General features: G+C 44.1%; 48 protein-coding genes (2 of these 48 cut by a window edge). 25 read left to right on the top strand and 23 right to left on the bottom strand.

The features are described 5' to 3' along the window. The 8 genes from AC5EF3_RS04335 to AC5EF3_RS04300 form a co-directional block, all read left to right on the top strand. A protein-coding gene (locus AC5EF3_RS04335; RefSeq protein ID WP_493547166.1) for an aromatic ring-hydroxylating oxygenase subunit alpha crosses the window boundary here: on the top strand, nucleotides 1-1138 show its 3' portion. 74 nt of this gene lie to the left of the window's left edge; 1138 of the gene's 1212 nt are visible here — the last part of the coding sequence; its start codon lies off the left edge, out of view; it ends in the stop codon at nucleotides 1136-1138. A gap of 1 nt (nucleotide 1139) precedes the next feature. Then, nucleotides 1140-2162: a helix-turn-helix domain-containing protein gene (locus tag AC5EF3_RS04330; RefSeq protein ID WP_493547165.1), complete on the top strand. Its 1023-nt coding sequence runs from the start codon at nucleotides 1140-1142 to the stop codon at nucleotides 2160-2162. 48 nt (nucleotides 2163-2210) lie between these two features. Next, on the top strand, nucleotides 2211-2699 hold the full coding sequence (locus AC5EF3_RS04325; RefSeq protein WP_015828376.1) for a VOC family protein: 489 nt from the start codon (nucleotides 2211-2213) through the stop codon (nucleotides 2697-2699). A gap of 5 nt (nucleotides 2700-2704) precedes the next feature. Beyond that, nucleotides 2705-3988, top strand: coding sequence for an MFS transporter (locus AC5EF3_RS04320; protein ID WP_493547164.1), 1284 nt, complete (start codon nucleotides 2705-2707; stop codon nucleotides 3986-3988). Between the two features lies 1 nt (nucleotide 3989). Next, nucleotides 3990-4928 (top strand): ribokinase, encoded by a 939-nt coding sequence (locus tag AC5EF3_RS04315; protein WP_493547163.1) that lies wholly within the window; start codon nucleotides 3990-3992, stop codon nucleotides 4926-4928. Then, nucleotides 4925-5752: an SDR family NAD(P)-dependent oxidoreductase gene (locus tag AC5EF3_RS04310; protein WP_493547162.1), complete on the top strand. Its 828-nt coding sequence runs from the start codon at nucleotides 4925-4927 to the stop codon at nucleotides 5750-5752. Before AC5EF3_RS04315 ends, AC5EF3_RS04310 begins: the two co-directional genes overlap by 4 nt. Before the next feature lie 181 nt (nucleotides 5753-5933). Continuing rightward, the gene (locus AC5EF3_RS04305; protein ID WP_493547161.1) at nucleotides 5934-7013 is read left to right on the top strand and encodes a TauD/TfdA family dioxygenase; all 1080 of its coding nucleotides are present in this window, start codon (nucleotides 5934-5936) and stop codon (nucleotides 7011-7013) included. 184 nt (nucleotides 7014-7197) lie between these two features. After that, nucleotides 7198-7791: a malonic semialdehyde reductase gene (locus AC5EF3_RS04300; protein ID WP_493547160.1), complete on the top strand. Its 594-nt coding sequence runs from the start codon at nucleotides 7198-7200 to the stop codon at nucleotides 7789-7791. A 26-nt stretch (nucleotides 7792-7817) separates the two neighbouring features. Here the strand turns inward: AC5EF3_RS04300 and AC5EF3_RS04295 are convergent, their stop codons facing one another. Beyond that, nucleotides 7818-8714 carry a DMT family transporter gene (locus AC5EF3_RS04295; RefSeq protein ID WP_493547159.1) on the bottom strand — a complete coding sequence of 299 codons (897 nt, stop codon included), beginning with the start codon at nucleotides 8712-8714 and terminating at the stop codon, nucleotides 7818-7820. Nucleotides 8715-9102: 388 nt separating this feature from the next. Here AC5EF3_RS04295 and AC5EF3_RS04290 point away from each other — a divergent pair, with 388 nt between their 5' ends. The 4 genes from AC5EF3_RS04290 to AC5EF3_RS04275 all read left to right on the top strand — a co-directional run bounded on the left by AC5EF3_RS04290 (nucleotide 9103) and on the right by AC5EF3_RS04275 (nucleotide 15188). Next, nucleotides 9103-10245, top strand: a complete 1143-nt coding sequence (locus tag AC5EF3_RS04290; RefSeq protein ID WP_493547158.1) for an MFS transporter — start codon at nucleotides 9103-9105, stop codon at nucleotides 10243-10245. A 308-nt stretch (nucleotides 10246-10553) separates the two neighbouring features. Continuing rightward, the gene (locus AC5EF3_RS04285; RefSeq protein ID WP_015828368.1) at nucleotides 10554-12863 is read left to right on the top strand and encodes a TonB-dependent receptor; all 2310 of its coding nucleotides are present in this window, start codon (nucleotides 10554-10556) and stop codon (nucleotides 12861-12863) included. A gap of 108 nt (nucleotides 12864-12971) precedes the next feature. Then, on the top strand, nucleotides 12972-13808 hold the full coding sequence (locus tag AC5EF3_RS04280) for a TauD/TfdA dioxygenase family protein (RefSeq protein ID WP_015828367.1): 837 nt from the start codon (nucleotides 12972-12974) through the stop codon (nucleotides 13806-13808). Between the two features lie 171 nt (nucleotides 13809-13979). Further along, nucleotides 13980-15188: an NAD(P)/FAD-dependent oxidoreductase gene (locus tag AC5EF3_RS04275; protein WP_493547157.1), complete on the top strand. Its 1209-nt coding sequence runs from the start codon at nucleotides 13980-13982 to the stop codon at nucleotides 15186-15188. A 161-nt stretch (nucleotides 15189-15349) separates the two neighbouring features. On the opposite strand, the gene AC5EF3_RS04270 is transcribed toward AC5EF3_RS04275, so the two are convergent. The 4 genes from AC5EF3_RS04270 to AC5EF3_RS04255 all read right to left on the bottom strand — a co-directional run bounded on the left by AC5EF3_RS04270 (nucleotide 15350) and on the right by AC5EF3_RS04255 (nucleotide 19801). Beyond that, the gene (locus AC5EF3_RS04270; protein ID WP_493547156.1) at nucleotides 15350-15838 is read right to left on the bottom strand and encodes a flavin reductase family protein; all 489 of its coding nucleotides are present in this window, start codon (nucleotides 15836-15838) and stop codon (nucleotides 15350-15352) included. Further along, on the bottom strand, nucleotides 15839-17221 hold the full coding sequence (locus AC5EF3_RS04265) for a zinc-binding metallopeptidase family protein (RefSeq protein WP_015828364.1): 1383 nt from the start codon (nucleotides 17219-17221) through the stop codon (nucleotides 15839-15841). A gap of 162 nt (nucleotides 17222-17383) precedes the next feature. Continuing rightward, nucleotides 17384-18451 carry an LLM class flavin-dependent oxidoreductase gene (locus tag AC5EF3_RS04260; RefSeq protein ID WP_493547155.1) on the bottom strand — a complete coding sequence of 356 codons (1068 nt, stop codon included), beginning with the start codon at nucleotides 18449-18451 and terminating at the stop codon, nucleotides 17384-17386. A gap of 27 nt (nucleotides 18452-18478) precedes the next feature. Next, on the bottom strand, nucleotides 18479-19801 hold the full coding sequence (locus tag AC5EF3_RS04255; protein ID WP_493547154.1) for an MFS transporter: 1323 nt from the start codon (nucleotides 19799-19801) through the stop codon (nucleotides 18479-18481). 478 nt (nucleotides 19802-20279) lie between these two features. Here AC5EF3_RS04255 and AC5EF3_RS04250 point away from each other — a divergent pair, with 478 nt between their 5' ends. Then, the gene (locus AC5EF3_RS04250; RefSeq protein WP_493547153.1) at nucleotides 20280-20936 is read left to right on the top strand and encodes a cysteine hydrolase family protein; all 657 of its coding nucleotides are present in this window, start codon (nucleotides 20280-20282) and stop codon (nucleotides 20934-20936) included. A 133-nt stretch (nucleotides 20937-21069) separates the two neighbouring features. On the opposite strand, the gene AC5EF3_RS04245 is transcribed toward AC5EF3_RS04250, so the two are convergent. The 7 genes from AC5EF3_RS04245 to AC5EF3_RS04215 form a co-directional block, all read right to left on the bottom strand. Continuing rightward, nucleotides 21070-21828 carry an energy transducer TonB gene (locus tag AC5EF3_RS04245; protein ID WP_493547152.1) on the bottom strand — a complete coding sequence of 253 codons (759 nt, stop codon included), beginning with the start codon at nucleotides 21826-21828 and terminating at the stop codon, nucleotides 21070-21072. Further along, nucleotides 21825-22244: an ExbD/TolR family protein gene (locus AC5EF3_RS04240; protein WP_493547151.1), complete on the bottom strand. Its 420-nt coding sequence runs from the start codon at nucleotides 22242-22244 to the stop codon at nucleotides 21825-21827. The genes AC5EF3_RS04245 and AC5EF3_RS04240 overlap by 4 nt, the downstream gene beginning before the upstream one ends. Next, nucleotides 22241-22642 carry an ExbD/TolR family protein gene (locus tag AC5EF3_RS04235; RefSeq protein ID WP_493547150.1) on the bottom strand — a complete coding sequence of 134 codons (402 nt, stop codon included), beginning with the start codon at nucleotides 22640-22642 and terminating at the stop codon, nucleotides 22241-22243. The genes AC5EF3_RS04240 and AC5EF3_RS04235 overlap by 4 nt, the downstream gene beginning before the upstream one ends. Further along, complete coding sequence (locus AC5EF3_RS04230) at nucleotides 22620-23321, bottom strand: MotA/TolQ/ExbB proton channel family protein (RefSeq protein WP_015828357.1); 702 nt, start codon at nucleotides 23319-23321, stop codon at nucleotides 22620-22622. Before AC5EF3_RS04230 ends, AC5EF3_RS04235 begins: the two co-directional genes overlap by 23 nt. A gap of 36 nt (nucleotides 23322-23357) precedes the next feature. After that, complete coding sequence (locus tag AC5EF3_RS04225; RefSeq protein ID WP_015828356.1) at nucleotides 23358-24038, bottom strand: Fe2+-dependent dioxygenase; 681 nt, start codon at nucleotides 24036-24038, stop codon at nucleotides 23358-23360. A gap of 65 nt (nucleotides 24039-24103) precedes the next feature. After that, nucleotides 24104-26314, bottom strand: coding sequence for a TonB-dependent receptor (locus AC5EF3_RS04220; protein WP_493547149.1), 2211 nt, complete (start codon nucleotides 26312-26314; stop codon nucleotides 24104-24106). A gap of 383 nt (nucleotides 26315-26697) precedes the next feature. Beyond that, nucleotides 26698-27162 carry a Cif family virulence factor gene (locus AC5EF3_RS04215; protein ID WP_015828354.1) on the bottom strand — a complete coding sequence of 155 codons (465 nt, stop codon included), beginning with the start codon at nucleotides 27160-27162 and terminating at the stop codon, nucleotides 26698-26700. Between the two features lie 179 nt (nucleotides 27163-27341). Between AC5EF3_RS04215 and AC5EF3_RS04210 the strand changes: the two genes are divergently transcribed. Continuing rightward, nucleotides 27342-28388: a PepSY-associated TM helix domain-containing protein gene (locus AC5EF3_RS04210; RefSeq protein WP_493547148.1), complete on the top strand. Its 1047-nt coding sequence runs from the start codon at nucleotides 27342-27344 to the stop codon at nucleotides 28386-28388. 38 nt (nucleotides 28389-28426) lie between these two features. On the opposite strand, the gene AC5EF3_RS04205 is transcribed toward AC5EF3_RS04210, so the two are convergent. Beyond that, a complete protein-coding gene (locus tag AC5EF3_RS04205; RefSeq protein ID WP_493547147.1) occupies nucleotides 28427-29707 on the bottom strand; it encodes a putative porin in 1281 nt (426 codons plus the stop codon). A 501-nt stretch (nucleotides 29708-30208) separates the two neighbouring features. Between AC5EF3_RS04205 and AC5EF3_RS04200 the strand changes: the two genes are divergently transcribed. The 3 genes from AC5EF3_RS04200 to AC5EF3_RS04190 are packed head-to-tail and all read left to right on the top strand — an operon-like array spanning nucleotide 30209 to nucleotide 35393. Beyond that, entirely contained in the window at nucleotides 30209-33520 is a 3312-nt protein-coding gene (locus AC5EF3_RS04200) for an amidohydrolase family protein (RefSeq protein WP_493547146.1), read from the top strand. Nucleotides 33521-33522: 2 nt separating this feature from the next. After that, nucleotides 33523-34437, top strand: a complete 915-nt coding sequence (locus tag AC5EF3_RS04195) for a formylglycine-generating enzyme family protein (RefSeq protein WP_493547145.1) — start codon at nucleotides 33523-33525, stop codon at nucleotides 34435-34437. Between the two features lie 47 nt (nucleotides 34438-34484). Continuing rightward, nucleotides 34485-35393: a right-handed parallel beta-helix repeat-containing protein gene (locus AC5EF3_RS04190; RefSeq protein ID WP_493547144.1), complete on the top strand. Its 909-nt coding sequence runs from the start codon at nucleotides 34485-34487 to the stop codon at nucleotides 35391-35393. A gap of 33 nt (nucleotides 35394-35426) precedes the next feature. Here the strand turns inward: AC5EF3_RS04190 and ald are convergent, their stop codons facing one another. Beyond that, complete coding sequence (gene ald / locus AC5EF3_RS04185; protein WP_493547143.1) at nucleotides 35427-36512, bottom strand: alanine dehydrogenase; 1086 nt, start codon at nucleotides 36510-36512, stop codon at nucleotides 35427-35429. Between the two features lie 129 nt (nucleotides 36513-36641). Here ald and AC5EF3_RS04180 point away from each other — a divergent pair, with 129 nt between their 5' ends. Then, the gene (locus tag AC5EF3_RS04180) at nucleotides 36642-37115 is read left to right on the top strand and encodes an Lrp/AsnC family transcriptional regulator (RefSeq protein ID WP_015828347.1); all 474 of its coding nucleotides are present in this window, start codon (nucleotides 36642-36644) and stop codon (nucleotides 37113-37115) included. Here AC5EF3_RS04180 and AC5EF3_RS04175 read toward each other — a convergent pair. The 4 genes from AC5EF3_RS04175 to AC5EF3_RS04160 all read right to left on the bottom strand — a co-directional run bounded on the left by AC5EF3_RS04175 (nucleotide 37112) and on the right by AC5EF3_RS04160 (nucleotide 42038). Further along, nucleotides 37112-38419, bottom strand: coding sequence for a serine hydrolase domain-containing protein (locus AC5EF3_RS04175; protein WP_493547142.1), 1308 nt, complete (start codon nucleotides 38417-38419; stop codon nucleotides 37112-37114). The genes AC5EF3_RS04180 and AC5EF3_RS04175 overlap by 4 nt on opposite strands. A 43-nt stretch (nucleotides 38420-38462) precedes the next feature. Then, nucleotides 38463-39911 carry an NAD-dependent succinate-semialdehyde dehydrogenase gene (locus AC5EF3_RS04170; protein WP_493547141.1) on the bottom strand — a complete coding sequence of 483 codons (1449 nt, stop codon included), beginning with the start codon at nucleotides 39909-39911 and terminating at the stop codon, nucleotides 38463-38465. Nucleotides 39912-39922: 11 nt separating this feature from the next. Continuing rightward, nucleotides 39923-41296, bottom strand: coding sequence for an aspartate aminotransferase family protein (locus AC5EF3_RS04165; RefSeq protein WP_015828344.1), 1374 nt, complete (start codon nucleotides 41294-41296; stop codon nucleotides 39923-39925). A gap of 94 nt (nucleotides 41297-41390) precedes the next feature. Next, on the bottom strand, nucleotides 41391-42038 hold the full coding sequence (locus tag AC5EF3_RS04160; RefSeq protein ID WP_493547140.1) for an FMN-binding negative transcriptional regulator: 648 nt from the start codon (nucleotides 42036-42038) through the stop codon (nucleotides 41391-41393). A gap of 214 nt (nucleotides 42039-42252) precedes the next feature. On the opposite strand from AC5EF3_RS04160, the gene AC5EF3_RS04155 reads away from it, so the two are divergent. Beyond that, nucleotides 42253-43425: a serine hydrolase domain-containing protein gene (locus AC5EF3_RS04155; protein ID WP_493547139.1), complete on the top strand. Its 1173-nt coding sequence runs from the start codon at nucleotides 42253-42255 to the stop codon at nucleotides 43423-43425. Between the two features lie 26 nt (nucleotides 43426-43451). On the opposite strand, the gene AC5EF3_RS04150 is transcribed toward AC5EF3_RS04155, so the two are convergent. Beyond that, nucleotides 43452-44426, bottom strand: coding sequence for a LysR substrate-binding domain-containing protein (locus tag AC5EF3_RS04150; protein WP_015828341.1), 975 nt, complete (start codon nucleotides 44424-44426; stop codon nucleotides 43452-43454). A 358-nt stretch (nucleotides 44427-44784) separates the two neighbouring features. On the opposite strand from AC5EF3_RS04150, the gene AC5EF3_RS04145 reads away from it, so the two are divergent. Both AC5EF3_RS04145 and AC5EF3_RS04140 read left to right on the top strand, forming a co-directional pair. Next, nucleotides 44785-46161 carry a peptide MFS transporter gene (locus tag AC5EF3_RS04145; protein WP_493547138.1) on the top strand — a complete coding sequence of 459 codons (1377 nt, stop codon included), beginning with the start codon at nucleotides 44785-44787 and terminating at the stop codon, nucleotides 46159-46161. Nucleotides 46162-46221: 60 nt separating this feature from the next. Next, entirely contained in the window at nucleotides 46222-46734 is a 513-nt protein-coding gene (locus AC5EF3_RS04140; RefSeq protein ID WP_493547137.1) for a hypothetical protein, read from the top strand. Nucleotides 46735-47044: 310 nt separating this feature from the next. On the opposite strand, the gene AC5EF3_RS04135 is transcribed toward AC5EF3_RS04140, so the two are convergent. From AC5EF3_RS04135 to AC5EF3_RS04120, 4 genes are all read right to left on the bottom strand, one after another. Continuing rightward, nucleotides 47045-49195: a TonB-dependent receptor gene (locus tag AC5EF3_RS04135; RefSeq protein ID WP_493547136.1), complete on the bottom strand. Its 2151-nt coding sequence runs from the start codon at nucleotides 49193-49195 to the stop codon at nucleotides 47045-47047. 91 nt (nucleotides 49196-49286) lie between these two features. Beyond that, the gene (locus tag AC5EF3_RS04130; protein ID WP_493547135.1) at nucleotides 49287-50522 is read right to left on the bottom strand and encodes a CaiB/BaiF CoA transferase family protein; all 1236 of its coding nucleotides are present in this window, start codon (nucleotides 50520-50522) and stop codon (nucleotides 49287-49289) included. Nucleotide 50523: 1 nt separating this feature from the next. After that, nucleotides 50524-51702, bottom strand: coding sequence for an acyl-CoA dehydrogenase (locus tag AC5EF3_RS04125; RefSeq protein ID WP_015828335.1), 1179 nt, complete (start codon nucleotides 51700-51702; stop codon nucleotides 50524-50526). 28 nt (nucleotides 51703-51730) lie between these two features. Further along, on the bottom strand, nucleotides 51731-53170 hold the full coding sequence (locus tag AC5EF3_RS04120) for a P1 family peptidase (RefSeq protein WP_493547134.1): 1440 nt from the start codon (nucleotides 53168-53170) through the stop codon (nucleotides 51731-51733). Between the two features lie 213 nt (nucleotides 53171-53383). Here AC5EF3_RS04120 and AC5EF3_RS04115 point away from each other — a divergent pair, with 213 nt between their 5' ends. The 4 genes from AC5EF3_RS04115 to AC5EF3_RS04100 all read left to right on the top strand — a co-directional run. Then, nucleotides 53384-54085, top strand: coding sequence for a copper resistance protein B (locus AC5EF3_RS04115; RefSeq protein ID WP_493547133.1), 702 nt, complete (start codon nucleotides 53384-53386; stop codon nucleotides 54083-54085). A 113-nt stretch (nucleotides 54086-54198) separates the two neighbouring features. Further along, nucleotides 54199-54771 (top strand): GNAT family N-acetyltransferase, encoded by a 573-nt coding sequence (locus AC5EF3_RS04110; protein ID WP_493547132.1) that lies wholly within the window; start codon nucleotides 54199-54201, stop codon nucleotides 54769-54771. 241 nt (nucleotides 54772-55012) lie between these two features. Then, nucleotides 55013-56359, top strand: coding sequence for an MFS transporter (locus AC5EF3_RS04105; RefSeq protein ID WP_015828331.1), 1347 nt, complete (start codon nucleotides 55013-55015; stop codon nucleotides 56357-56359). A gap of 10 nt (nucleotides 56360-56369) precedes the next feature. Further along, nucleotides 56370-57671, top strand: the 5' portion of a protein-coding gene (locus tag AC5EF3_RS04100; protein ID WP_493547131.1) for a DUF8034 domain-containing protein. 546 nt of this gene lie beyond the right edge of the window; only the first 1302 of its 1848 coding nucleotides appear in the window; its start codon is at nucleotides 56370-56372; the stop codon falls past the right edge of the window.

Here is a 57671-nt window from a genome sequence, read left to right as displayed (position 1 = left end):
TCCGCCGGAGTGTTATACTGATCCTGATTTCTATGAGTTCGAAAAAGAATCTCTATTTTCGAAGGAGTGGCTTTGTGTTGGGCGCGAGTCTTGGGTTGGTGAAGCGGGAGATTATTTTACAACTCAGATTGCGGATGAGCCAATTGTTGTTGCGAGAGCTAGGGATGGCAACCTCTACGCTATGAGTTCAGTTTGTCAGCATCGTGCTATGTTGGTCGCTGAAGGGCATGGAAATACACGTGGGTTTGTTTGTCCATACCACCATTGGACCTATTCATTGAAGGGGGATTTGGTTGGAGCTCCGGCTATGAATAAGACGTGTAATTTCGATAAGAAAGAGCATGGCCTTCCAAAGTTTAAGGTTGAAGTATGGCTTGGTTTTATTTTCGTTCACTTTGACATTAATGCTGAACCTTTAGCGCCGCGACTTGAGCAAGTTACTAATGCTATAGCTGGATATGACCTCGAGAATGCTGAGGGGCCGAGACCGGGAGAGGCACCGCATTTGCAATGGAATTGGAAGGTGATGTTCGAAAATAATAATGACGGATATCATGCTAGTCGGCTCCATCAGGGCCCGTTACACGATTTTGTGCCTTCAGAACAAGCCAGTTTTCCAAAAGCACCTAAGGGCGCTGCGGGTTATTTGCGTTTCAATGGTACAACCCATGCTGATGCGAGTTTTAATCCCACTCAGAAGGCTGTGTTGCCTGTGTTTGCTGGTCTTAATGAAGAACAACGCAATCGGATGACATTTGCAAACATCCCGCCAACACTTTCTCTCGTTCTAACCGCTGACATGGTCATATATATGATCTTGCGTCCTACAGGTGCAGGTAGCCTTGAGATGGATACAGGTGTTCTTGTGGCACCGGGTGCAATGGAGGATGCTGCCTTTGAGCCTAAAATGGAGATGATTATGAACTCTACGCACCACATCATCGCTCAAGATTGGCATGTTGATGAATTGGTGCAAATCGGGCTTCGATCACGTTTTGCCAAGCGCGGAAGATATTCATGGCAGGAAAGTGCTCAACAACAATTCAATGAATGGTTAGTAGATCGTTATAAAAGTCATTTCTTTGAAAAAGCACCAAGAATTTTTGAAAGTGAGGTCAATTCAGAGATGGTTGACTAAGGTGGACGCGAATGAAGCTGGAGCCAGAGAAATCTGGCGATTTTCCACTCGAGCTGTAAACTGCAAACAACGAAACGCTGTTTGGTCGGATGCAATGAGGCGATTAAAATTGCCGTTTGCTCCAGATTCTCCTTCAGTACCAGTAGATGGACGAATAAGCGTTGTTGCAACGCCTATGGGTGTGCAATTGGCGAGAATAGAGGCAAGTCCACTCATTATCGAAGGTAAGGAAGCCGACCAAGGGCCAGGGCTTTGGTTGTTGCTTATTTCTGAGGGCGAAGCTGAGTTTAAATCAAAAGACCTTTGTGCTGCGATTAGGCCGGGACGAGTATTGTTTGGTGTGACGCGACATGATTCCAAACTCGAACTCAAAACTTCTTGCCGGATGATATTTATACGGATTCCAACGCTGGTGATTGGTCGTAGAATGCTAGCACCTTTACGAAATAATACAGGCTTATTTAAGGGTGAAAATAGTCTCGAACGAATATTAATTTCTCTGCTGCAAGAGATTTATAATGAGTTGGAAAAATTCACGAAAGATGAGCTTGCGGCCATTGAAACTTCTTTAGTGGATATTATCGTGACGGCTCTTGCGACGTCTGGTGGGGGGAGAAGCAAAGGCGGGGCGATGGGCGCGAGGGCAGCTCATTTTGATAGAATCTGTCAAATGCTTGAATCTTTGCTTGGGGAACCAGAGCTTACACTTGATAGAGTCGCGCGAGAGACTGGGGTCTCGCCTCGATATTTGCAAAAGATATTTTCTCAAGAAAATTATAGCTTTAGCATGTATGTGCGGGAGCGACGGTTAGAGCGTTGTTTTGCTGATTTGATTAGCCCTCTCTATTCCCAGCAATCAATTACACAAGTTGCTTTTCGTTGGGGCTTTTCCAGTTCTGCTCATTTTAGTCGGACTTTTCGTGAGAGATTCGGTGTTTCTCCCCGTCAACATCGACAAAAATTGGGTGTGAAGTCGGCGTCTAGTATCAAAGAATTGGGCCTAAATTATCAAGATGGTGTTTAGTGATTGGGCTAGTGTTTACGGATAAGTATAGAATTCAGAGAGTCCAAAATGACATACCCAAATACCTTAATTTTCGTTGATCTAATGGCAGAAGACCCAGCCGCTGCTGGTGAGTTTTATGCAGCAGTGATGGGGTGGGAAAATGATCCACGACCTCATGGTGTATTTCATCGAATGGTTCCAGGACAAAACTTTAAGCTAGCCAATGGTGAACAAAGTGAAGTTGGAAACCTGCATTTGGGAATAACTAGCTCTCTAAATGCGCGGCCTCATCCTTCTCCAGATGGCGTGGAACCAAGAGAGGTTTCAGAAGGACGTAAATCACGCATCTATGTGATGGTAAGTGATGATGATTCACATGAGCGCATTCTGGGTGAAGCCGAAAAACGAGGTGCGACCATACTTTGGAAAGATCACTATTGGAAAGAGTTTAACGGCTTTAATCATGCGTTTCGTGACCCTTGGGGCAATGAAATCATCCTTTGGGTAAAAGGTGGCGATAATCCTGTTATCCCGCCAAGTTATACTCAGGAGTAGGATGTATGAGTATCCATAAGCAAGCTTCAAACGGGATATCCTCACTGACTATGAAGCGCGCGAGATCACAAGTTCTGTTTGCATCTACAATCGGAAATATTGTGAGTTTTACGCCGACAGTTAGTGCTGTTTTTAGTTTGTTTTTGGTGCCTATCTCTACCGAATTTGGGTGGCCGCGTGCAACCGTATCAGGTGTCTTGGCGCTTGTTTCGCTAATTGCTGTGTTTGTATATCCTTGTGTGGGGCGGCTATCAGATATTTATGGCTCGCGTAGAGTTATCTTGGTTGGTAATTTATTGTTTGCGCCAGCTGTGGCGATGGTTGCATTGGCCAATGGAAGTGTTTGGCAGTTCTATCTCCTGTTTGCATTTGTTGGGTTGGCTGGTGCAATTCCTAGTACTGCCGCTTTGTCAAAAGTGGTTTCAGAATGGTTTGACGACAAGAGGGGTTTTGCGCTCGGTTTGACTGCTGGTCTTGGTAATGGGCTGGGGTCTACCATTATGCCCATTATTGCTGGTATTTTGATGGTCAATATTGGCTGGCGCGGTGCTTTCGTCGGTATAGGAACAATTATTATCTGCTTAGGGTTTCCGGTTTTGTTTCTTTTCCTACGTGAAGCAAAGAAACAAGCAGTGGAAAACATCACTCCCGAGGAAAAAATTGAGGAAGCTGCACCGCTGCCAGGCTATACGCTAAAGGAAGCTGCGAGAATGCGGGTATTCTGGCTAGTCCTTGTGGCTATTGCATTAGGCGCAGGGTGTGTGACTGCTATTTTTACCCACGTGGTGTCCATGGTGATGGATCGCGGGTTTGAGTTGTCTGTTGCAACTGGAGTTATCTCTGTTTTTGCCATGGTTGGCGCAGGCTGGCAGGTAGTAACAGGTTTGCTTTTAGACAAATTTTACACGCCTAAAATTGTGTCTCCAATGTTCATCATTGCTATCGTCGGGCTGCTACTCATTGAATATGGGACGAGTATTCCTGCGGTGTATTTAGGCGGTGTTTTGATGGGCATCGGGCTGGGGGCAGAATTTGGGTGTCTTCCATTCTTTATATCTCGTTATTTTGGATTGAAAGCATATGGAAGCATCGTTGGAGTCGTGTATTCGGTGGTGATTTTTACCCAAGGTGTCACTCCGTTTTTGATGGACCTCATGTTCGATGTTTTTGGAAACTATAATGCGCCTGTTTCGATCATGTCTGTCTGCCTGCTTCTAGGGGGCGGATTTATATTGATGTTACCAAGTTTTGGTGCACGCGAACAATTTGAAGCGAAGTTTGAAGTGTAAAATGGGAAAATTATCAGTGATTGGCAGCGTCAATCTAGATGTTGTTGCAACAGTTGAAAATCTACCTAGACCTGGTGAAACCGTAATAGCTAGTTCGTTGGAATATTTTTTGGGTGGAAAGGGTGCCAACCAAGCTGTGGCTGCTCAAAAGGTAGGGGTTGAAACGGTTTTTTATGCATGTATCGGAGACGATTCTGAAGCATCATTTCTAGTCGACAATTTGACAAAAGTCGGGGTGGATGTTGCGCAGGTGAAAACCAAGTCGAAAACATTTTCTGGTCGCGCTTATATCAACGTTGATCATGCTGGTGAAAATGAAGTTGTTGTTTTGCCGGGTGCGAATGCGGAACTTGAATTTGATGAAAACAAATTAGATGACGCCACGGCGGTCGCGTTGGCACAGCTTGAAACTGCAATCGAGCCGACTGTTCAATTTTTTAAGAGTTGTCAAAAAAAACATGCGATGACTATTTTGAATGCCGCTCCGTTTGTGGCTGAAGCGCGACTAAAATTATTTGAATTGTCAGATATTATTATTGTGAACGAAGTTGAGTTGGCAGGGTATTGTGGCGTCGATGAAATTCCTGAAGACGTGGAAGATATTATACTTCTACTCCGTAGTTTGATCAGTCGAAATGATCAGGCTGTCATCGTTACGTGCGGCGCTGCTGGTGCTCTTTGTGTTCATGGCAAAGATGTCATCGTTGTAGCGGCTAGGTTTACACAAGTCGTCGACTCTACAGGCGCTGGTGATTGTTTTTCAGGTGTGCTGGCGGCAGGTATCGTTCAAGGGCTTTCACTTAAAGAAGCTCTACAGCGTGCAAGTATCGCTTCTTCATTATCAGTAGAGAGCAAAGGCGCGAGTGCGTCTAGTCCATTCTTGGCTGACATTGAGGCCGAAATTCAAAAAAATCAAATAACTGAGGGAACTGAAACGTGAGTAAGAAATGGATGATTACCGGAGCCAATAAAGGGCTCGGATTGGCTTTGTCCAAAGAAGTTTTGGCATTAGGGGATTCAGTTTTTGGTATCATTCGCGGTGCGGATGATTGTGAGGCGTTTGAGACACTTAGTCCTGGACGGAGTCATGCTATTCAATTGAGTGTTTCTGATTTTGACAAAGTCGCTTTGCAACTTCATCAAACTCTCAGCGAAGTTGGGGCGATAGATATTCTCGTGAATAATTCAGGGTATGGTCTTACGGGAGCGCTTGAAGAAACTGAGATTGAGCAAATTCAAGACCTGTTTAACGTCAATGTATTTGGTGCAATTGCTGTGATCCAAGCAGTTCTACCTTTCATGCGCAAAGCAGGTCATGGGCATATTATTAACATTACCTCCGTGAGTGGTTTGGCACCGTGGGCAGGGACGTCTGTATATGGAGCTTCTAAGTTTGCGTTAGAATGCATTGGTCGTACATTGCGCGATGAAGTTAAACCTCTGGGGATTGATGTGACAAATATTGCGCCGGGGGGCATGAGAACGCACTTTGCAGGCGGATCCTTAAAAGAAGCATCTGGTAAGATCGCAGATTATGCGGAAACCGCTCATTTGGCACGTCAAACTTTGAAAGCACATCAAGGCGAAGAGCCGAGCGATATTTTCAAAGTAGCGAAAGCCATTATTGCAACTGCCGAAAAGACAGACCCACCATTTTTACAGGTTTTAGGTGAAGACGCTTTGAACTATGCCACGCAGCATTTGAAGGAATTACATCAAGAAATTGAAAAAGGTCGAGAGTTGGCGATGTCGACTGCAGTTTAGTTGCGACCGATGCAATCAGCCTAAAAGGATATGAAATAGAATTTTTGTATGAGAAAGTTTTTATGCGATTTTAGACAAGAATTTTCTTGCATACTCGGTATCTTTTTTTGAAAACATTGTCTCTGAAACAATAAATTTGGACAGAGTCATTTGATCTTATAATATTGGAGTAAATTACATTATGTCGACAGTATCAGAACTTACCCCGGTACAAGGATCAGCCGCTTGGAGAGGGGATACTCTGGGCAAGGGGAATGAATGGATTTTTCAACTGTCTGATGCGCAGATAGATGAATTAGAGACACTTGGTTCGAAATTTGTGAATGATGATCCAGACCTAAGGTTTGTGACAGCAGAGGAGTATCCACTCAAGCAGTGTGCCGATGCTATAAATGCATGGGGCCATGACGTGGATTATGGGCGTGGTTTTGTTCTTGTTCGCGGGCTGCGCACGCATTTGTATTCTGATGCGTTGTCGGCTGCGATTTACTATATTCTTGGTTTGCACATGGGAGATCCAATTCGTCAGAACGAATTGGGAGACGTGATTGATAACATTTACGCGACTTCAGATAAAACCATGGATGATCCAACAGCTTTGTCATCCAAGGTCAAAGATGAACTTACTTATCATTCTGATAGCTCTGATATTGTTGCATTGATGTGCTTACGGCCAGCTAAAGATGGAGGTAAATCTTGTCTCGTATCAGGCGCTGAAATTTACAATGAAATCTTGAAACGCAGGCCAGATCTAGCGCCTTTACTGCTTGAGCCATTCCATTGGGATTGGAGGCGACAAGATCCTAAAGCGCCTGCAAATTCCTATAGCTCACCTGTGATTAGCTTGGAAGAGGGCGTATTTAGTATGTATGCAGGATCTTTATACGTGCTCACAGCGCAAGAGTATCCTGAAGTGCCGCGTTTAACGCCAGAACAGATTGAAGTGTTAAACCTGTTTGACGAAATTACATATGAGCCGGGTATGGCAATTGAGATGGATTTCCGTCCCGGCGATATACAGTGGTTATCAAATTATGCCGCTTTGCATTCGCGCACAAGATTTGAGGATTACCCGGAGCCTCAGCGTAAAAGGCATTTATTGCGCTTATGGTTGAGCCGTGATGCGGGGCGACCAGTCGTTGATGGTTTTGGAAAAAATGGTGTTGTTCAAGTTCGGCAAAAGCCGCGTGAAGGTGTTGTTGAGGACAATCTGGGAAATTTTAAAATTACTGAAGCAGCCGTACCGCGAATTATTTTATAAAACTCAATTCCATTGATTTCTATTGAAACTGTATTTTGCAATAAGGGGCTGAAGTCATATCTTCATGCCCCTTTTAAATTTTTTAGGGCTGACACTATCAAGTCTGAGTGCGGTTGTTCACAAGACTATCTAAAATCATGTGAATTATTTGTCCGTGATAGCATATGAAAAGGAACTTTTAATCGTGGAATATTCATCACTAGAGCAAGCCAGTTTAGATAAGTTGTTTCTAGAGGCGCGCACCTATAATGGCTGGAAGGATAGAGTTCTGTCGAAGGCTGATTTTGAAAAGATATATAATCTAACCAAAATGGGGCCAACAGCAACGAATGCGTCTCCCGCACGGTTTGTTTTTGTTTCCACTGAGGATGGTTTTAAACGTCTCAAACCACATCTATCCAAAGGAAATCTCGATAAAACAATGGCAGCAGGGGCATGTGTTATCGTAGGTTATGATCTGGATTTTGGAGAAAAAATTCCTGAATTATTCCCACACTTTCCTGGCGCTGCTGCGTGGTTTACTGATCCAAAAGTGCAATATGAAACAGCCTTTAGGAATTCAAGTTTGCAGGGTGGATATTTGATAATGGCTGCGCGAAGCCTTGGTTATGATTGTGGACCTATGTCAGGTTTTGATCACGACGGAGTTGATGCTGAATTTTTTGCCGGAACCAACGTAAAGTCGAACTTCTTGATAAATATTGGTGCTGGAGACCCTGCTTCTATTAAAGGGCGATTGCCTCGGTTGTCTTTTGAGGATGCCTGCTCAATAGCGTAATCGTCGTGTGTCCCCATATTTCACCGTCAAGATGTATTGGCGGTGCTTTGTTTGTTTCCTAAATTTTGTAAAGGCGTAAATTTCCATAATCCGGCACATAAAATTAATGTGAGGCCAGCAATTGTGGGGAGGTCAATTGGGTCATGGAAAAGGAAACTTCCATAGCCGACCGCCCAGATGATTTGAGAATATTGTGTGGGGGCTATTAAGTTTGCTGGTGCATTCCGGGATGCAAATATAACCATAAGGTTTCCCAACGCGATAAAGGTTGCGTAGGAAGCGATATATGGCCAAAGCGACATGGCTGGCATTTCAAAAGTTGGTATGACAAAAATACTATTGAAAGCAAGTGGCAATAACGTTGCTGCGCCAAAGTGAGATATTGTCCGTTCTTTATCCTTCAAGTGACGTAAAATCACAAATACGCTGGCGGATGTAAATGTCAGGGTGAATGCCGCTAAATGTCCTATTGAAAGCTCGCGTAGACCTGGTCGTAAGACGATCATCGTTCCGGCAAGACCAATTGCTATTGTGACCCATGTCGAAAGGTTAACTTTCTCCTTCAGGAAGATCATAGAAAGTATCGAAATCATAATTGGCATTAGGAATATCAGTGAGAATGCTTCAACAATTGGAAGAAGCGTAAAGGCGACAATGCCTGATACAATACCTATGGTTTGTAATACGCCTCGCAATATCCAAAGTTTTGGATTTTTGGGGCGGATGAGATGGATCATCTTGTCGCTTTTGTCTTTCATGATTGGTGTCAACAATAACGAAAAGATACAGGCCAGAAATCCCAACATAAATGGAGAAACGCCTCCAGCCATTAGGCGGACAATTGCATCTTTGGTTGCAAAAAATGCAAAACCCGCCAAGGCGAATACAATGCCTCGAGTAATTGTTGATGGATCTTTATTCACATCGAATCCGATTCAAATTTATGAAAACCCCTAGGTCTAAGTGTCGGGGTAACGGGGTGTCTCTCGGTTAGAGTACTTGATTGTCTTGTGAGACTTATTTCGTCGATATTCTTTACCGCATGCGCATTATAAATTGATCGTCGCTGTTGATGATCAGCATTCCACTGGAGCGATCACACAAATTTTAGAACGTTCAGTATCAAGACTTGAGATGCAATTGCGTCAAAGTGAGCATGACTTAGTCAGTTACTCATTTGGCTTGCGGGGACGTACCGAGCCGTTCGAATGAATTGATTGGTTTGTTTTTAAATAAAATTTTAGAGATCGGTTTTATGACATGATACGAAAATGGGGTGTATTCACTATCCTCGTTGTTGGGTTCTTTTTTTTGAACGCAACAACTTTTTCATCGCTTGGTGTTGCGCTCCATAAAATGTCGGAAGAGCTTGGTTGGTCTTTTTCCGAAGCAGGATTAAGCTTTACGGTGTTGGGTTTGGCTGTGGGGCTGACCAGCTTTTTGCCGAGTATATTACTGAAATTTATCGGTCCAAGAGCGACCTTTTGCATTGGTTTTTTTATAATTTCTGTCGGCTTTTTTCTCGCTGCTTCGGCGATTCAGATTTGGCTGTTTTTCATTGCGCTTACTTTAATTGGAATGGGTTTTTCTTTAGCAGGTAATGTGACGGCCGTCTGGTTGATTGGGGGTTGGTTTCCAGACACAACGCCTAAAATGATCGGATTGTATCTCATGCTGGGAGGTATTGGTGATATTGCTGGGCCTAGTGTTGCTCATTATACGATGGACTTAGTCGGTTGGAGTCAGCACTGGTTGATTATGGGAGGAATAGCTTTTTTCCTTTGTGCCTTAGCATTTTTGGTAATTAGAGAGCTCAATATTACGAAGCCTTCCGAGAATAGAGGGGGGGCGAACGAAGGTGTTTCTGAGATTGCAGCATTGAAGAATGGATTTAAGGTTCCGGCTTTTTGGCTTATCGCCTCTGTAATCACATTGAATCTTGCGTCTGTGACCACAATACATTCTGTTGCGGTGGGGCATTTGGAGAGTTTGGGGATTGGGCCAAGTCTTGCTGCTGCATCTTTAGGGTTTATGGCGTTTGTGTCACTTGTAACTAAAGGTGTTGCAGGTAGCCTTTGTGAGCGCTTCACAACTCGGCATATGATGGCTGCAAGTATAGCGGTGCATGCTTTAGGTCTCTGCCTTTTTTCAATTGCTAGTTCGCCTATGGTTTTAATTATTGCTTCAATTTTGTTTGGGGCTGGTTGGGGTATCGTTGTTGTTGCGACGATGGTTTTGCTTGTTGAGATGTTCGGAAACCAATTGGGTGCTCAACTTTTGGGCGGATGCCATCAGATTTCATCGATAGCTGCATTCGCCCCTTTTGCTGCAGGGGTAACTGCGGACAAGCTTGGGACATTCGCGCCTATTTTGCTGCTTTGTGCATTTGGGTTATTTGTTTTAGCAATTGGAAGTGAATTTTTATTAAAAAACATGTATTCAATAAGTAAATAGCATAATTTTAAATTTGTCTCCTTTGTATGCTGAGGCATTTATTCTTAGTGTGAAATTTTGTTAAGTATATATGTATTCAATGTAAATATAAATCATTTCATATTGTTATGATTAAATATACATATGCATTGAATTGATATTTTTGTTTGTAGATGTCTTTGTAATAAATATACATTTTTTTATGTTCAGTATGTCACAAAAACGCAAAATATATGGCGCGTCCGATCAAGTAATCATCTCGTTGATAGACCTAAGATTAATTTAGTCAGGTGTTTTTTAATTGAGTTTAGGTGAAGAGGGATTGTGACATGACTTCGTTTAAAATGAGAATTCGAAATGGGGCTGCGGTTTTAGCTGTTTTGTTGGCTGCTCAAAATACATTGATAGCTACCGCTGAAGAAACAGAAGGTGCAGCTGTAGCTGCTGAACCTGATGATGTTAAGACAATGAATGCTATCACCATTTATGGTGAAAAAAATGAAACAACTTTGCAAGATGCTCCAATAGCATTGAGTGCCATAACGGATGAAATTTTAGCGCAAGCGGGTATCACAGATGCTAGCCAACTTAATGGCTATGTTCCGGGGTTGATGGTTTCGAAAAGTGGTGGGTCTGAGCGCATTGTGACTATTCGGGGAGTTGGTCAACAAACGCCTGAGAATTTTTCAACTGTTCCCGGTGTGTCTTTTCACGTTGATGGTGCATTCTTACCCAATTCCATCGCTCTAAATATGGGGTTTTTTGATGTCAACCGTATTGAGGTTCTTCGTGGCCCTCAAGGAACAGTGTTTGGTCAAAGTTCAACCGGGGGGTCAATAAATGTTATTACCAATCAACCTGAGCTGGGTGAGTTTGGTGGAGATTTTAAAGCAACTTTAGGTGATTATAACCACACTCAAGGGTTTGCCTCTCTTAACGTACCCATCGGAGAAACTTTCGCTGTACGTGCATCTGTTCAACAGATGTCCCATGATGGTTATGCTGAGGCAACCGGCATTCCCGGCGGTTATGAATTGGATGATGCAGATAATGAACATTATCGTCTTGCGGCTCTATGGTCACCTGTTGACGATCTTTCTGTAACGCTTTCACACACTTATTATAATGATAAACATAACGGTGGTGCTCTCAAAAATATTGATGATCCAGAACCGGATATCCGTGTTTTAACACAGGATTTTCCTGCTAAATTTAAAATGCACTCAGGTTTAACGACTTTGAATGTCGATTATGATCTTGATTTCGGTACGCTGAAATCTGTTACAAGTTTTCAATCTTTGACACATGATCAATCTTTTGATGGTGACCGTTTAGATTTAGAGACTTTTGGTGGCTATGATCACGTTGCAACTTGGTCAACTGAAGCTGATACTCTAATGCAAGAGTTGTCACTAAGTTCATTGCCTGATTCACCTGTTCATTGGATCGGGGGAGTGTTTTTCTCTCAATCTGAATCAAACCAATATGTTGTTGAATATAGAGACACAGACGCAACTTTTATCCCAGGTTTGCCCGTCTTACCTAGAGACACTCTAGCAAGTGAGATTCCAGCGAATTTAGCTTATGAGAATATTGCATTTGTTGATCGTGAGGCTTTCTCTCCGTTCTTTCAAGTAAATGTTCCTCTTACGGAGCGTTTGAGCACAACATTCGGTGCGCGCTACAATGTTGATAAATATGAGGGGCGTTCAGCTAGCTATTATAGTGAGTTTTCGGAGAATGAATTTGATTCAAATACGTGGACAGGTAAAGTTGCATTGGACTTCAAAGCAACTGAAGATAATCTGATCTACACAAGCTGGTCACGTGGCTACAAACCGGGCGGACTGAATCCGGGTTCGAATTCTGCACTAAATGTAAAATCGACATATGAAACTGAAATAGTAGAAGCTATTGAAATTGGATCTAAAAATACGTTGCTGGGTGGCAATGCTTCTCTGAATGCGTCTCTGTTTTATAACAAATATGACGACATGCAGTTTATTGAAGAAGACCCAATTCCTTATTCTGGTGGTATTGGTAATATCCCAAGTGCTGAAACATGGGGTTTGGAGATTGAGGGTAGTGTCCTTCTTATGGATGACCGTCTTCAGCTTGGAGGTAATTTGGCCTTGCTTGATGGAGAGATCTCTGAAGATTATTTAGCATTGGATCGTCGCTTGGCAGATGAAGCTGGTGATGCAGTAGTTGCCGCAGGTCTGACATATCCATGGTCGTATGATTGGTTTTTAGCACGTCAATCAGCAGCAGTGCAGGTAAATGGAAATACACCTCCAAACCTTGCTGATGTAACATACAATCTAAATGCGTCTTGGTTCCAACCAATTGGTGATCACGGAACATTCACCTCACGGCTAGAGCGTTTATATGTTGGTGAATATCAGGCAAGGGTCTTTAACACGACTGGCGCTGATGATGTCCCGTCATATGGTATGTGGAATGCCTACTTCAAATATGAACCTAATGATCAGCCATGGTACTCATCCGTTTCATTGACGAACATTACAGATGAAGAGGGTGTTGCTGGCCGATTTGTTGACCCTTATTCAAGTGGAACAATCAGTAACGAATACGTTGCGCCACGTATGTTATTGGTCACTTTTGGATACGAATTTTAAGCTTATAGCTTAGATCAGTCACGCACCGTTCTTGTTCCAAGGGCGGTGCGTAATCGTTGTAGTTTTATCATCTTGTCAAATAGGTCGTTTATAAGAAAGGCAAGCTTTGTGTCTAAATCTTCGGAAAAGAAAAAATATCAGAGTTTTTCAGTGAAACGTTTAACTCCCTATATGGGGGCTGAACTGTCTGACATTGATTTGGAGCAAGCTATCGGGGACGAGGCTGCGGAAGAATTGCGTTCAGCATTGACCCAATATCAAGTGCTAGGGTTTCGTAATCAAGAAATTAGTCATGAAGCTCACAAGACTATGGGCAAAATATATGGACCATTAGCAATCCACTTTGCTGTTCCTGGAATTGAGGAGCATCCTGAAATTGTTGCTATTCATGCAGATGCAGATTCGAAATATGTAGCAGGCGAGAATTGGCATGCGGATTTAAGTGCGAGTGATGAACCTCCGCTCGGTTCCATTCTTTATCTGCACACCGTTCCAGAAACTGGAGGAGATACATGTTTTTGCAGCATGACTAAAGCGTATGATGCATTATCGGATAAGATGAAGGATTATCTAGATGGCTTATATGCTATGCATGATAGTAATCCTGTGTATCATCGCTTGTTTAAAGATTATGATAAGCGGTATCCAGCGACTATTCACCCAGTCATCGCGCGCCATCCACGAAGCGGTAAAAAATTCATATTCGTCAACTCCTCGAACACCACTTACATCGAAGGACTACCAAAAGAGGAGAGCGATGCAATTTTGAATTTTCTCTTTGATCATATCAAAAATCCCAATTTTCAAATGCGTTTTACTTGGGAGCCTCATTCAATCGTGATGTGGGATAATTTGGCTGTGCAACACTTAGCCGTTTGGGATTATTTTCCAAATGTTCGGTCTGGATTTCGTGTGACTGTTGCTGGTGAAAAATTGTCTGCTTAGTCGAATAACCCTTCATTGATGCAATTTGATCTTTTATGCTCGAAATGTTGTCTAAACACGTCTGTATCCATTTGATTTATTGCGCACAATCGCCTTTCTAGTAATGTTCTTTAACTTTATAAGCTGTTGCTTTTAAATAATTTTAAGAAATATTGTTAGGTCGAGAATGGTATGATTGTGATTATAGGAGCAGGTCAGGCAGGGATACAAACCGCAATATCTCTCAGGAAATATGGCTCAGAAACGGCAATTGTGTTGGTAGGTGAGGAAGCACATCCTCCCTATCAGCGCCCACCTTTATCAAAAGCCTACCTTAAAGGAGAAAGTGATTGCGAACGTCTGCACTTAAAGCCACTTTCTTGGTTTGAAACGAACAATATTTTATTGAAAATGAATAGCCATGTGCATGCTGTTGATTGCAAAATGCGCACGGTCATATTGTCGTCGGGTGAACAGATTGAGTATGAAAAACTTGTGTTCGCAACCGGATCAGACCCGCATGTCCTTGCCGTCGAAGGGAAAGATTTGAATGGGGTCATGTCTCTTCGTAAGATTTCAGATGTTGATGCTCTGCGTCCCTATATCAAACCAGGTGTAAAAATTGCCATTGTTGGTGCCGGATATATTGGGCTTGAGGCGGCAGCTGTTTGTTCTGGATATGGCATGGAAGTGAGTGTTTTTGAAGCTGCAGACCGGATACTCACACGCGTATCTGGAGTGGAAGTCGCAGAGTTTTTGACTCAATATCACACTAAGAATGGTGTGACATTTCATTTTGGTGCCAAAGTTGTGGGGTTTGAAGGTCGTGACGGGCATGTCTGTGGCATTCAGACCGAACATCATGGCGAGGTCTCTGTTGATATCGTGTTGATGGGGGTAGGAATACGACCTAATTCTGAAATCGCTGAGAGTGCCGGCATTGCTTGTAAAAATGGTATCCTAGTAGATGAAGATGCAAAGACTTCTGTCGATGGTGTCTGGGCGGCAGGAGATTGTGCAGCACGTCCAATTGCTCAATTGGGAGGCCACCATCGACTTGAGAGTGTTCATAACGCAATTGAGCAAGGGAATCTTACAGCAGCATCTATTATGCAATTGCCTCGCCCTCGGGTCGATGTTCCTTGGTTGTGGTCTGATCAAAATGATTTGAAATTGCAAACTGCTGGCTTGCTTGGGGGCTTTGATCAATCGATTATACGTGGCAATCTTTGTGATGAAAAATTTTCTGTTTGGTACTTCTTAGGAGATAAACTTCTGGCGGTAGACGCAATAAATTCCCCACCCGATTTTATGGTTGGAAAAAAGCTAATTCAATCTCAGAAAGTCATAGATAAGTGGAAGATATCTGACACAGGATTGAGCTTGAAAGAGTTGCTATAAACAATGCTGCTAGGGCAAGGAATATCATTTCGGTAGTAGCTATTAGTAAAGAAATTCACCATCTTTAAGTCTACAATTTTCTATTCAAGGGTGACTGAGATTTTCACTTCAAGGAATAGGCTGAATTAATAATTTTTAGCTTTTGATTTTATCTCACTTCATTATACAGTCGTTAGAAGTTCACCTCGAAAGTATCCTAGTGGAGAAAGTTCAGGGTTTGAATAGAGGCTCGTTATGTGACCGATGATTATGTCATGGTCCCCTGATTTAAATATATCTGCTATAGAGCATTCGAACCAAGCCAATGAGTCTTCGATAATTGGTGCACCAGATGCCATGATCCGGTGAGGGGTGGCTCCAAATGGGTTGTCGATTTTTGAAGCAAAATGACGCACAATATCCAGCTGATTTTTTGCTAAAATGTTGACACCAAATACCTTACTTTCTTTTATAAAACCCAGTGTTCGACTGTTGTGGTCCAAACTTACCATTAGAGTCGCAGGGGATGACGAAATGGAACTAAAGGCATTTACGGCAGCACCTGTTGGTAATCCGTCAGACTTTTGTGTTGTCACAACTGTTACCCCGCTCAAGAATGAGCCCATGGCAGTGCGAAATTCCATTGAAGTGTATGAAGCCATTTTATCCATTTAACGTTTGTCCAATGGGTTTGTTTCACCCCATAAAGCTGATTTTCTGGTAAGTTTATCTTCACTGGATATTTTCCCACACACAGCAATGGCTGTTAAGGCGTAGATGAGAGCACTCTTGGCCATATCTTCTGGAGTTGGTCTCCAGCGTGGCATACCTGTCGTTATCGATGGAATGCGATGCATGTTGAATAAATTGTGATCTCTCCACATGCTCGAATATATCGGGTCAGCTCTCTTAACTTGCTCGCCAAGTGTCAGTTTAGTGGCTTCATTTACAGCTCCCACCAATGGTGCAACTTCATCATCTTTTGCTTCTTGTCCAAGCCTTACGACAACGGGTTCTATTTCGAAATCAAGGTCGGATGTTGCGCGCAAGTGTAATTCTAGGCTTTGTAAGATTTCGCTTTGCTTTTGGTTCGGGGGAAGCCCAACCTCTAAATATAGCGAACATACTTCCGTACCAGCTCCAAATGCGTGAGGAACACCGGCGCGGATAGATGATATTTGTGTTTTGGGTAGGGCAGTTCCACCTTCACATTCGTACTTAGCGTTCTCTTCGTAATTCTTGCTCCAGTCCAAGAGTGGCTGAAGCACACCCGCTAGCTTGTAGATAGGGTTGGGGTGATCGCTGGCTTTTTCTGGGTGATTAATGGTCGGTGTGAATATGGCTTCACCAAAAAGTCGAATGCGATAAACGACATATCCGCATCCAACCCAAGTGAGTCCAAAGTCACAGCCTTCAGCTGCTATTGCATAATCAGGGGACACACCGCCATGGTGGAAGACATAGCTTGCGCCAATATCTTTCCCCATATACCCAACGCCTTCAGCTTCTTCTATGGGTTCGGGTCCAATTTCTCCAGGAGTCGCAACAATTTGAAGTTTACCTGCTAGCTCAATTCCACATTTTTTGAGCGCTTTGGTCGCAATTAAGAAGCAAGCCATTGGTCCTCTGTCATTGGATATTGGGTATCCATGAAATTTTCCATCTTCCAACCAACAATTGTTCCACTCAGGGTTTTCAAGTGACTCGGGTCTAAATTTGTAAGAGTCAAGTTGGGCATCCCACATCGGGCTTTCCGTATCCAGATGTGCCGCCATAAGTAGGTTTTTTCCTGTACCAAAGCCGCCATAAGTCGCAACCACATTTGGTCGCTCTGGGGTGGCACCTACTTTACGAGGCCGAAATCCTTCTTCTGTAAGCCAATCGTGAACAAAATTTGCAGCCTGAAGTTCTCCCATTGCTGGGCTAGGGATATTTCCCAGTTCAAGAGCTAATTTAGTCAATTCTTCGCTATCGATAGCTTGTTCAAGACGAATTTTGTCTTCTTCGCTTATCGCAAAAGGGGCTTCGATAATATTGCTAAATTCAGTGGGCATTTTTTGTGACTCTTGCCTAGGGGTGGTAAATTCGTTTTATGGGTCAGCTTTAGCTCAGCCATAGCCGTAACTCAGGCGGAATTTTATAATGTGCGGATTAAAATCCGACAAAGCGGGTATAGATGATAGCTCAATTTGTCAGATTTTATGGTTGCGCTAATCTTAACTTACTAATGCAGAATAGCGTTGGCGCAAGTGAGGCAGAATTTCGGTCCCTGTCATTTCTAGACCTTCTTCGTATTCTGGGTAAATCAACATGACACCATCAATTTCGCATTTTTCAACGAGTTCTTCAATTTTTTGTCGACAGGTCTCAGGAGAGCCTACAACGGTATGGTTTTGACTACATCCGGCTTTTTTCGCTGATTGCAAAAGATTGTCGCCTTGCAGCCCCCAGCTTTCCATCTGTTTCATGATGGCACCCATGTCTCGGCCTTCCTCATATTTTTGAAGACGTTTGAGAGCTTTTTCATCGGTGTCGTCATGGATGACGGTACACATCGAACACACTTTTATTGTGCGCTCGTTTTCATCAGCTATCTCACGTGCACGACGACTATAAGAGAGGCGTTGGTCCATGTCTCTTCCTGCAATGAAACAAGCATCAGCATGTTTTGTTGCGAAGTTTAAACCGCGGTCGGATTGACCTGCAGAGATAATGTCGGGGCGTGGTCTAGAGATTGGTTTAGGCGCATGTTCACAATCTTCCATTTTAAAGTATTTACCATCAAAATCGATGTGATCTTCACTCCATAATTTTTTAATGACTGTGATCCATTCGTCTGCAAGATCATAGCGTTCGTCATGGTTTACATCTTCGCGCCAAGCCCCCATCTGCTTGAATTCATCGATGTAGGCACCAGAAACAATATTCAAACCGGCACGGCCATTCGAAATGTGATCGAGCGTTGTTACCATTTTTGCGACGACAGCGGGATTGTGAAGAAGAGAATGCATTGTTGTCCAAACCTTCACATTCTCGGTTGCCTCTGCCAAACCTGCCATCATAGTCATGGATTCCATCGATACGCCCCAGTGGTTTGTTTCACCACCAAAACCTCGAAATTTTGACATAGACATTATGAAGTCTAGCCCAATTTTGTCCGCGAGTTGAGCAGCCTTTTTGTTTTGCTCATACAGGCCATTAAGTTCTGGCGTTGTGTTTGAAATGATCCAACCGCCATTGGCTATTGGAAGAAATACGCCAAACATTTTATCTGGAAGGGACATTGAACATTTCTCCGGATATCTAATTTATTAGTTGTTAGTCGCAGCAGTCTGAGCGTAAGGCTCGTTCTCTGGAAATTGTCTTTCTGAGGATGGTTTCAACACAGGTGGGCGCATGAAGAGCGTCATTATTCCTGTTGCTAAACTGAGTACAAATAGGATCAAGAATACTGGAACGAAACTGCCTGTTGTATCGCGAATAATACCGCCGACTAAAGGCCCGAACGCGGAAATCGCACCGCCAAGTAACATGGTTGAAAATAGTTCAAGATTGTATTTTCTGCCAAAGTAATTGAGCAACAAGATAGTGCAGCACAGTTGAACCGTTCCAAATCCAATGCCGGTACCTATCGCATACACAAAGAGGGAATGGTCCTCATGAAAGTTTGCAAGCAGTAATGTACCAATTGAGGTTGTTAATAGTGCTGCAGTAAGTAATTTTTTTGGCTCCATTCGGTCACCAAGGTATCCAGAAACGGCTCGCATTATGACTGCAACCGACGCTTCCAAACTTAGCATACCTGCTGCCATTCTGTTCGAGACGCCATTTTCCGTCAGATGTGCAACTGACAGGCTCGTAATTGTAATTAAGCACATTGTTATCAGAGCGTAACTTGCAAACAGAATGTAAAACTGAGGCGTCGCCATGGCCTGTTTTGGGGTCCAGTCTGTGTCTGTACGGTAGATCTTTCCAAAAAGATGCTTAGGGGGAGGCGGCAGTGGCGAAGGCTTATTTTTCTCTTCATCAAGTTCCGAGGCAGCGGGTTTTGAAAACTCACCTTGGAAGCCGATAATGATAGCAGTCGCGATACCAAGGATTAAGATAATTACACCTTGATACATCCAATATGAGCGCCAAGTTTCTCCTTCTACGCCCAAGGTAGTTAGCACCATCCAAGGACCTAAGACGTTTCCTAGAGCTCCCAGAGTAGCATATATCCCGATAGCTGTAGATGTATGTTTGAATACGCGCGTTATGACGAAAGTTGCAGGTATCATCGTCATTGATTGGTAGGCCACACCACACATTGCAGCGCCGGCATAATAGTGAAGCAAATTTGTCGTTTTGGATAATAGCAGGAAACCAAAGAACATTAGAATTGCACCAGCTCCAATAGTGGTTCTAACTCCAAATTTTCTAATCAAATATCTTGGCACCATCGATGAGCCGCCTGCGCAAGCGCCGAGAATGGTGAAGCCTAGACCTGCGGTTGACCAATTCCAGTGTAATTCCTGAACCATGCTAGGCAGGATGACGCCCAACGAACAAAAAGTTGCAGCGTTAATTAGAAGGTCGAGAGTGCCAAGCGCCCCAAGTTTACTGCCCGCACTCATGGAAATGCCGTTCGACATGTTGTCCATCCTGTAGGATCTTAGCGTGCCTAATCAGACCGCTTTCTGGTTTTTAACCTGACATGCTGACCAGAGAGGTTCTTGTTTCTCAGCGCACAAAATTTTATTTGTTTTGTGTCCAAGAGCACACGGCGGGATAAAGTTGTGATCGCAATGAAGGGGGGCTGTTCTCTTTCAGGTAGATCTGGGGATGGTGTAGCTATACGGCCTATTGCTTGAAAAGATGAAGGAGTTAGGCTTGGGGCACTTGAGGTTGCTCGGTTCGTTTATAGCAGTATAGCCTCAGTAATTTAGATGGCTGGATGTTGATAGCGATCTGATTTGTTGCCACTTTTTGCTATTGGAAAGAGTAATAAGTGCTTTGAGAACACCCAATATCAAGTTTTTGAACGCATTATATCAAGCAGTGATGGTCAATAGGCTTACATTTCATTGCATTGAAGTTTACCTATATCGCTCGCCAGCAAATGGAATTCCAATGATGAATGAGTTAGCCTCGGAGCTGCCACATATCGCATCGGACCAACTCAATGGTATGATTATACCGTCAAAGACTTGTCTTACAGTGGTAGATGTTCAAAAGGATTTTACCGCACCCGATGGGCTGGTTGCTCAATATGGGGCAGATATGACAACTGTCGAACCCACTATTAACCGTATCGAGAAATTGGTTGAAGCGGCAAGGAAAGTTGGTGTGACTGTTGTTCACATGAGAGTGGTGACGTCGCCGGAAACGGATTCAGAAGCGGTCAAAAAATTGTATGAGCGTCGTGGAATGCCCGGTGGTCAAGCAATTTGTCGCAAGGGTGAAGGGGACGTTTATTACCGCATTTTCCCAGAAATTGGAGATATCGAGATACCCAAACTTATGTTCAATGGCTTTCATGACACTGAACTTGAAGGCAAGCTTAGGAAACAGGGCATCGATACAATGTTATTTACTGGGTTTACAACTGATTGCTGCGTATTTTCGACAGCTAATGACGCATTCCATAGGAATTTCAATACATTTATTGTTTCAGACGCTTGCTCTGCTTATGAACCTGAACTTCATCTAAGTGCTCTTGAAATTATGCAGAAAAACTTCGCCTTATTAATCCGTACTGAGGATGTTCTCGCAAGTTGGAAAATATGAATTCTATAAAAGAAACATCTCAAACGGCGATGTCTGACCAAAGTTAAATGGACTTTACTGGGCTGAAATTCAAGCAAATTTCTAATATCAAGGCGTGACGAAATTTCTGTAGGTCATACATTTAAATGTTTATCTATTTGATTGTAAAAGCAATTGGCACGACAAAGGTTAAGTCGGTAGCGAGGAGCTTTTGAGGTGGTGCAGGGACGGGGGAGGCCTTCTGCAATAGGCTTAGGGTTGCCTTATCTAAAATAGAGAAACCGCAACTTTTTTCGATTCGCTTTTCTAGGATATTGCCCTGTTGGTCTATTTTGAACCAAACCTTCACGACACCCTCTTGATGGCGTGCACGCGCTTGGTGCGGGTATCTTTTGTGTTTGAGGAACCAAGCTTGAAGCAGTCCAGCATAGCTCGCTTGCTCTTTTTTAACGCCATTGGGAACTCCGAATTTTGGTGGTTTCGAAGCTTTGTTTGCAGTTGTGTTTCCTCCAGTTTTAACTGGCTGTGCCGTTGTCTTAGTGGAAGCCGAAATTGCTTGTGTCACTGTCGGTTCAGGTACAGCAGTCAGTGTACTTGCTACTATTGGCTCTGCGGGGGGGAGAATGGGAGCGGTAGTGGTTGGAACTTTCGTAGCCGGCTTGAGTGATGGTTTGGGTGGCGGTTGCGCTGGTGGAGGTGGTGGTGCAGGTGGTTCTTCAATTTGCTCTGGTTCAGTGGGCTCTTCGATCGCGCCTTCTAGAGAACCTAAAGGCATTAGCAGTATTTCATGCTCAACAACGGGTAATGCCGGCGACGCAGCACTTGGCGAAGAAGAAAACCCCAACAATGCAGCACTATGCGCAATAACTGCGCCTGCAAAAGCAACGCTCCAGATAATATGTTTCTGGTTCATGGTGCTTCCTTAACACGCGTGGTGAGTTTTACCTGTGATGACCCAGCCTGACGAAGCGTTTCCAATATGTCGATTACCTTCGTGGAATCAATGTTCTTGTCGGCCACGATCCGTACAGATTTTTCAGGATGGTTGGTGATTATGGCAGTTAACTTCGTTTTGAAAATGGTATCATCAAGCAAATCATCATCTAAAGCGAGTTGGCCATTTTCAGCGATGAAAATCGTTAAGTCTGAGTTTTTACTTTCAATTTCCGCAATGGAAGCGGGAGGATCAACTTCTACTGGCTCTACATCCTTGATAACACCTGCCACAAGGAAGAAAATTAATAGCAAGAAAACAATGTTGATTAGAGGCATAATGCGATCATCAATGCTCGCTGATTGTGCAGTATTCTGACTGGTGGAAAGTTTCATTGTGTAACCTCCACAGTTTGCAGTGCAATAGCTCGTCCTCCGGATGCCTTTAAGGCGTCCATGACTTCCACAGTCGCGGCCAATGGCACGCCTTCACCTATGGACAGATTAACAGGATCTCCAGAAGTAAGACGTGCATTCAGTAAGTCATGAATATCATCTAGCGTTAATAACTGTCCCTCAAATGTCAGCCCGTCCTTGTTCAGCTCAAGACGGATTACTTCGTCAGTCGTATCTGTCACTGATGAAATGGAGGGTGTTGCTAGGTCCATATTACGCCGTACCACGAATGTAGAGGTTAGCATGAAAAACAACAAAAGGATGAAGACAACGTCGATCAGTGGCGTCATCGAAATACGTGAACTGGATGGCTTGTTATTTAGCTGCGCGAATTTCATTGGAGATGTTCTCATTGCGGTGCGTCAGATCAGGTGTAAAGATACGAGTCACAGCGTCTTCAGTACGGTGTGCCGTATGTTGAATTGCGCGTTCAAACCAACTGGAAACTGCCACAACGGGTATTGCCACGATCAACCCGGCAGCAGTGGTCAAAAGGGCTGCCCAGATACCGCCAGATAGGATGGCTGGATCGACGTTGCGGCCCGCGGCTTCCATGGCGCGAAATGCTTGGATCATTCCCATGACGGTTCCCAATAGGCCGAGAAGAGGAGAAAGTGAGCCGATCAGGTCTAGAATGCTAATTTGTGATTTTAGTCCGTAAATGCCTAAACTTGCAACGCGTTCGACTTCTTCGCGGACGATTTCGTCGCTTGCATCTGGACGCATATTGCCACGAATAGCCGTTGCCACTGCTATGGAAGTAGGGTCTTTGGCTCCTTGAACAGCTGCCAGCGCTTCGGTTTTGTTTCCATCACGGTAAAGTTGAATTGCGCGTTCGATATGCTCTGTTTTTCCAATCCCCAGCAAAACAAATTGTATAAGCTTGTAGATGATTATTGTCAGCGCAATGATTGACAACACGATCAACAGCCATACGACGGGACCACCTGTGATCATTAGGTCGAGCGCACCGCCTGATTTGCTAGTGTCGGCTATAATTGCTTGTGTCGGTTCCATTTCTAATGGCCTTTCTCGACGGTATTTAAATGCAGATCAGACAGTAGCCCATCTGCGCACGAGATTGTGGTAGACGCCCGTGAGCTGGACGATCGAAGGATGGTCAGGATTGCTTGCGGTTAATGCTTGGATAGACCTATCCATATCAAATAAAAGAGTTCGCTGGCCATCATCACGTACCATGCTTTGGAGCCAGAAGAATGAGGCAACCCTTACGCCACGGGTGACTGGTGTGACACGGTGCAGGCTCGTGGAAGGGTACAAAATCATATCGCCTGCATCCAGCTTAATGGAATGCGATCCGTAAGTGTCATCTATTATCAACTCACCACCATCATAACTATCAGGTTCAGCTAAGAACAGGGTGGCGGAAAGGTCTGTGCGAATTCGAAAATCACTATTTGGAAGAGGGCGGATTGAGTTGTCGACATGATTGCCAAAATTCTGGCCGCCCGCATAACGATTAAACAAAGGCGGATAGACCTTATGTGGTAACGCTGCGGATATGAAGAGTGGGTTGGTCTGGAGTGCGTCCAGAATGATATTACCTGCTTGCTGGGCTTGCAAAGTGTCACCAGCCAATTGTTCATTCTGCTTTGCCAGTGCAGCTTGACTTCCAGAGGTTACATTCCCATCAACCCAGTTTGCGCCATCGATGAGATGGCGCATTTCGGAGACTTGCGTTTTGGATAAAACGTCCGGTATTCGAACCAGCATTTACATTGTACTCGTCAGTAAAAGATCAGGACCACAGTGTCTAAACGGTGGTCCTGAACTAAGGATCAGTATTTAAATTTCAGACTTGCGATAACAGTTCGTCCGGCCGCGACTGTTGCCATGTGTGTGGAATAGACACGTTCGAAATAACGTTCGTCGAACACGTTATTCATATTGAGCTGAAAGGCAATATTGTCTGTGAAATCGTAGGATGCCATTGCATCGAAACGCCAGTAATCATCCACACTTTTTGTGTTTGCTGTATTACCGAAACGTTCAGACATATAGCTTGCGCCGCCACCAATCTGAGCTTTTTCAAACAGGTCGTAAGTCGTCCAAATTGTGAAGCTGTGTTCAGGTGTGTTTGGCATCTTGTTACCAACTTGGTCGGTATTAACCGGGCCGGCATCAATGATTTCTGAATTCAGATAGCTGTATCCTGAAAATATACCCCAGTTGGATGTAATGTTACCTGAAGCGCTTAGTTCGATACCATCCACACGCTGTTCACCAATAGCTTGTTGGGGAGCACCGCGGCCTGCAGCAGTTGCCACGTGGCCGTCTAGTATCTCATTACGGAAGATGGCGGCGTTTAGTGCTATATCACCTGAGCCGGGTTCCCATTTTACACCGATTTCGTAATTGCGGTTTTGCTCAGGTTTTAGGTCCTGATTTGTCGTTGAGATATTGTCGCCACCATCACCAATTGTCACACCTGATGGCGTGGCAGCTGTGGCGAAGGATGCATATACGCTTGTGTTATTAGCAGGCTTGTAAACAACACCAGCTTGATAGCTTATGATGGTTTCGGAATTTGATAGATCAGTCGAAGTTTCTGTTTCGAAGTCATCCATTCTTACGCCAAGGTTCACGACCCATTTGTCTGAGACAGTGATGGAGTCAAAGATATAAGCTCCAATTGTGTCGGCAGTTGTGTTGGTCGGGGTGCCAAGTGTATATGTTCCAGCCCATGGGTCGTTTGGGTTAGGTGCGTAAAGATCGGTACAATTATACCCGCTTGCTTCACCTGCACCAAACTGATCACAACCACCTCGAGGAATGCTTACACCGCCGGGAGCTGTTGTATCAACTGAATAGGTCGCTCTGTCGGTTTCTTCACTGGTGAATTCAATACCAGTAGACAGGCTGTGAGAAAGAGAACCTGTGTCAAACCAAGCTTGTAGATCAGTTTGGTTCGTGAAGGTGTCTGTGGTTGAGTTGGTTGATTTTGGGCTTCGGTAGACTAGTCCATTTACGACATTGCCTTGAGAATCGTCTGGGTTGCTGGCTATGTATGCAAGGCTAGACGTCATAACCCGCGTAATATTGCGCAGGCGTAGATTGTCATTCAGGTCATGGCTGATTTCTAGCTGTCCTGAGTCAAGTTCCGTCTCGTGAAAGTCACGGTTTAATAGCCCATAGAAATTGTCTAGGTTGATGCCTTCTACGGGGTTGCCTGTCGTGGTATCGAGTGGAACACCATAATCGATGATGCCGTCAGACTCGTAATGAGAGTAGCTTGCTGTTACTTTTGTAGGACCATTGAAGCCCCATGCAATGGACGGTGCTATTCCCCAACGGTCGTCATAAACGCCATCACGTCCAGCAATTTCTGAGTCATGTCCCAACAGGTTCAGCCGTACAGCTAGGTTGTCAGTCAATGCCTTATTCACGTCGACTGTGCCACGCAAATAATCGGCATTTCCGGCACCAATAGAACCTGCTATGAAGTCTTCAGCTTTAGGCGTTTTTGTGACCAGGTTTAAGCTACCCCCAGCTGCACCGCGACCAGCGAGCGGTCCGCTGGCACCGCGCACAACTTCAATCTGTTCGAGATTGAAAGTATCACGCGACTGTGAGCTTGAATCGCGTAGACCGTCGACGAGAATACCGGCTGTCGATTCAGCACCGCGAATAAATGGGCGGTCAGCCAATGGCGCTCCACCTTCACCCATTGCCATGGTAATGCCAGGAACTGTGCGTAGTGCGTCTGCTAGCGATGTTGCACCAGTTTCTTGTAAAATTTCTTCTGTCACCACAGTAACAGAGCGGGGCGTATCAATTAGCGGCGCTGTGTATTTGGGAGATTCAGGTTCAGCCCTGTATTCAGATGCGGTCGTGTCAATCGCGACTTCGCCAACTTCTACGGGTTCTGATTGAGCCGGTGGCTGAGTTTGAGCCTGAGCGGTCAATGGAATCATCACCAGCCCAAGAGTTGTTGTCGCCAATAGCGTATTGAAATTTCTAATGCCGTTATTGGCTGCCTTGCTTTGCATAGTCCCGTCCTTTAAAACACTGTGTGTAAATGCGAACTAATTGCAAGATAGGTTTTTATCAAGTGCTTTTGCGAATTATTCTTAATTTGTGTGGGTTTTGTGTTGAGAAGGACACAATTAGATTCGGTTAAGACAAAGCCAATTGGTCTATGTTTTAGGAATGGGGCTGTTGATTAGCTAACGAAAATTTGCTGCCATTCTTTCAGATTAGTGTCGTAATTTTGTTTGAAATTTGTGCGTGGAGTGTCGTGCCTCTCCAGCTTTTAAGTGATTTCAAGTATAACGGTTTCAGGCGTTATTTAGTGGTAGAAGCAGGCCTTATGGCTCCAACCTAGCTAATCTAGGTTGGAGGTTTTTTGTAATCTCTAAGTTAGAATTGTTGCTTATTCAGCTACTGGATCATCAACGGCGACGTCAGTCACTATCTTCCATTCACCATTCACTTTGCGCCAGACCGTGACGTAATTTCCAGCTGTTGTTGAATCGTCGATGGAGAAGGTGCCCCAAGTTATGCCGAGGTCGCCGCTGGCAGCAGCCATGGCACCGATTGGGCCCCAGTGAACAGGGGAAGGTGCAGTATCCAGCTGGCGCTCTGCCATGATAGATGCTTCATCTGTTAGGAAGCCTTCACCAGCTTCGATCATGAAGGCTGTTTCAAAATCGATAAATGCTTCAGAAGCGGATTTGTATCCATTTTGTAGATTGTGCGCATCATAGGCTTTGTCTGCTGCGATAAGTGATTGCTCAATACTCGCGGGAGATTGGTTCGTCACACTCGCACATCCAGCGAGTCCAGCAAGGATGGCTGTACAGGCTAAATAACGACAAGATTTGGCAAATTTAATCATTTTGAGGCTCCACTGAAAACGACATGGTAGAATTGAAAACTCGCTTGCCGAAGATGTGTTCAGGAGCTTATCTGGTGCGGTTAATGCACCATTGCGCATCAATTTGATGTCTATATCGCGTCTGGTTTTGTGTGAGAGCAATATTGCAACTTGTATCCAAGACTGACGGAGAAATTGCGATGTTGAAATGGGTTATGAAGGCGCATAGATGGATGAGCCTAATATTCGCAGGGTTTTGGCTCCTTCAAGCGGTTACGGGTACGCTGATTAGTTTTCGAGGCAATATTGATGACTTTGCCTTGGGAGCAGAGGTAACTTCTATTATTCCTGAAAAATTAGGTGCAAGGATTGATGCCTTGCAAAGTGATGGTGCCACTGTTTGGTCAATGTGGTCATCGGGTGGGGTACAAGGTCAATTTGATATTTATTACACCAAAGATGACACTGACTATACGCTGCGTGTGAATGGAGAAGGCGAGGATTTAAGGCATCGCCCAGACTCAAACCTTTATTCAGATGGTGCTTTGTTTGAGACGCTCACACAATTTCACAAAAACATGTTTCTTGGCGCGCTTGGGTATATTATTTTCTCGGTTTCAGCAGTGCTGTTGATTACGAATATTGTGTTTGGATTCGTGTATGGTTGGAAACATCGCAAAAAGCTCAATCATCTGGCTAAGGTTGGGAAAGCTGGAAGCGTGGCTAAATTAAAGGGCCTACACTGGGAAATTGGTTTATGGGGTGCACCATTGGCTATCGTATTGGTTACTTTTGGGTTTCTCTTGTCAAATTCAGATGTGGTTGATTCTTGGGTGGCAGCTGATTTACCAGAGACTACTGTCGCTCAATCTTCGGAAGGTCGCACTATCAACTCAGGGGAAGCTCTTGAGGTTGTTAGTTCTCTCTATGACCTTGAGACGCTCTCAGCCTTTAAACCAAAAAATGCGCATCGGGACTATTTCGAAGTTCGTGTAAAAGCGCCCAGTGAAATGCCGCGTTTATATGGTGCATCCACAGTGCGTATAGGCGGCGATGGTCAAGTGCTACTCAATAAAAACGCATCGAAAGCGGGAGCCGGACAGCAGTTCGCCAATGCATTATATCCAGCGCACACAGGTCAGATTCTTGGGCTTCCTGGCCGTGTCCTAAATTTTATGGTTGGAATTTGGTTGCTCGTAATGATGTTTCTTGGGCTATCTTCTTGGTTTAAACGAAAAGCAAATTAAACCAAGAAGATAACGAATTTTACGGACAGGCGAATTTATTAGAAGTTGATGATGAAGTTAAACCTTACTCGGTCTTGCCAATCGGTATCTTCGCCTGTTTTTAAGTACAGTTCATTTAAGCGGCGATAATGGTAGACTGATGCGCTCAATTGCATCATTTTATCGAGCTGGTAAGCGAACGAAAGTTTGTGCGCTTCGTAATTTGTGCCGTATCTGAAATTATCATTTGAGAAGGCAGAAAACACAGCGTCGACTTCGGCTTGTCCGTACCCATAGCCGAATTTCATATCCTTGGGCGCGGATGTTTTCCCTACGCTTAAATCGACCCCATAGGCTGTATCATCATCGACTGCAGATCCAAAATTTTGAACAATATTTGCGTTTAAATTAATGGGCCAGTTCTCGTTGGGGCCGATCCATTTAAAGGATGCGAGAACGTCCAAAATATCAAAGTCGGATAGATATTGTCCGTCGACATCTAGAAGATTGTCACGGGTATCTCCCGAGTTTGCGCCTTCCATGCTTTCAATTTCGTAGTCGTAATATGCTGCATTTAAGCCAAATGCGTAATTGGATGCGAGCTTTGCTTCATAACTAAGCTGACCACCAATCATTGATGAGTCTTCGCCGGTGGCATTCTCGTCAATTAGAAACAAAAGGCTTGAAAATGATAGTTTTTGGGCTTCGCTTTCCAAAAGATCAGATTGCAGGGAGAGACCGGTTGGATACACATCTCCATCCCACACAAGGTCGGTCTTCTTAAAAGGCATTGGAATTTTACCAGCCCTGAAAGTCGCAAGGTCAGTTGAGTATTCAATAAATGCTTGGCTTAAGCTTATTTGTAGGTCGTCCGCAAATTCGTCTACAGTCAGATACCCAGAGTTTGGATCATCAGGGTCACCAGTTTCGAGCATCGCACCAAGTTTGATCGCATCTGAAACTTGATAATCACCCCTTAATCGTGCCCGCATTACGGCGCGCTCTCTATCGATTTTATTGGGCGAATTATAATTGCCTTCAAACCGTGTAAAGAAGTCTCCGCTGACTAAAAGTTTAGGCGTTTGATCCTGCTGCAATGTTTCTTGGGAAGTGTTCTTTTGGGCTGGTAGAGTGTCGAGTTGGGTATCTTGTCGAGTGGTGTTTTGTATCAAAGCTTCTAAGTTTGAAATACGTGACTGCGTTTCTGCCTGAATGGATTTTAAGTGTTCAATCTCGGCAAGGACTGATTGCAGCTCAGACGGGGTAACGTTGTTTTGTGCTTGAGCAGACATTGGAAGAATACTGAGTAAGCCTAGCAGTGTTGCAAATTTATACGTCATTCTCTTACTCCAACTATACGTGTTTAACTCATGTCGAACGCAAGTTGATAGGAGACTATCCGGTGCAGGTTCAAGTCTGTTGAATACAACCTAAAAGCATACTTTTTTGCCGTGTGGTTCAAAATATTTGGTTGCTGAATATAGTTTAAATTATTGTTTTATATCAATAATATTTTGTTTATGTGTCGCTGCTGGGAAATGAATTTTCGTTGCAGATGGTGCAAAGCTCACATGTGCCAAGGATAGATTTGTCACCATCAATTTTGAAGAAAATAGATAAGGCTTGGCGCTATAAATTATAATGGTGTGTATAACTCACCACAGCTTGCTCGATACGCAACTTATGTGTGAGTTGGTACGCTGATTAGCATATAAAATGTCTTGCTGCGTCATATATTGGCGCACCGTATAAAAGCGCACAATAAACGCAAAATCATGAATGATGATACGGGGGAGGGTGAGATACAAAACTAATTGTGCTGTATCGCTGTGGAGGATTTGATGTTTTTACGGTTTATTGTGATATTTGTTGCGTGGGCTTCAGCTTGCACAGCATATGCGGAGCAAACACCCAAGAATGTTAGTTTTGAGCTAGAAGAAGGAAGCTGGATGAGTCTGGATATTAGTCCGGACGGAAAGTGGATTGCGTTTGACTTGCTCAATGACATTTACATCATGTCAGCGGAAGGCGGAGAAGCAAAAGCTATCCTATCTGGCCCAGCTACTCAGAAAAGCCCTCAATTTAGCAGTGACGGCAAAACGCTAGCTTACATTAGTGACGCTTCAGGTCATGATAATATTTGGACAGCTAGCGTTAAGGGCCAAAAACGCAAGCAGATCAGTTTTGAGGAGCGTGATATTATATCATCTCCTGCTTGGTCGCCATCTGATGAGGCGATAATTGCTGTTGTGCGGGAGCCGGAAGCTAGCAAGGTCTATACCTCGACTATTCGGGAATATTATGTTGATGGCAGCGAACCAAAACATATGGTTGATGCACCGGGCGGTCGCCGCGATGTGCAAGAGCCGCGTTACTCACCAGATGGCGAATACCTCTACTACACGCAGCGCGTGGGAGGGGATCATTACGTTTATGTGAACACAGGGCTGAAAAACTTCAACGTTATGCGAGCGCCATTGAAAATTGATATGGAAAAGCTCAAGTCCAAAGGGCATTATGATGCGGGTCGTGAAAACGATGGAAAAGGTAAGAAACGCAAGCTTCACCATAAGCGCAAGCCCGGGCATTTAGCGCGTCCATACATATCTGGCTTTGGTAGCGCGACGACAGCAGAAGTGTCGCCGGATGGACAGAAAATCGCTTTTATTCGTCGTCACAAAGCTCAGACAGTCCTGTTCACATTCGACACTGAAACGCGTCGTCAGACACCGGTCTATTCTGAGTTAAGCCGCGACCTGCAAAGTGATTACCTGCCGCAAGAGCATTACTATCCTTCCTATGCTTGGTTTCCTGATAACCGCCATGTTGCAATCTGGTCCAAAGGAAAAATTTTGCGCATAGACATGGAGAATGGTGATGCTTCAACAATTCCTTTTAAGCTGACATCCAAACATGAAATTCAACCACCAATCCGTGTTCAGCAAGATCTTGCGCCGGAAACTGTCGATGTGAAGACGATACGCAATCCAGTTTGGATTGCAGACGATAAAATTGTGGTTTTCAGAGCGCTTAGTAAGCTTTGGCAAAAAGACCTGACCAATGACACGCCAATCACTGCTTTTACAGGCGAGGACAAAAGCGAGTTTGAACCCGCGCTTTCATTCGACAGTGATGAGTTGGTATATGTTTCATGGGATGACGAAACGGGAAGCGAGCTACGTTATCGCGATCTGAAAACCGGACAAGAGACAGTGCTTGTGTCCACGCCAGGCACTATTCGCGACCCCGTATTTTCACATTCGGGAAAATTGCTTGCTTATCGCATAATGCCAGCTGACCCTTCCATGAGTGCTCCGGGACCAGAAGCAGGCATCTATACCTATACATTTGAAACTGAAGAGATTGATTTCGTCGAAGAAGCTGACAAGCTGCTGCAATTCTCAAAAGATGACAGTAAGCTATATTATATTGGCGCTGGGCGCGGCCGCGACAAGAAAGAAGGATTGTTCAGCGTTTCGCTCAATGGTGAAAACCAAGAGGAACACGCTTACACTACCAGCTATAATGTGCGCGATTTAGACATTAGCCCAGATGAAAAATGGCTGGCTTTTAAAGACAATAATGACCTTTTTATTGCGCCATTTAAAAAGTCAGATGAAGCTTGGGAAGTTTCAGAAATAGATACTGATAATGCGAAAATGATTGCGCCACTTGGTGGATATGATTTGAGCTGGAGCAATGATGGCTCAACACTACGTTGGACTTTTGGGCCAACAATTTGTGAAATCAACTTGCCAGCCAAAGCAGAAGCCACATGTGATCTTGATCTTGGCTTTAGCGTTGAGGCACCTGAGGAAAAAGGATTGTTCGCTTTTGTCGGTGGTCGTGTCATCCCAATTGAAGGGGATGTCATAGAAAATGGTGTGGTCGTCGTTGAAGGCAATAAAATCAAGCTATTTGGCCGCCAAGAGGATGTTGCAATTCCAGACGGAGCACAGATTGTAGACATCACTGGCAAAACGATTATGCCGGGCTTTTTGGACGCGCATGGCCACATAGATTGTTGTTATGGCGTAGATGTTATGCCGCAAAAGCATGCTGGGCGCTATGCAGCTTTGGCTTATGGGGTAACAACGAATTTTGACCCATATTCCAATGATCAGCTTAGCTATGAAGCCGGTGAAATGACTGCTGCAGGACAGCTTGTGGGGCCGCGTTGGTTCTCATCAGCTCAAGTTATCCACGGTGTCGAAGGACGCTGGGGCGGTGTCTATCACGAGTTTAATTCGTTGGATGAAGCACGAGACATCATGACTTTGCGAAAAGCCATGGGGCCATCTGTACTAAAAACCTACAAATTTCCATCGCGCCAGAAACGTCAGTGGTTGGTTAAAGCAGCACGTGAAGCTGGGTATATGGTGGATGCTGAGGGAGCAGGGCAGTTTTATACGAATATAAGTATGCTGCTGGATGGTCATACAAACCTTGAACACAATTTGCCGGTGGATACCTATTATAAGGATTTGCAAGAGCTGTTTAAGGCTTCTGAAGTTTCAGCAACACCAACTTTGATCGTTGTTTTTGGGGCTTTGTTTGGAGAAAACTACATCTACCAGAATTTTGAGTTTGATGATGAAGTTAAAATCAAGAACTTTGTGCCGGATGTGAATAATTCTTACAATCCTATTACGGGAGCAGGTGGCGCGCCACTGCATGTAAGATGTATGCACAGCATTAAAGCGAGTGACACTGTTTATGATGTTGGGTTCCGATCAGTCGCGAGAACATATGCAGAGTTGGATCGCCAAGGTGTGCCAGTGAATGTTGGTTCTCATGGTCAGGTTTCTGGGCTGGCTATCCACTGGGAAATGATCCTGATGGCGCAGGGCGGCATGACGCCAGAGAGAATTCTGCGTGCGGCGACAATAAATGGTGCTCGCTCCTTTGGATTGGATCATCAGCTTGGTTCTATCAAAGAAGGCAAGCTCGCTGATTTAATTGTTCTTGATGAAAACCCTCTGGAAAACATTGAAAACACAAATTCTGTTTCGATGACGATGATTAATGGTCGACTATTTGATGCAGAAACGATGCAGGAGATCGGTCCTGACGCGAAGCCGCGTTCCAAGTTTTACTGGGAATTGCAAGACACCAATGGAATCGACTGGAACCCTGCATGGGGTGGAGAATAATCATGAGAAAACTACTTATTGCATCGACATCAATTGTCTTGATCTCTGCGTGTGAAGTTAAAACAGAGCAACCTACTGAAACGGTGGAAATGCAAGCAGTTGCGCCGATTGAAATGGCGCAAGGTGATTGCGAATTATGTCCAGATATGTCGGTTGTACAGCCGGCATCCTTCGAGATGGGGGATTGGAAAGATCGCGGCTATGGCATGGTTGAAGGTCCGAAACACACGGTGAGTTTTACCAATGCTTTTGAAATAGCAAAACATGAGGTGACAATCGCCCAGTTCCGCGCATTCATAGAAGATTCCGGTTATGTGTCTGAGAAAAAGTGTATGATATACACTGACACTGAGAGTTGGCATGTCAGCGAGAGCCGCAACTGGCAAAATCCGGGTTTTCCACAAGAAGCAGATCATCCTGTTGTGTGCGTCAGCTGGGAAGATACGCAAGCATATATTGGGTGGCTCAATGAAAAGACAGGACAAACCTACCGTCTGACTTCCGAAGCAGAATGGGAATATTTAGCTGCGCATGGCGGGATCGAGGAAGAGAACGGTGAAGTTACCCATAATGTCGCTAATATAGGACAGTCGGAATGCTGTGGCGGTAAAGTAGAGGGTGCTGATCAGTGGCAATACACTGCTCCAGTGGGCTCGTTTTCAAATGATGTTTTCGGTATTTACGATATCCGAGGAAATGCATGGGAATGGCAAGCGGATTGTTTTGCTGAGAGCTATGATGGTGCGCCAGCTGATGGCAGTATCCGTAGTGGATGTGAGAATACTGTGGAACGTGTGGTACGCGGCGGCGGATATGCTGATGGCGGTGAATATATGGACCCGCACTTCCGGCTGCCGGGAAAGCTTGCCAATGGATATTTTACGGTCGGTTTCCGAGTCGCGCGTGATTTGAACTAGTTTATCTCACCTAATTCTAAAGAATGTACATTTAAAGGAATAAGCATATGAAGCGGTTTTTTACGGCTGCACTTGGTGTGTCTTGTCTTGCGCTAACTGCATGTAATGACGAGGTGAAAGCACCTGTGGAAGTTGCGCAGAAAGAAACGACTAGCATCAATGTCTGTGTGGAAGAAAGCGAAGAATTTACCTGTGATAAGATAGGTAGTTCGGGACTTCAATCTGCGCTCGTTGAGGCGGAAAGTGGTTCAATGATTTTGGTGCATCCAGGAGATTATATAGCATCTTCATTTTCAGATACGCCATTTCAAGACATTGAAGTGCGTGCGTTTTTGAAAGCTGAAGATAAAGCTTTGACGATTGTGTTTGAAGACGGGGCCGTCATTAAGCCAAATGATGAATTTGCGTCTAGCGCGATGGTGGCTGTAAACGCAGATCTGACTATTGATGGTTTGACAATAGAAGGTTTTCGCTATGGTGAAGCCGAAGATGACTATTATGATGGTCACGGGCTGTTTGTTATCGGCGGTGAAGTGAATTTACAGAATGCTTCTATGCTAGATATTGAAAAAATGTCGCTGACTGGCCGTAATGATGCAGTTTTGAATGTTCAAAATCTCTCCATCTCAGACTCTCACATGGGAGTTTGGCTTGAAGAAGAAGCACGTATGGTGATGTCAGACAGTAAGATTGTGGGTATTGAATCCGCAGGGATTGCTGCATACGACACAAGTGTTGTGACGGTAACTGACAGCCTTTTTGAACGCGCTGAGGATGATGCTCTTTACACGGAAAATGAAGCTAAGATCACGGCCAGCAATGTTGTTTTACGCCAAAACTCCCCTTATGCAGCGCGTGCTGCTGATGCGAGTTCTATCATTCTTTCAGAAGTGAAGTTTGAAGATAACGAAGCTGATACTGGTGAGGAAGGTGAGGGCACCGTTCAAGTGAATTGAACGGTGCGTAAACAGAGATTTATCTCATAAAATTTAGTCTGTTAGAGCTTCGATTACTGCAGGATGTGTCAGCTTGCCATTGTTTACATTCACACCATTGGCAAGGTGCGCATCAGCTTCGATTGCGGCTTGTGGACCATTCTCTACCAACTTCAAAATGTAAGGTAGGGTCGCATTTGTCAGTGCGAGTGTTGATGTCTTTGGAACACCGCCTGGCATGTTTGCAACACAATAGTGGATAACACCATCAACTTCATATGTTGGATTGTCATGTGTTGTTGGTTTAGATGTTTCAAAGCAACCACCTTGGTCGATTGAAATATCAACAAGTACTGATCCGGGTTTCATCAATTTTAGATCTTCACGACTGATGACGCGAGGTGCTGCCGCACCAGGAAGTAGAACCGCGCCAATAACGAGATCAGCATTGGCAATCGCTTCTTGAACAGCAAGTGGGGTCGAGTAACAAATTGTGACTTTATCACCGTAAACGCGGTCGAGTTCTGCGATTTTTTCAAGGGAACGTTCAAAAACAATAATATTTGCGCGTGCACCCATCGCCATTTGCAGGGCGTTTTCACCCGAAACACCGCCACCGATAATAACAATATTGGCTGGTGCTACACCCGGAACACCTCCCAGAAGTAGGCCCGAACCACCATTGGATTTTTGAAGAGCAGTCGCGCCAACTTGCACAGATAAACGGCCTGCAACTTCACTCATGGGTTGAAGAAGGGGTAGGTGACCTTTAGGGGAAGTGATCGTTTCATATGCAATAGCTAGACAACCAGATGCGCACAAAGCCTCGGCTTGAGGTTTATCTGCTGCAAGATGCAGATATGTGAAAATTGTCTGCTCTTTGCGGAGCATTGCGCATTCGTTTAATTGTGGTTCTTTGACTTTGATGATCAATTCAGATTTTGCAAATACTTCTTCGGCAGTTGGTAGGATTTCTGCACCTGAAAGGGAATAGTCTTCGTCTGTAAAACCAACACCGTTACCGGCATTTGTTTCGACAAAAACAATGTGTCCGCGAGACACTAATTCTTTGACTCCTGCCGGTGTCATACCAACACGAAATTCTTTGGTTTTGATTTCTTTTGGGATCCCAACAAACATATGATTTTCTCCTATATGATAGGCTTATTTTATCCTGAAATAAGAGATAAAAGTTAGAAAAATAGTAGTAATTACAGGGTTTTGTGTGTATAATTTTTCCGTAAACCTAGCTTTTGGGAGATTATTTATATGGACAGCTTTGATGTTAAAATTCTTGCCTGTTTACAGGAGGATTCACGGGCATCTTTTCAAGAAATTGGTGCACGCGTAGGTCTTTCTATGTCTGCTTGTCATAAGAGGTCTCGAGCATTGGAAGAGCGGGGGGTCATCCAACGATATGTGGCTATATTGTCTGAAGAAAAAGTGGGGTTGCCGACAAGTGTTTTCGTCTCAGTAGAACTAAAAGATCAAGCCGAGGCGACACTGCATGATTTTGAAAAAGCAGTGATCAAATCTGACCAAGTGCTTGAGTGTAATTTGATGTCTGGAGATAGCGATTATTTGCTGCGCGTTTTGTGTAATGGCGTGGAAGGATATGAGGCGTTTCACAGATCGTTTTTAACTAAACTTCCAGGTGTAAAACGCCTCCAGTCGAGGTTTGGTTTGCGCACAGTGTGCCGCCGCAACCAAATACCTGTTAGTGCCGGTTTAGCACCGTATTAGTCGGTGCTTTCCAGAATAGCTGAAGCATCTAATTCAGTTGCGTTAATTTCAGTTGATGCTGCCTCTATTGAGGGGGCTGAGTCCGTAGATAGGTGACGCGCTATTGCTTGGAACACAACCAATGCTTCAACATTCATCCACCCGCCATCGATTAGATAATTTTTATAAGCAGATGTTTTAGCAATTACGACATTTCTACTTGGATTGATGTAGATATACTGACCATAAATACCTATGGCTGAAAAATCATCGCCGTCCCAATCATTGGGGATCCACCATTGATATTTGTATCCAAACCGAGGGTAGGAATCTGCCGTGGCACTCAATGGCATTAAGTGTTCTTTATCCGGTGTCGTCGCTTTCTTTACCCATTCGGATGAAACAACGCTTTCGCCTTTGTAATTTACGCCTTGGTTGAGCATTAGAACTCCAAAACGGGCCATATCTCTTAGGCGTATATTCAAGCCACCATAAAACAGTCCTGTTCCTACGGTATCTTGTAGAAGGTATGCATCGCCTTCAGCGCCGAGTTTGTCCCAGATTTTTTCTTTGAAGTAAGTTTTGAAGTCCTGTTTGGTCGCAGCTTCTACGACCATTCCTAGAACTTGCGTATCTATGCTGGCATAGCGTGTGTCTGTGCCGGGCTCTATTTCACGAGGAACTTTTGCAGTAAATTCATTTAGAGAACCTGTGCGTACGGCAACAATGGACTGTACTAGATCAGAGTTTAGATCGCCATAATCTTCATTCCAGCGCACACCTGATGACATTTCCAAGACTTGTTCAATTGTGACACCATCATATGCGCTGCCGACCAATTCAGGCACATATTTGACAACTTGGTCATTGACGGAATCGATAAAGCCTTCTTCTAACGCAATACCAAGAAGGGTGGAGACAAATGACTTGGTGACAGACATCTGAATAGCATTGGATGTGGCATCATTGCCAAGTCCGTACTCTTCGTGAACAATTTGATCGCCTTGCAGGACGGTGAAACCTGTTGTTTCTGTGCGAGAGATAAATTCACCAACGGTACTTTTTACATCATTGTAGACATAAGGAATTGATAGAATGTCATCTCTAAGGTCTGTTTTTAGAACAAACGTATCTTCTGGAGCGTCTATTTTTTGAGAAGGGTAGCGCTCATGCATGGAACGAAAATTGGATTGGATTTTATCCGCTTCAAATGAAGCAGCATATTCTTTTACCGCTATGATCTCTTTGATCTTTTTTTGAAAGATCAATCCTAAAACGGCAAGGATTATAATTACACCCAGAAATATTTTGCCAAATAGTTTCATTGCATTCTGCCCTTGCCGCTAAAGATATGTGTTTGAAGGAAGCCTAAGCTATTCCACCCATAGAAATGTATTTAATTTCAAGATAGTCATCGAGCCCATATTTAGAGCCTTCGCGCCCCATGCCAGACTCTTTAATGCCGCCAAATGGAGCTGCTTCACTGGAAATCAAACCTTGGTTTAGACCCACCATGCCTGTTTCTAGTTTTTCAGATACGCGCCAAGCACGTGCGAGATCTTTGGTCCAGAAATAAGAAGCCAATCCATATTGGGTTGAGTTGGCGATTGTGATCGCTTCTTCTTCTGTTTCAAATGAAAAGATAGGTGCGACAGGTCCAAATATCTCTTCGCTGGAAATGTCCATTTCATCGGTCACGTTAGATATCATCGTTGGCGCTATGAAATTACCTTCGGGGAGGGAGGTGTGCAAACGTGTGACTTCTGCACCTTTGTCCTCGGCATCTTTGATCAAACGGCTCACTTTTTCAAAAGCTTTTTGATTTATAACTGGTCCAAGGCTGGTTTCTTTTGAAAGACCATTTCCAATTTGAAGTTTGGCGATTGCCGTTTTGAACTTTTCAACGAATGTTTCGTAAACACCTGACTGAACAAGAATACGGTTGGCACATACGCATGTCTGACCAGAATTGCGGAATTTTGATATCATTGCCGCGCTTACCGCGCCATCAATGTCGGCATCGTTGAATACGATAAAAGGCGCGTTACCTCCAAGTTCTAGAGATAACTTTTTCAGTGTATCCGCGCTTTGACGCATGAGGAGTTTTCCAACTTGCGTAGAGCCTGTGAAGGAAATCTTACGGATGTCTTCATGCGAGGTTAGGACTTCACCAATTTCAGCACCGTGGCTGGATGTAACAATCTGGAAGATATCTTCAGGTATCCCAGCTTCGCTCGCAAGTAAGCGCAGAGCAATTGCAGAAAGAGGGGTGTCTTCTGAAGGTTTTAAGATAATTGAACACCCAGCCGCCAATGCGGGAGCGACTTTGCGTGTGATCATCGCATTGGGGAAGTTCCAAGGCGTTATAGCTCCTACAACACCTATCGGTTGTTTTATCACCAATAAGCGTTTGTCCGGCATGTTGGGTGGAACAATGTCACCATAAGCACGCTTACCTTCTTCAGCAAACCACTCAATAAAACTTGCGCCAAAACCTATCTCACCTTTGGCTTCCGCAATCGGTTTTCCTTGTTCTAAGGTCAATAATTCGCCGAGTGCATCTTGGTTTTGTAGGATAAGCGCATGCCATTTTTTCAAAATGTTTGCGCGTTGTTGAGCTGTGAGCGCTGCCCAATCAGGTTGGGCAGCTTTTGCTCGCTTTATGAAGGCTCTGGTGATATCTGCGGTGCACTCAGGCACCACAGTAATTTCTTCACCAGTGGCAGGATTGCGGACTGGAAAGTTCGCTTCAGTTTTGTTTGTTTCGCAATAAGAATTAATTTGCGTCAACAACTCACTTGTCTGTTGGCTAATCATTACGCCGTCCCTTATCGCAAACCGAAATAGGCTTCAGTTTCTGTCAAAGCTGCATCTGCTTTTTCTAGGAATTCAGTGATTTCAGATGGCGTGATGACAAGCGGAGGACAAACAACCATAGTGCGGTCTACAGCACGCATTATCAGTCCATGTTTAATGGCGATGTCACGGCAAATATTGGCTGCTTGCTCTTCAACTTCAAACTGAACTTTATCAGCCGCATTCTTCATGAGTTGGATTCCGGCTAGTAGTCCTTGTCCTCTCACTTCACCAATAATGGAGTGATTTTTTGAAAGGGATTTTAAGCCTTCACGGAAAGCTGGTACAGCTTCGCTCGCAACACGGTCTATAATTTTTTCATCCTGTAAAATTTGGATGTTTTTTAGGGCGACTGCACACGAAACTGGGTGGCCTGAATAGGTGTATCCATTCGCAAGAACACCTGAATAGTGCAATGCTTCATACACGTCGTCGCTAAACCCAATGGCAGAGATAGGCATGTATCCTGAGGACAAACCCTTCGCCATGGTCATGATGTCCGGCTTGATGCCATAGAAATTTTGACCAAACCATGTGCCGAGACGTCCAAAGCCACAGATAACCTCATCACAGACAAGAAGTATGTTGTATTTCGTGCAAATCTCTTGAATGCGTGGCCAATAGTTTGCTGGAGGGTCGATAACGCCTCCGGCACCCTGTACGGGTTCACCGAAAAACGCACCGACTTTGTCTGCGCCGATTTCTAGTATTTTTTCTTCCAATTGATTGGCTGCATACAGACCAAATTCTTCTTCAGTCATGCCATTACCATGCATATAGTAATGCGGTTCTAGAATGTGCTCAAACTCAGGTAGGTAATTACCACCTAGTTTTTTCATAGCGCCCATTCCACTTAAACTGGTCGCAGCAATCGTGCTCCCATGATAACCTAAATTGCGCCCGATAATTGTGCGCTTTTCAGGTTTGCCTTTTTGGTCCCAATATAATCGAATGAATTTGATGATAGAGTCATTCGCTTCTGAGCCTGAATTGGCGTAGAAAAAATGGTTGATATGCTCTGGCGTTACCTCAGATAATTTATTCGCTAATTCTATTTGAGGTGGAGATGAACACTGGAAAAATGTGTTGTAGTAGGGGAGCTCATCCATTTGGCGCGCGGCCACTTCTGTGAGATCTTTACGGCCATAACCAACATTCACGCACCACAAACCGGCCATTCCATCAAGGATTTTATTCCCATCAGAATCCCACAAGTGGCTCCCTTCACCTTTTACTATAACTTTTACCCCATTTTCTTTTAGTGATTTGTGATCACAAAATGGGTGTACGTGATGGGCCGCATCTAGGGCTTGCCACTCTTCTGTCGTTTTATTGGAACGGAGCATTGTAAGCATCCTTTTTATCAAGAATAATTTTCAACGACCGTGCGACTGAAACAGCAAGTGTTCAAGTTGATTTTAGCGGTTCGGGTGGTGTAAATTAATCACCACCTGATGGTGCGTTCATTTGCGCTTCGATCAAAGATGCGACGTCAAGGTCACCATATTGGTTGCGGGTTCTAAGACCTTCAATGACACTATGGCGATCTACAATTGTCTGCATTTGGCTGAGTCTAGATATTGCTTGAATGCGCTCGACGACTATTTCAAAGGATATGATACGGGGTAGCAAGCTTTCCACTTTTCCTTCTGGTGCTTTTTCCATTGTCCAAGGGGTGTCTTTATATCTTTCTACATGAGCAATTGTTTTGGATAGAACATCTAAGTGTTGATTATGGTCGTCAAAAATATTTATCGCACCATTTATATGGACGCTTTGATAATCCCAGGTAGGAACAGTTTTTCTTTCTTTATACCAATCGGGAGAAATATATGCGTTTGGGCTGCTGAAAACAGCTAAAATATTCTGTCCTGATTGCATGAATGTGGATTGGTGATTTGCCTTAGCCATGTGGCCTATAAGTATGAGGTCATCAGAATTCCCGCGAGTGTCATCGATAATTATCGGTGATGCGGTTGCCATTATACCATCATTATTTGAGCATATTAACTGTGCTAACGGAAAGTTCCGAATAACCTCTAGAGGTGCATCATTCTGAAAAATATCAGGTACGAATAGTTCCGGCATATTTGCTATAAACTTTCTGGCTAAGCTGAAGTTGCAACAATTTGATTGTGATCAGATTTCAAAAAATTAGCACATATTTACAGACGCGAATTTTGGAAGGGTCGGTGCAAATTAAGCACCGGCGAACAATCCTTTTGCACCTGAAATTTTGCTGATGTGAAATGTAGGCTGATAGAAATTTAGAATTGCAAGTCAGAAATGTTCCGAGATGAGAATGATAAAGCCAGAACGTGAAACTCAGCCAAAGCTCTCTAATGCGTTAGTTGCAGAACCACTCGGAGATATTGTCAATCTCTATGCGGGTAAGATGATGCCCAATTTGCAAGCATCAACGTTTCGCAATTCCCACAAGATTTTCCCGACACGCAAGATTCCTATGGGTAAAAAGAAGATTTTAAAGGAATCTTTGCAGCCTGCCGAAGCGTTAGAGTTTCAGTTGAATAGCTCTCAAAACGATATTTTTGACTATATTTCGAAAAACAGAGTTGCTGGACTGTTAGTATACTCTCAAGGCAAAGTTGTGTGCGAGCACTATGAGAGTGGAAATACTGCGGATTCTCTGTGGGTATCCATGTCAATGGCTAAATCTGTTGCAACAACTCTTGTGGGTGTTGCTATTAAGGACGGCTTTATAAAGAACGTAGATGAGCAGCTCGTTGAATATCTTCCTGAACTAAAAGGTAGTGCATATGATGGCGTTAGTATCCGTCATTTGATGCAAATGACATCTGGCGTTGCTTGGAATGATCAGCACACAGACCCAAATTCGGATAGGCGGATTATGTTGGATTATCAGGTGGAGCAAAAGCCTGGTTTGATAATGGATTATATCTGCAAGACGAAGCGACAGCATGAACCCGGCACGCATTTCAATTATAGTTTTGCAGACACTTTTGTTGTTGGCGCATTGCTGAAAGCTGCAACAGGAGAGTGGTTGTCTGACTATTTGTCGCGTCGTATCTGGATTCCAATGGGGATGGAAAAAGAGGGTATGTGGTGGCTTGACTCTGTCGATGGTTTAGAGGTGGCTGGGTGTGGGATCTGTGCGACTTTACGAGATTTTTCTCGACTTGGAATTTATATGTTGCAGGATGGGAAAATAAATGGAGAGCCGACATTACCGGAAAATTGGACCGCTGAATCCACGTCTCCTCGGATCGTCGGTGGAGAGACACTAAACTACGGATATATGTGGTGGCCGGTGCCAGACGAAAGCGGAAGTTTCAAAGAAAAAGCATTCAGTGCAAGGGGTATTTTTGGGCAATATATTTATATAAACCCGACGCGCCAGCTAATCATTTCGGTTGCGAGCGCACGCTCGAAACCGATGCATTCGGAAGCTATTTTGGACAATGATTTTTTCAATGCACTTAAGAATAATTTTTAGTGCATTTTAGAATTTGAGGTGTTGCTCTATTTGGGCGTGTAGAGCGGCAATTCCTTGCGGATCGTGCGGTGCATCCAGTTTCGAAAGCGTCGCAAAACGGGTTCGTTCCAGCGATCTTTTCGTGCAATCATGACATAGCTGGCTGTTCGTGTTGGGAAATTGGGATTGTCTTTTCCAATTTCAATCAACTCACCGCGTTCGATAAAGCGCGACGCAACCAGCGGGTTTGTTAAAACTATACCTTGGCCGTGGCGTGCGGCATCCAACGTCAAATCTCCCTGCCAGAGTTTTATTCCCTTTAGAGTATTGTCGCACGGTACATTGTGAGATTTTAGCCATGTCTCCCAAGTCGATGTTGAGCGCTCATGTAGCAGGTGGTGTTCTAATAAATGGGCCGGCGTTTCTATCTCCGTGAGAGATTCCAAATATTTGCGATTGGCGACGGGTATAATTGGTAAAACCGCGAGTGGAACTGCTTGTAAGTGGTCGGCAAGCACTTCTTGTTCGCCATAATTACGTTGCACGCGAATATCAGCATCAGCTTCATGTGATAGAAAATCCGGGGAATCGACTGATGGACGCAGTTGTAAGTCGACGTCACTATTTGTTGTTTCCATTGAAGACAGATGAAGAGAAAGCCAGTTTGTTGCAAATCCCGGAATGCACCAGATATTTAATTGATGGTGGGTTCCTGAATATAACAAATCCAAAGATGCGTGAGAAATGCTGTCGAGTGCTTTGGAGACAGCTAAATGGTATTTTTGACCTTCTTCTGTCAAAGAGGTTCCTGCTGTTGATCTTTCAATAAGTGGCACGCCCGCCCATTTTTCTATTGATCGCAGGTGGCGACTTAACACAGCATGGTCACGTTCGAGCCAATTGGCGGCTTTGCGAATTCCGCCCAATCTAGCGACAGCATCGAAAGCTCGTAAGGCTTCAAAGGGGGGGAGTGACTTTCTGGAAGGGGGGAGGTTAGAATTAAATTTTGAAGGGTTTTCCATTTTTTACCTTTGATGGCGGCCTCTCTTTTTAAATCCCAACCAAGCCACATAATGAAATCTACAAGTGCGAATGTTTCTCTAGAAATTTGAATCTTGCAAGAGTGTTGTCGGCAAATAGCTTATCCAGATTAAATTAGACGAAGAGCTTGGTTGTTATGCTAGCTGATTAGACAGCTGTGCATATATTCAAGCTGATAATTTAGTTCGAATTGAATTGTGTTACCAGAATGGCCATTCTGTCTAGGTACTAACATAATACTGAGTGGTGACATTTTCGCACCTCCGAGCGTTTAATTAGCGGCTATTTGATGTTGGCTTCGTATGATTGCCTTTGATAAACTATACTTAAGAGGGGCTCATGCAGCTTGAACCGGAAACGAACATAAAAAATGCCGCGCAAAACGCAGATGGTACGGCATTTATCGGTCACCCAAAGGGCTTGGGTTTTATTGTCTTTACAGAAGCGTGGGAACGTTTCTCATTTTACGGAATGCAGGCGTTGCTCGTGCTTTACATGGCGACGCACCTGTTCTTGCCCGAGCACTCTGGTAATGTTGCCGGTTTTGGTGCTTTTCAGTCTTTTCTTGAGTCTATATTTGGACCGATGTCTACTCAGGCTTTGGCCTCTCAGACCTTCGGTATATATGTTGGGTTAGTTTATTTTTCTCCTGTAATCGGTGGGTATCTAGGAGATAGATTTATCGGTCAGCATGCCGCAGTCATGATTGGTGCAATGCTGATGGCTATAGGGCATTTCCTTATGGCCTTTGAAGTCTCTTTCCTTGTTGCTTTATTGTTTCTCATTGCCGGATCGGGTTTCCTTAAAGGAAATCTCGCTGCGCAAGTTGGGCAATTGTATGAAGCCTCAGATCAGAGGCGTGATGCAGGATACACGATTTACAATTTTAGCATAAATGTGGGGGCGGCCATTGCGCCTCTCGTTTGTGGGACATTGGGCGAACTTTATGGCTGGCATTATGGTTTTGGTATAGCTGGAATTGGGATGCTGGTAGGGCTTGCAATCTATGTTGCCGGTAGCCGCCATTTGCCGAAAAGCAAAATTACTTCCGAAACTATAGCCGCACGTAAATTGAAAAAGGAAGATTTTGCACCAATCTTTGTTATTCTGATTATGTTGGCCATCACGTCATTATATTGGACGGCGCAGGCGCAAGTTTGGAATGTTTATCCGCTCTGGATCAAAGACGAAGTCAATCGCCTTATTTTCGGTTTTGAAGTCCCAGTAACTTGGTTCCAGTCTCTTGATTTTATGTTCGTCTTAGCAGCTGCACCTCTTGTTTTGTGGTTTTGGCGCCGACAGAATAAACTGGGCAATGAGCCTCAGGATTCGATTAAAATTGCAATTGGGTGTTTGATTTTTGGTTTAGCCTTTATGATGCTTGTGATTGGTGAGATGACAAGTTCGGATGCCGGCATCCACATGTTCTGGCCGTTTATATTTCACTGTATTTGTGGAACTGGATTTTTGTATATTGGACCAGTTGCTATGTCCTTTATCTCGCGTGTGGCACCAGCGTCCGTTAATTCGATGATGATCGGATCGTACTATCTTGCTATATTTATCGGTGGTTTCGGGTCCGGTTGGCTAGGTCAACTTTATGAAACAATGGCACCTCAGTGGTTTTGGCTGATACATGGTGGGATTGTTTCATCTGGAGCAGTGCTGATTGTATTATTAAAACCCTTTATGGATAAAATGGCTCGAGCTGAATAAATTTTTGGGTGCTCGTGCCTTTGCCAATTTTGCAAATGTTCCTTGAGGGCCCGATTTGTTATGAACGGTAATTCAACGTTTCTAGTGGGTTTGCTTCTGGCTGTTGGTGGAAGTGCGCTCGCTGGGGGTGTGTTCATGCTAAAAGGTGAAAGATCCACGCCTGAAAATGCTGTGACGCATTTGAAGGAATACCGGATAATTGACGTTATGCATGAGCTGCAAACTCATTCAACAAAACTGTATTTTGCAGGGATTGCAGAAAATGGTGAGTTGGCGTCATGGTATAATTGGAAAATCCAACAGTCATTAAGTAACATTAAAGAAGGCCGAACTGAGCCATATGCTTATAATGGTTGGGACGCAATTGAGTTAGCAACTATGCTCGATATACCTATCAAAGAGATTGATGAGGTCATCGATAGTGGGCAGTGGAGTCGTTTTGAAGACGCTTACGATTTTCTGATGGACACTTGCAATGCTTGTCATGCTGCAACGGAGCATAGCTTCGTTGTCGTTCGGGCACCAAGAGGGCAGGCAGCGCCCTTAAATCAAAAATTTGATATCGAGAATTAGAGTGGTCGACTTTCAATCGCTTTATCAACCGATATGCGCCAACTGAATAATCTTACATTGCTAGGCCTTTGATTCATTCTTCGTTATTTGGAATGGAAAGCCAAGTTGTTGCTGAGCGCAGTGCAGTCAACAAGTTATGTGCTTTATCTTACGGGGTTTAATGCACTGACGATAAGAGCGACTACATGAAATAGCATGGTTTTTTGTAGGCTAGATCGTATCAAATCACATTTATAATCTAAACATAAAAGAAGCCCGGCTATGTTGAATAGCCGGGCTTCCTTAGTATGCAACTGCTAATGAAGGGAGTTTAGAAGTTGTACTTAGCTTTCAAACCTATAACGCGAGGTTGAGTTCTGTTAGCGTTGGCCCAACCTTGGTATGGATCAATTGATACATTTTCATCGGTTAGATTTGTTGCAAATAGTTCCAAATCAAACGCATTTAGTGTGACGCCGACGCGAGCATTTAAAAGGCTCAAACTATCTGATGCTTGAGGTAGAACAGATTCGAAGAAACTTGAACGATCGATATAGGTAACTTCGTCTCTGTAGTTGTAGTCTAGGCGGGCGAAACCTGGAATGTCAGGAGCTAGGTTAAAGTCGTAGTTTATACCGATAGTTGCACTTAGTTCTGGTGTGTAATCGGTGGCATCCCCAACATTGTTGACTTCATCTGTTGCGTCTGTTGCTACGATTTCACTGTTTAAATAAGCCGCATTTAAGCTAATAGTCAGTGGCTCTATTGGTTTAACCGCAATTCCACCTTCAACACCAAAAATCTCTACCTCACCAATGTTACTAGATTCTCCTAGAAGTTGACCATCCACAAGGACGAGGCGTCTTCTGATCATATCTTGGTATTGAGTGAAGAAAGTCGCTATGTCGAATTGAATTTTACCGTCAGCAGCTGCACCCTTAGTACCTATCTCATATGTATAGACTTCTTCAGGGTCGTAGGGATCAAACGGTGCGGCGTTAAATCCACCACTTCTGAAGCCTTTACCGATGCTGGCATATAGGGTTTTCTCATCCGCATATTTGTAAGTCATGTACACACGAGGATCGAATGAATCAAATGTAGCAGATTCAGCGACTCCAGTGCCTGGTGCGTATTCAATTAAGCTCGTTTGATCTTCTTCAAAGTAACGAGCACCAACACCTACCGCAAATTTATCGGTAAGGTTCAATTCTACATCTGCAAATATTGAAACGGATTCAGCGGTTGCAGCAGAGCCATAATAAAGGTCGTCATAAAGAACGCCACCGCCTTCATTCAGGTCACCATTCACAGCATACAGATACTCATAGTCAGCAATCAAAGAGCGCTCTAAGTCTGAATAGAATGCACCAACGGTCCACTCAACCATGCCTTCTGTATCTGACAATCGGATTTCCTGAGAAAAACGACTAGCCTCTACAAAGCGATCATCGTTTCCTTCAACAAACCCATATGAATAATTGCCTTCTCTTGGGATGTAGGAAAATGGATATTGGTGGTCGTGCTCAACTTGTGTTGTTGAAGATGTTAACTCAGCAAAACCAAAATCATATGACATTTCTAAATTGTAGATATCAAAGTCAAATTCTTTCGGGATCATGACTTTGCTACGGTCTGGACCTACATCAACAGTGCGGTCAGCTTCTTCATAACCCATTCCCAACTCAGTCGAGGCGCGATGTGTTTGAACAGTAACTTTAGCGCTAAAGTCGTCTGTTGGTACCCATAATAGTTTTGCTCGAATATTCGTGAGTTCAGTGCCGTTCCCGTCCTCAATGCCAGCCTCTGGCTGGTCGATCCATCCACCACCATCTTCATATGCAGCAGCTAATCTAAAGGCCAATTTGTTTTCGATGAGGGGGACATTCAATACAAGCTCGCCTGTATAGCCCATTTCACCATCTGATACGGAATATACTTCGCCTCCGATTGAACCTTCAACTTTGTTGAGGTTGGGGTCGTTTGTGATGAATCTTACAACACCACCGGCTGCACCAACTCCGTATAGTGTGCCTTGTGGCCCTTTAAGCACTTCAACGCGCTCAAAGTCCAAAGCAACTGGAGCTAATTGGTCATATCCACCTAGTGTGAGGGGCATTTCGTCCATATACATGCCGACCAAAGCACCCGAACCTGATTGGTTTGCCAATCCGCGTAGAAAGACAGTGTAGCTTCCTGGACCATCTTCACGCATTGTCAAACCGGGAACAGCAAATGAAAGTTCTTGAATGTCAGTGACACCCAGTTTTTCTAGTTCTTCACCGCCAATAGCTTTGATGGCCATTGGAACATCTATAAGGCGTTCTGCTTTTTTTTGTGCAGTCACAACAACAGTTGAGAGTGTTTTTGTGTTTTCTGCAGTTGCTCCGGCTTCCACGTCTTGAGCGTAGGCCATCATTGCTGGACTGTATAAATTGGCTGCTATAACACCAGCAGCAGACCATAGAAGTGATCGTTTCATCTCATATCCCCGATTAACTAATTGATATGAAGATGCTAGTTTCTAAAACAATTTTTGGGGCAGATGTAAAAATTGTGACAAATGGTGCTGTTTAGTCACCATGCTTGCTAAATGACTGTATATCAGCGCTGTTCAGCATCTCATTAATTTCTGCATCTGAATAAAGCAACTCTTTTTTGAGCACTTTTTCGGTTGAACTGCCTAAAATGGGAGCAGCATTTCTATACTCAACAGGGGTTCTTGATAGCTTTACAGGATTAGCTGTTGTCGGAATAACGCCTAAATTATCATGCAAAATGTCAACTTTCATTCCTCTATCGTGCAGTTGAGGGTTATTGAAAATTTCTTCAATTGAGTTCACAGGGCCAATTGGTACACCGCAATGTGCCAGTATTTGCAGCCATTCTTGTGTTGTATGGAGTGATAAAGCGTTGTTCAGCTCTGTTGTTAATGCATCTCTATGTTGAACGCGATCTATATTTTTTTGAAAGCGAATGTCAGAGGTAAGTTCCGGTTTGTTAATTGCCATGCATAGATTTTGGAATTGGGTGTCGTTTCCAACTGCGATAACAATGTGACCGTCCTTGGTGTTGAATAGGCTGTAGGGAGCAATACTTGGGTGTGCATTTCCCATGCGTGAGGGAGACTTGCCTGTTGCATGATAGGCTTGTCCTTGGTTTGCTAATGATGCGACAAGGCAATCCAACAAAGCCACATCAATATATTGGCCCATTCCCGACCTTTGTCGTTCAATTATGGCCGCTTGTATCGCGTTAGCCGCATACATGCCGGTTAGTATATCAACCAATGCGACGCCCACTTTTGTCGGTTCACCATCTGCTTGGCCGGTTATGCTCATTAATCCACCCATCGCTTGGATAAGTAAATCATAGCCAGGGCTAGTGGCCATGGGGCCAGTCTGTCCAAATCCTGTGATCGAACAGTAGATTAAGCGTGGATTGATTTTCTGTAGCGTCTCGTAATCAAGACCAAACTTTTTTAAGCCGCCGACTTTGAAGTTTTCAATAAAAACATCACTTTTTTCAGCTAATTGACGTATCAATTTTTGACCAGTTGCAGTCGACATATCAATGCATACCGAGTCCTTGTTTCGGTTTGCGCTGAGAAAATACGATGCTTCGCGATTCTTACTATCTGCCGAAGTCTGATAGGGCGGGGCCCAGTGACGTGTATCATCACCAGATTCTGGGCGCTCGATTTTGATAATCTCAGCACCCAGATCTCCAAGCAATTGTGTGGCCCATGGACCAGCTAGAACACGACTTAAATCAAGGACTTTTAAACCTGATAATGCACCTTTGGTCATTTTAACCAAAAGCCGCAATTCCGGTGATGGCGCGCCCTAAAATAAGAGCGTGCACATCGTGAGTTCCTTCATATGTGTTGACAGCTTCTAGGTTGCACATGTGGCGCATGACATGGAATTCGTCAGAGATTCCATTTCCTCCTAGCATGTCTCGACATTCTCTAGCGATTGCCAATGCTTTACCAGCGCTGTTCCGTTTGATGAGTGAAATAGCGGTAGGAGGGCATTTCTTTTCATCTAGAAGGCGACCAATTTGCAGGCATGCGGCCTGACCAATTGAAATCTCAGTCTGCATATCTGCTAGCTTTTTCTGGATGAGTTGGTTTGCAGCAAGCGGGCGACCAAATTGTTGGCGGTCGATTGTGTATTCCCTTGCTGTGCTCCAACATGCTGTGGCTGCGCCGAGTGCGCCCCAAGCAATACCGTATCTAGCTTTATTTAGACATCCGAATGGTCCCGACAATCCTTTTGCATTTGGTAGGAGATTGTCTTCAGGCACGAAGACACTGTCCATTACGATTTCACCTGTAATAGATGCTCGTAAGGCTAGTTTGCCTTTGATCTCAGGCGCAGATAGCCCATCCATTCCTTTTTCAAGGACGAAGCCGCGTATTACACCATCCAGTTTTCCCCAGACTACAAATACATCAGCGATGGGGCTGTTGGTGATCCACATCTTTGTGCCATTTAGTTCGTATCCACCATCGACCTTTTTGGCACGTGTCTCCATGGAATTTGGGTCTGATCCATGATTTGGTTCAGTCAATCCAAAACAACCGACAAGGTCACCTGATATCAATCCTGGTAACCATTTCTGCCTTTGTGCTTCTGATCCATAGGTATAAATAGGGTGTATAACGAGAGAAGATTGAACGCTGAGTGCAGAACGATATCCAGAATCTACCGCTTCAACTTCGTGTGCAATTAATCCGTATGCAACATGGCTGGCTTCGGCACCGCCATATTCTGAAGGTATGGTGGCTCCCAATAAGCCCAATGCGCCCATTTCAGACATGATGTGCCGATCAAATTTACCTTCTCTATTTGCTTCAACAATACCGGGAAGCAATTTATCCTGCGCATATTTATGAGCAGTGTCACGGATCATTTTTTCATCTTCTGTGAATTGTCCGTTAAGTGAAAGCGGATCAGTCCAATCGAATTCTGGAACACTTGGCATACTATACTCCCTAAATTTTATGCTTTTTTTACTTTGAGATTCGTGAGCCGACTTGTTCCCAGCGTCCCGAGTTTAAAACTATTTGATCATCATTAAATTCTATACTGAATGGATATCTTCCTGCTGGTATTGTGAACTGAGTTTTCGATACAGGCAGCAATTTTAGAGGGTGATCTTTTTTAACCGCGAATACATCGCGTTCACCTGTTGCGGAGGCAATTAAGGTGTCACCGTCTAGTTTTATTGTAAGGTCTGCAATATTGCTGAAGTTATATGTGCCAACGAATTTACTGAGTGCTTTTTTGCTAAGTTTAACGTTCTCATTCGGCGCAACATGTGTGGGTTGATCGTGCGGTGTTGTTGAGAGGATTGCGTCCCACATAAGTTCTGATGCAACGATGCCAAGTTCCATACTTGGTATGGATGCACCGATACTTTCATCTATTTCGGCTGTAGAAACGGCGTAAAGCACATCACCGTCAAATTCTGTTGCAAATGGTTGGATTGCTCGGCCCATAGATGTGTGCACTTGAGCAGCAAGTCTCTTAAGCTCTGCATGAGAAAGGGATACGTTGGTGACGACCACGCTGACTGTTGTGTTCTTTTTTTCAACTGGTTCGGATTCTGTTGCTTTCCAGTCTGGGCGCAAACTATCAGGTGCGCCGCGCATTAGATCCGTTGCTTTAAGGTCTTTGGGCCAATCTTGTCCTTTGAAGCAATTGGCAACATTTCCGTCGCGGTCCGTAACAACACCCAGAGCATTTACAACTGTGAATACTGCGATTTTTACATCACCAATTTGTCTAAAGGCTGCACCTTGTCCTGATTTGGCGTTGCAGCCGAAAATACCACCATTTACAGCGGATCTGCCTGCTCCGTATGCGCCTCTTGGGAAAATGCCAGATTCGGCAGCGCGATAAGCTTCTTGAGCGAGGCGTTTGTCGGGGTAGATTTCATTAAGTCTGCGCCCACCAAGGTCATAAATGATTGACCCTGTTGCAAACCCTATATTTTCCCAATGTCCACTTGTTTCACCGTCGTCTAGTAGGGCAGTCATCACACCTGTGGCTGCTTCCAAACCATACCATGACCCACCGGCAAGCACGATGGCATCTAGTTCAGGGTGTAAGTAGCCAATATTTAAGAATTCAGAGTTGATTGTACCCGGGCCACCACCGCGCGCATCTACAGCAGCATGGACCTTTTTTCCAAATTTTAAAACCGTTAGACCCGTTGGTCCGTCTTCATATTGGCCGGTACCAATATTAAGCATGGGCCAATCAAACTCCAGCCGAGACGCATCTTCAAAGCCATCATTGATGAGCGTCGGAAGTTCGGCTTGTGAACGTGATTGGTTAGTCTGTTGTGTTGGTTCTGCCGACGCAATTTGTCCAACCCCACATGCCATGCACAATCCAAGACTTGAAAGGCAAGCGCTAAAGTAGCTCGCTTTTTTTAAATTTGACATGTCATCGTGACTCCATTGCAAAGGGGGCGACAAGCATTTGCCTGTCCTGTGTGAATTTACTTACAATGAAGCAACACAACAAAGATGCAAATTCGAATGAGGGTGGTGTTAATAGGGCAACGCACTCGTCATTCAAATCAGCTTTAAAATGTTCCGAACTCTCATCAGGCTCATGAGCAACCTTTCTAATTGATGGTGTCGGTGGAATCTGAAATGAGACTTTTTAATACGGGTGTATTAATTGCTGTGGGCCGATGGGTGGAACCTGCATGGGCAAATGAAGATCATCTCTCGAATACTCCCATTGAAGCGTCAGTATTTAGTGAAATACGTTTAGCTGATGATGCTAATTTGATGTTTATCGAGGGGCTCGTCGAATATGAGTCAGGCAAAGCCGTTTGGAGCGCAAGTGCGGAAGGGGAAGTGGATGCCTTGGAACGTATCAATAACGTTGAAAGCAAGATGCAGTTGCGTTCAATTATCTCTCCCGAACAACAAATTTCTATGGGGGTGAGGCTCGATTATGTTGATGGCGAAATAATCGAATACGCGTTTGGAGGAGGACACTTTTCACTGCCGTTCAATTTTAGTTTGGACGCTATGTATTTTCTATCCAAGGAGAAGAAGTCGTTTAGTCGTTGGATAATTTCAAACGAAATAGAGCTATCCCCCCGTTGGAATTTGCAAACTGCACTTGAATACAATATTGCGCTGCAAGACGATGAAGAAGAGGTGAGTGGTATGACTGACGGGGAGTTTGCGGCACGTATTATATACCGCGCATCGTCTGATATGTCGGCGCATCTGGGATATTTAAGACAGTTCGAATTGGGAGAGCAATATCAGTTTTCAAGTGATATGGGACTGAATACGCATTTCGACAACCTTGTTATCGGAGTATCTAGAAGCTTTTGATCCGGGCCATGGCCTGTGTATAGATGGAAGTCTAAAATTGCACTTATTTTGGTGTGGGCAAGCTTCTAAATTTGTCGATTTTAGTACGCAAAGCGGAAGAAATATAACGCAAAATGGCTTCTTTTTCTGAATATCAAATAGAAATCGCTGAAATTGGAATATTTTCCCTTGTTGAGTACAACAATGAAGAAGACGCAGAGATAATTCATCCATGGGTGAATATGGAATATGCCAAATTTTGGATGCTGAACAATTCCACTTTGGAGAAAGTTAAATCTGAATACAAAACGATAATGGCACCGATTGGAACCAAAGTTTATTTAGGGTATCTAGATAACAGCCCTATGTTTCTGACAGAAATTTATGATCCAGCTTGCGAAGAAATAGCGGAACATTATCTATGCAAACCGGGTGATTTTGGAATGCATATTTTGGTTGCACCTGCAAAGAAATATATTCCCAAATTCACGCAATGTGTTTTCAAAGTTCTCTTGAATTTTCTCTTCCAATATCGGGGAGCTAAGAGAGTAATTGTTGAACCCGATGTTGCGAATTTTAAAATTCATAAACTCAATGAGCAGGCTGGTTTCAAAGTTTTTAAGGACAGTGTAAAATTGTCAAATAAAGTGGTGAGGATTGAAATTTGTGAAGTGGATGATTTCCATCAATCTAAACTAATGGAGTGAATTCCTTCTTCTGAGAGGATCGCTTCGCCTGAATTTGTAAAGCAAAAATATTCCACCAAAACCATGTTGCAGACGTTTCCGCCTTATGAATTTGATTGATACCGATATTGTATTGATCAATAGTATTCTGACCTTTGACGGCACATGATCTTTGCGCGTAATCTCACTGGAAAAGTATAATTTTCCCTAGTCTAGTCAATGCTAGTCTTTCAGAGGAAATCGCGGAGGAGATGGAGTTCAGGTGATAAAAGCCGATTTAAAACCTACAAGAGTTAGGTTTCTGATTATTGCGTTAATCTTTATAATTACCACAATAAATTACGCAGATAGAGCAAGTTTTGCCATAGCAGGAGATGCCGCATCAAGTGATTTGGGACTGAATTCGGTTCAACTTGGTTTTATATTGTCTGCTTTTGCTTGGGCTTATGTCGCTGCGCAGATTCCAGGTGGTGCGCTGCTGGATAAATTTGGGACGCGGTTAGTCTATACAATTGCGATCGCGATGTGGTCGCTATTCACTTTCTTTCAAGGGTTTGTAGGATTTTTTGTCGGCGGGACAGCATTTGCGATTTTGTTTGCGCTGAGAATGTTGGTTGGACTGTGTGAGGCACCGTCCTTCCCAGGGAATGCGCGTGTCGTATCAAATTGGTTCCCTAATTCTGAGCGTGGAACCGCATCGGCTATATTTAATTCGGCGCAGTATTTTTCTTTAGTCGTTTTTGCTCCTTTTATGGCGTGGCTGGTGCATTCTTTTGGGTGGAGTAGCGTTTTCTTTGTTATGGGTGGATTGGGATTGGTTGCGGCTTTTGTATTCTGGAAATTTATTCGAAGTCCTGTTGAGCATAACTGGGTGAATGAAGCAGAGGTGAACTATATCGAAGATGGCGGCGGCATTACTGGCTTAGATTCATCTGCTGGATCAAAAAGTGCGGATTTTAATTGGCACAATGTGCGCCAAGTGTTGGGTAGCCGTATGCTTGTTGGGATATTTATCGGTCAATATGGTATAAACGTCCTGACTTATTTTTTTGTGACTTGGTTTCCAATTTATCTAGTTCAAGAACGGGGGATGGACATTCTTAAAGCCGGTTTTGCTACTGCGATTCCTGCATTGTGTGGTTTTGCTGGTGGGGTATTAGGTGGTGTTATATCTGATGCTTTATTGAGAAAAACTGGCTCGGCAACTATTGCTCGCAAAACACCGCTTCTAATAGGTATGGCCATGGCGTGTTCTATAATGGCCTGCACTGTTGTAGATGCAGAATGGATGATCATTGCATTTATGGCGCTTGCTTTTTTCGGAAAAGGGATGGGCTCATTAGGATGGGCGATAATCTCTGACACATCACCAAAAGAGTTTGTGGGTGTTACAGGAGGCATTTTCAATACATGTGGAAATACTGCTGGCATCGTGACACCGATAGTCATCGGGTTTCTGGTAGGCAATTCAGGGAATTTTGATAATGCACTGATCTTTGTAGGTGTTCATAGTGTTCTTGTGATGATTGCTTATTTGGTGATCGTCCAGAAAATTGAAAGACTAACACTTCTCCCCAAAACTCCTCCTCAAGTTCAAGAAGCAGGTTAAAGGTCTTAACATGTCTCAATTGTCGCGACGTCTATTCCTATCTGGTGTTTCTTGTTTGCCGTTGCAAGGAATAATGAAGGCTACGGCAATGCCCGCAATGCCTGTTGATGGTGAACGCAAAGTTCCAGAATGGGCTTTGTTACAACGCCAACTATTAGATGAAATGTCTGATGCTTGCGTACTTTTCTACAATAAGTATTTTGACGAACGAGGGTATTTTCTCTGTTATGAGCGATGGGGTGCCAATGATGGTCCTGATGACGCTATTGAGAACCTGAATAACTGGCCCCAACTTCATGCACTTGGTGGAAAGGAGGTTGTGAAAGATCTCTATACCCATGGTTGGGAGGGGCATTTGCGGCAGTTTACCCAAGCAAAGACATCTCAAATCGAGATTGCGCGCGATGGTATGTTGTATAGGGAATTTAACGTTCAATTTGATTGGCAACATCTTGCTGAAGAGCTTACTGTTTTCAATGTGATGCCAGCATCTGATCCTTATAATCAGGCAAATACCAAGCGTATTCGGCGGTTTGCTGGCCTGTATATGGGCGAAGATGAAGCTGCTCAGAATTGGGACCCAAAACATAAAATCATCAAGAGTATGATGAATGGAAGTAGAGGCCCGATGTTGCGCGATGCGACGGCGTTGGACTGGGCGGGTGAACGTTTTGAAGTTGGTGATCGTTTTTTCATGGAGCATGGGGAAACCACATATGAAGAAACATTAGATCATTATCGGGAGTACACAGAAGTTGTTGGCGATCATCCGCTGAACCTTTTATCAACAACATTGGCTCTGAACGCTTTTATGTTAACGCAAGAGCCGAAGTATAAAAAATGGCTCTTGGAATATGTAGATGCCTGGGCTGAGCGTGCTGAAAAAAATGATGGTATTTTGCCATCAAACATTGGACTCGATGGTGAGATCGGATCGGCTGCCAATGGTAAATGGTATGGGGGAACATATGGTTGGGGATTCAGCCCGATTGACACAACAACAGGTGAACGCGTTAACCGAAATCGAGTTTTGCGGACGATAGTCGGATTTTTTAATGCCTACCTTTTGACGGGCGAAGATAAATATCTTCAGACATGGCGGCGATTGCTAGACGAAATCAATGCGCAAAAGCGTACTCAAAACGGTATATTGCAAACACCGACACAATATGGCGATGACGGGTGGTATGGGTGGAAAGATGGCTTGAATGAGTCCAACCGCTTAGATATCTGGTGGTTTTCCATGAAAAAAAGCGACCGTAAACTTGCACCGGATCATCCATGGATTGCCTTTCTTGAAGGACGAAATGAG

Source organism: Hirschia sp. (genome assembly GCF_058892565.1).
Note: the sequence above shows the minus strand (reverse complement) of the source record. Positions and strands in the feature narration are given on the sequence as shown.

Excerpts from the sequence above, each read along its gene's own strand:
- AC5EF3_RS04160 (WP_493547140.1), bottom strand. The coding sequence starts at position 42,038 with ATGCCGGAACTATTCGTACCTGATATTTTTCAGAATGATGCACCTCTA.
- AC5EF3_RS04135 (WP_493547136.1), bottom strand. The coding sequence starts at position 49,195 with ATGAAACGATCACTTCTATGGTCTGCTGCTGGTGTTATAGCAGCCAAT.
- AC5EF3_RS04200 (WP_493547146.1), top strand. The coding sequence starts at position 30,209 with ATGTTTTTACGGTTTATTGTGATATTTGTTGCGTGGGCTTCAGCTTGC.
- AC5EF3_RS04190 (WP_493547144.1), top strand. The coding sequence starts at position 34,485 with ATGAAGCGGTTTTTTACGGCTGCACTTGGTGTGTCTTGTCTTGCGCTA.
- AC5EF3_RS04140 (WP_493547137.1), top strand. The coding sequence starts at position 46,222 with ATGAACGGTAATTCAACGTTTCTAGTGGGTTTGCTTCTGGCTGTTGGT.
- AC5EF3_RS04155 (WP_493547139.1), top strand. The coding sequence starts at position 42,253 with ATGATAAAGCCAGAACGTGAAACTCAGCCAAAGCTCTCTAATGCGTTA.
- AC5EF3_RS04130 (WP_493547135.1), bottom strand. The coding sequence starts at position 50,522 with ATGACCAAAGGTGCATTATCAGGTTTAAAAGTCCTTGATTTAAGTCGT.
- AC5EF3_RS04320 (WP_493547164.1), top strand. The coding sequence starts at position 2,705 with ATGAGTATCCATAAGCAAGCTTCAAACGGGATATCCTCACTGACTATG.
- AC5EF3_RS04205 (WP_493547147.1), bottom strand. The coding sequence starts at position 29,707 with ATGACGTATAAATTTGCAACACTGCTAGGCTTACTCAGTATTCTTCCA.
- AC5EF3_RS04240 (WP_493547151.1), bottom strand. The coding sequence starts at position 22,244 with ATGAAACTTTCCACCAGTCAGAATACTGCACAATCAGCGAGCATTGAT.
- AC5EF3_RS04325 (WP_015828376.1), top strand. The coding sequence starts at position 2,211 with ATGACATACCCAAATACCTTAATTTTCGTTGATCTAATGGCAGAAGAC.
- AC5EF3_RS04165 (WP_015828344.1), bottom strand. The coding sequence starts at position 41,296 with ATGCTCCGTTCCAATAAAACGACAGAAGAGTGGCAAGCCCTAGATGCG.
- ald (WP_493547143.1), bottom strand. The coding sequence starts at position 36,512 with ATGTTTGTTGGGATCCCAAAAGAAATCAAAACCAAAGAATTTCGTGTT.
- AC5EF3_RS04230 (WP_015828357.1), bottom strand. The coding sequence starts at position 23,321 with ATGGAACCGACACAAGCAATTATAGCCGACACTAGCAAATCAGGCGGT.
- AC5EF3_RS04275 (WP_493547157.1), top strand. The coding sequence starts at position 13,980 with ATGATTGTGATTATAGGAGCAGGTCAGGCAGGGATACAAACCGCAATA.
- AC5EF3_RS04150 (WP_015828341.1), bottom strand. The coding sequence starts at position 44,426 with ATGGAAAACCCTTCAAAATTTAATTCTAACCTCCCCCCTTCCAGAAAG.
- AC5EF3_RS04250 (WP_493547153.1), top strand. The coding sequence starts at position 20,280 with ATGATGAATGAGTTAGCCTCGGAGCTGCCACATATCGCATCGGACCAA.
- AC5EF3_RS04115 (WP_493547133.1), top strand. The coding sequence starts at position 53,384 with ATGAGACTTTTTAATACGGGTGTATTAATTGCTGTGGGCCGATGGGTG.
- AC5EF3_RS04220 (WP_493547149.1), bottom strand. The coding sequence starts at position 26,314 with ATGCAAAGCAAGGCAGCCAATAACGGCATTAGAAATTTCAATACGCTA.
- AC5EF3_RS04265 (WP_015828364.1), bottom strand. The coding sequence starts at position 17,221 with ATGCCCACTGAATTTAGCAATATTATCGAAGCCCCTTTTGCGATAAGC.
- AC5EF3_RS04215 (WP_015828354.1), bottom strand. The coding sequence starts at position 27,162 with ATGATTAAATTTGCCAAATCTTGTCGTTATTTAGCCTGTACAGCCATC.
- AC5EF3_RS04225 (WP_015828356.1), bottom strand. The coding sequence starts at position 24,038 with ATGCTGGTTCGAATACCGGACGTTTTATCCAAAACGCAAGTCTCCGAA.
- AC5EF3_RS04145 (WP_493547138.1), top strand. The coding sequence starts at position 44,785 with ATGCAGCTTGAACCGGAAACGAACATAAAAAATGCCGCGCAAAACGCA.
- AC5EF3_RS04285 (WP_015828368.1), top strand. The coding sequence starts at position 10,554 with ATGACTTCGTTTAAAATGAGAATTCGAAATGGGGCTGCGGTTTTAGCT.
- AC5EF3_RS04210 (WP_493547148.1), top strand. The coding sequence starts at position 27,342 with ATGTTGAAATGGGTTATGAAGGCGCATAGATGGATGAGCCTAATATTC.
- AC5EF3_RS04270 (WP_493547156.1), bottom strand. The coding sequence starts at position 15,838 with ATGGATAAAATGGCTTCATACACTTCAATGGAATTTCGCACTGCCATG.
- AC5EF3_RS04110 (WP_493547132.1), top strand. The coding sequence starts at position 54,199 with ATGGCTTCTTTTTCTGAATATCAAATAGAAATCGCTGAAATTGGAATA.
- AC5EF3_RS04260 (WP_493547155.1), bottom strand. The coding sequence starts at position 18,451 with ATGTCCCTTCCAGATAAAATGTTTGGCGTATTTCTTCCAATAGCCAAT.
- AC5EF3_RS04305 (WP_493547161.1), top strand. The coding sequence starts at position 5,934 with ATGTCGACAGTATCAGAACTTACCCCGGTACAAGGATCAGCCGCTTGG.
- AC5EF3_RS04235 (WP_493547150.1), bottom strand. The coding sequence starts at position 22,642 with ATGAAATTCGCGCAGCTAAATAACAAGCCATCCAGTTCACGTATTTCG.
- AC5EF3_RS04170 (WP_493547141.1), bottom strand. The coding sequence starts at position 39,911 with ATGATTAGCCAACAGACAAGTGAGTTGTTGACGCAAATTAATTCTTAT.
- AC5EF3_RS04255 (WP_493547154.1), bottom strand. The coding sequence starts at position 19,801 with ATGTCGAACGGCATTTCCATGAGTGCGGGCAGTAAACTTGGGGCGCTT.
- AC5EF3_RS04315 (WP_493547163.1), top strand. The coding sequence starts at position 3,990 with ATGGGAAAATTATCAGTGATTGGCAGCGTCAATCTAGATGTTGTTGCA.
- AC5EF3_RS04120 (WP_493547134.1), bottom strand. The coding sequence starts at position 53,170 with ATGTCAAATTTAAAAAAAGCGAGCTACTTTAGCGCTTGCCTTTCAAGT.
- AC5EF3_RS04125 (WP_015828335.1), bottom strand. The coding sequence starts at position 51,702 with ATGCCAAGTGTTCCAGAATTCGATTGGACTGATCCGCTTTCACTTAAC.
- AC5EF3_RS04180 (WP_015828347.1), top strand. The coding sequence starts at position 36,642 with ATGGACAGCTTTGATGTTAAAATTCTTGCCTGTTTACAGGAGGATTCA.
- AC5EF3_RS04245 (WP_493547152.1), bottom strand. The coding sequence starts at position 21,828 with ATGAACCAGAAACATATTATCTGGAGCGTTGCTTTTGCAGGCGCAGTT.
- AC5EF3_RS04175 (WP_493547142.1), bottom strand. The coding sequence starts at position 38,419 with ATGAAACTATTTGGCAAAATATTTCTGGGTGTAATTATAATCCTTGCC.
- AC5EF3_RS04195 (WP_493547145.1), top strand. The coding sequence starts at position 33,523 with ATGAGAAAACTACTTATTGCATCGACATCAATTGTCTTGATCTCTGCG.